This is a genomic window from Burkholderia sp. 22PA0106, from assembly GCF_047497155.1.
Lineage (GTDB): Bacteria > Pseudomonadota > Gammaproteobacteria > Burkholderiales > Burkholderiaceae > Burkholderia.
Map to the genome: position 1 here is coordinate 2,058,420 of NZ_CP163163.1, position 56,860 is coordinate 2,115,279.

A 56,860-nucleotide genomic window follows, 5' to 3' on the forward strand; every position below is an offset into this window, starting at 1 on the left:
GGACAGCCGCGACAGCCACGCGCGCGTCAAGGTTTCGAGCTCGCGGTGCTGCACTTCGGCGTCGGGAGACTGGCCCTGGTCGTCGGGCAACAGATCCAGCAGGCTGCTGGCCGGATCCATGTCGAGCGGCGCGTCGAGCGACGCGGTGTGCTCGTTCAGCGCGAGGATGTCGGTCACTTCCTCGGCCGTCTTGCCCGTCAGGTAGGCGATGTCGTCGATGCTGGCCTCGCGGCGTTCGGCCGCCTCGCCCGTCGACATCGAATTCTTTTCGAGGTGGCGCTTGGCACGCAGCACCTGGTTCAGCTCGCGAATCACGTGCACCGGCAGCCGAACGGTGCGCGCCTGGTTCATGATGGCACGCTCGACGCTTTGCCGGATCCACCAAGTGGCATAGGTCGAAAACCGAAAACCGCGCGTGGGATCGAACTTCTCGATCGCATGCATCAGGCCGAGATTGCCCTCCTCGATCAGATCGAGCAGCGGCACGCCGCGATTCAGATAGCCTTTTGCGATGCTGACCACGAGCCGCAGATTCCGCTCGATCATCACCTGCCGCGCCTCGAACTCGCCGGCCTTGGCCCGCCGCGAGAAATGCTGCTCTTCCTCGACGGTCAGCAGCGGCTTGACGCTGATGCGGTTCAGGTAATGCTGGATGGTGTCGGCGGTGAGTTCCGCCTGCATGATCGCGCGGAAATCGTCGGGCTCGGGCGCGCTCTCGCCACCGCTGCCGCGCGTTCCGCGTTCGCCGTCGTTATCGTCCGAATCGGCTTCGCGCGCTTCGTAATCGCGCTCCGGCTCGGAGGCATCGTCATCATCCTGCTTCGAAGCGCCAGCCCGTCCCACCGATGCTTGCGTGGCACGACTGATCTTCTCAGACTCGGCTTGCGGCTCGTGGCGCTTCGATTTCGGCATGATCGTCTCGGCTATTGAGGCGGCAGATACTTCAGCGGATCAACAGGCTTGCCCTGGCGGCGAACCTCGAAATGCAACATCACGCGGTCGGAATCGCTGTTGCCCATCTCGGCGATTTTCTGGCCTTTCGTGACGGAATCCCCCTCTTTTACCATCAAAGCGCGGTTGTGTGCATACGCCGTGAGATAGGTCGGATCGTGCTTGATGATAATGAGGTTGCCGTAACCGCGCAGACCGTTACCGGCATAGACCACGCGGCCGTCCGCCGCTGCCTTGACCGGCGTGCCCGCCGTGCCGCCGATATTGAGGCCCTTGTTCTTCGAGTCGTCGAACTGATTGAGGATCGGGCCGCGCACCGGCCACGCGAACGACACCGAACCCGAGCTGGCGCTCGGCGCTGCGCCCGGCGCCGGTGCAGCGGCGACCGGCGGCACCGCGTTGCCGGCCGGCGCGCCGTTCGCACCGTTCGCGCCGTAGATCGGCGGCATCGCCGGGCCGCTCGACAGCGGCGGCACCGGGGCGTTCGAAGCACCCGGCGGCGGCATCGCGCCCGCGACGGCGCCGTTCGGCGGCGCAACGCGCAGCAGTTGATCGACTTCGATCTGATTCGGGTTCGACAGGTTGTTCCACGAGGCGATGTCGCGGTAATTCTGGCCGTTTTCCAGGGCGATCCGATACAGCGTATCGCCCGGTTTCACGCGGTAATAGCCGGGCGGCGGCGGGCCGAGCGGCACGGCCGGCTGCGTGGCGGCCAACGGCGCCGACGGCGACGTGCCGAGTGCGCCGGAGCGATCCACCACCGGCGCCGGATCCATGCGCGATGCGCAGGCGGCAACGAGCAGGAGTGCGGCTGCACAGATGGCGCGCTGGCCGATTCGCTGGCCGGATGTCAGCGGAATAGTCGATTGTTTGTTTTGCATCGCGCGCAACGTAATCATCAGTGTCAAATCACTCCGGATTTTAAAGGGACAAAGAAAACGCGATCAAGTCGCGACTCTCTCCATTGTGTCGGCCCGACGCGTTCGACGAGCGTCAGCACTTGCGAATCGCCGCTCTGCGCGCCGACCGGCGCGACCAGCCGGCCGCCCACGGTCAGTTGCTCGAGCAGCGCTTGCGGTATATCCAAGCCGGCCGCCGCGATCACGATCGCATCGAACGGCGCGGCCGCGGGCAAGCCGAGGCGGCCGTCGCCGTAATGCAGCCGGATGTTCGGCACGCGCAATGGCCGGAGATTGCGTTTCGCGCGTTCGAACAAGGGTTTCACGCGCTCGATCGAATAGACGTCGCGCGCGAGATGACTCAATACCGCAGCCTGATAACCGCAGCCGGTGCCGATCTCGAGCACGCGCTCGGGCGAACGGCCCGCGAGCGCCAGTTCGATCATGCGCGAGACCACGGACGGCTTCGAAATCGTTTGCTGATGGCCGATCGGCAAGGCCGCATCTTCATATGCCTGCGCGGCCAGGCCGGGATCGACGAACAGATGACGCGGCACGGCGGCCATCGCGGCCAGCACGCGCGTATCGGTGATGCCGTTCGCGCGCAGTCGTTCGACCATGCGCTCGCGAACCCGTTCCGAGGTCAGCGCCAGCGCACCGGTCACAGCGGGTTTTCCCGCATGGGCGGCGCCCTTCGCAGCCACCGCCGAGGCGGTGTTGCCCTGCAGCGCCGCACGCGTCAGGCCGGCCGGCCGCGCCGGCGACCCGGCCACCGACGCGCCGAGCGTCGGCCGTGCGGGCGATGCGGGATGGGATCGCTCGTTCGTGCGGGCGGCCGCCTTGCGCGGCGCCCGCTTCAGATCCTCGAGCGCAAGCGGAAACCGCTTGGCGCGCTCGCCGCTCATGCGACGTCGCTCCGCGAGCGCACCCAATCGCGCGTCGCCGCCAGTTTCTGCGTATCGGTGAGATCGAGCTGCAACGGCGTGATCGACACATGGCCGTTCGCCGTCGCGTGGAAATCGGTGCCCTCGCTCGCGTCGAGCGCGGCACCCGTGGCGCCGATCCAGTAGATCGCCTCGCCGCGCGGGTTGTTCTGGCGGATCACCGGTTGCGACGGGTGACGCTTGCCGAGCCGCGTGACCTGCCAGCCCTTGAGCTGCTCGTACGGTAAATTCGGGATATTGACGTTCAGAAAAGGCTGGCCCGGCATCGGCGTTTCGATGAAATGCCGGACGATGTCGGCGGCCACGCGCGCGGCCGATTCCAGTTCAACCCAATCCTTGTCGACCAGCGAGAACGCGATGGCCGGGATGCCGAACATGATGCCTTCGGTGGCGGCGGCGACGGTGCCCGAATAGAGCGTGTCGTCGCCCATGTTCTGACCGTTGTTGATGCCCGACACGACGAGGTCGGGCCGGCCCTCGAACATCCCCGTCAGCGCGAGGTGGACCGAGTCGGTCGGCGTGCCGTTCACGTAATGAAATCCGGTGGTGGCCGAGCGATGCAGCGACAGCGGCCGCGACAGCGTCAGGGAGTTCGACGCCCCGCTGCAATTCTGCTCGGGCGCCATCACGGTCACATCGGCGAACGGACGCAGCGCTTCGTAGAGCGCGGCCAGGCCGGGCGCCAGATAACCGTCGTCGTTGCTGAGTAGGATTCGCATCCGGCGATTGTAACCGAGGAAACATGGCGTGCGAACGACAGTCCGGCCACCTGCCGGCGCATCGCCGAGCGGCGCTAGATCACGCGTTTTTCGCGCAGCGCAGCGATCGCCGGAGCGTCGTAGCCGAGTTCGGCGAGCACCGCGTCGGTGTGCTCGCCGAGCGCCGGCCCGAGCCAGCGCGTATCGCCCGGCGTGTCCGACAGCTTCGGCGTGATCGACGGCAGCGCAATCTCCTGTCCGTCCGGCAGGCGGAAACGCTGGATCATCTGGCGTGCGACGAACTGCGGATCGACGAACATGTCGGCTGCGCTGTAAATGCGCCCGGCCGGCACGTCGGCCGCATTGAGCACCTCGAGCGCGGCGTCGATGGTGCGCGGCGCGAGCCAGGCGGCGATCGCATCGTCGATCTCCTGCGTGCGCGGAACCCGGCCATCGTTGTGCGCGAGCGCCGGATCGTCGGCCAGATCGGCGCGCTCGATCGCCTTCATCAGGCGCTTGAAGATCGGATCGCTGTTGCCGCCGATCACGATGCTGCCGTCGGCGCAGGCATAGGTATTGGACGGCACGATGCCCGGCAGCGACGCACCGGTGCGCTCGCGCACCATGCCGTAGACGCCGTACTCGGGCACCACGCTTTCCATCATGTTGAACACGGCTTCGTAGAGCGCGACGTCTACCACCTGCCCCTTGCCGCCGTTCATGTTGCGGTGGTGCAGCGCCATCATCGCGCCGATCACGCCGTGCAGCGCGGCGATCGAATCGCCGATCGAAATGCCGATGCGCGGCGGCGGCAGCTCGGGATAGCCGGTGATATGGCGCAGGCCGCCCATCGATTCGGCGATCGCACCGAAGCCGGGACGGTCGCGATACGGGCCGGTCTGCCCATAACCGGACAGCCGCACCATCACGAGGCCCGGGTTGTTCGCCGACAGCACGTCGTAGCCGAGGCCGAGCTTTTCGAGCAGCCCCGGGCGGAAATTCTCGACGACGATATCGGCCTCGGCCGCGAGCTGCTGCGCGATCCGCCGGCCTTCGTCCGTCTTGAGGTTGAGCGTGACCGATTTCTTGTTGCGCGCCTGCACCGCCCACCAGAGCGACGTGCCGCCCGCTTCCGGGTAGAGCTTGCGCCATTTGCGCAGCGGATCGCCGCCGTTCGGATCCTCGATCTTGATCACTTCCGCGCCGAACTCGGCGAACAGGCGGGCCGCGAACGGCCCCGCGATCAGCGTGCCGAATTCAAGCACCTTGACGCCCACGAGCGGGCCTGGCGTTGCGCTCATCTGTGTGGATTCTCCGGAACGGCGTACGGCCGAATGGCCGGTGCCGCGTTACAGGGTGCGGCGGTCGAGCATCGCGCGGGCGATGGTGCCCGCATCGACATATTCGAGTTCGCCGCCCACCGGCACGCCGCGCGCGAGCCGCGTGACGGACAGGCCGCGCGCTTTCAAGGTTTGCCCCAGGTAATGGGCGGTGGCCTCGCCCTCGTTCGTGAAGTTGGTCGCGAGCACGACTTCCTTGACGATGCCGTCCGACGCGCGCTTCACGAGCCGGTCGAAGTGGATTTCCTTGGGGCCGATGCCGTCGAGCGGGCTCAGCCGCCCCATCAGCACGAAATAGAGGCCGCGGTAGGTCAGTGTCTGCTCGAGCATGATCTGGTCGGCCGGCGTCTCGACGACGCACAGCAGGCTCGGATCGCGCTCGGTATCGCTGCAGACTTCGCAGATGCGCGCCTCGGTGAAGGTGTTGCACTTCTCGCAGTGCTGCAGGTGCTCGGTCGCGAACAGCAGCGATCGCCCGAGCCGCTCGGCGCCATCCCGATCGTGCTGCATCAGGTGGTAGGCCATCCGTTGTGCGGATTTCGGCCCGACGCCGGGCAGCACGCGCAGTGCTTCGACGAGGGCGGACAGGGCGGACGGCTGTTTCATGCGATACCGATATGCGAAAGGAACTGCCTTAGAACGGCAGCTTGAAGCCCGGCGGCAGCGGCAGGCCCGAGGTCATGCCGCTCATCTTTTCCTGCGACGTGGCCTCGGCCTTGCGCACGGCATCGTTGAACGCCGCGGCCACCAGGTCTTCGAGCATGTCCTTGTCGTCCGCGAGCAGGCTCGGGTCGATCGTCACGCGGCGCACTTCGTTCTTGCAGGTCATCGTGACCTTGACGAGCCCGGCGCCAGACTGACCTTCGACTTCGATGAGGGCGAGCTGCTCCTGCATCTTCTTCATGTTGTCCTGCATTTGCTGGGCTTGCTTCATCAGCCCGGCGAGTTGGCCTTTCATCATGGACGTGCTCCTTGGTATTCGTGTGAGACCGGCGCGATCTTAGCGCCGGTTCCGGGATTAGGGAATGGGACGGTTGGGGGCCGCGCTCAATGCAGCGTCGGCGCGCCGCCGGCCGAACCGGCGTGGTCGGCCGCCACCGGGCGGACCGAACCCTCGACGATCCGCGCGCCGAAATCGCGGATCAGTTGCTGGACGAACGGATCGGCGCCGATGTCCTGCTCGGCGTCGCGCTGACGCGCCGCGCGCTCGCGGGCGTCGAGCGCTGCGGCCGTGCGGCGCGCCGGACCGACGTCGACCGCGACGTCGACCGCCTTGCCGAGCGCTTCGGCCAATGCGGTCTTGAGCTTCGCGACCTGCGCAGCATCGGTGTATTGCGGGACTGGCACCGACAACTTCAGCACGCCGCCGTCGACCGCCGTCAATTCGCTATTGAAGGCAAGTTGGTAGGCAACGCCCTTGAGCGGCAGGCTGGCGGCCAGTTGCGGCCATTCACCGTCGTAGCCGACCGCGTCGAGCGAGATCGCGGGCGGCAGCGGACGGGCATCGACCGGCGCAGGGGCCGGCTGCGGCGGTGCCACGCGCACGTCATCGGGACCGCTGTCGAATACGGGGAAATAGCCGTCGTCGGGCGGCGGGCCGTAGTGCTCGTCGGCCGACATCGACATCGGCATGTAATCGTCGGGCGGCATGTCGTCCCACGACGGCGGCGCGGACGGATCGGCCGAGCTGGCGTGAACCGGTTGTTCGGCACGCGGGCGCGGCGTCGGTACGTTGACGCGCGGCGCGGCGGGCTTCGGCGCGGCGGCCGCGGCTTTCGGTGCCGCCGTGGCCGCGCGGTCGCGATCGGACGACACTCGCATGCCGCGGCTGCGCAGCACGTCGAGCGCAGCGGCGGCGCCACCGGCGCGAGCGGGCGCGGGACGCGCGGCCGGTTCGCTGGCGATGGCGGCGATCGGCTCGGGAGTGACGGTTGGTACGCGTGCCGGTTGCGGCTCGGCGGCCGGGTCCGGCGACGGTGCGCTCGGCACGACCGCCCGTTCTGCGGCGACCGGCTCGGGATCGGCTTGAGGCGGTGCAATCTCGGCGGGCAGCCCATCGGCTATCGCGGCGGGAACCTCGATTTCGGGAGCGGCAGCCGGCACTGCGGCCGGAGCGGCTGCGACAACCGGCTCGGCAGCAACATCGGCTTCATCCAACCACGGTGCGAGTTCAGGCTTCGACGTCGCAGCGGCTTCGGTGGCGACCGGATCGACAACCACCGCCGCAGACTTGGCCGACTCGGCCACTGCAGGATCAATCACCGCAGCAGGCTTGGTCGGCTCGGCCACTGCAGGATCAACCACCGCCAAAGGCTTGGCCAACTCGATCGCAGCGGGCTCAACCACCGCAACGGGCTTGGCCGACTCGGCCACTGCAGGATCAACCACCGCGGCACTATGCGCAGCAGCAACCGGCAACGCGGCCGGCGGCTCCACCGGCTTCGGCACCGCAACCGGAACCACCGCGGGCTTCGGCGCGAGGGCCGGCATCGCGCGGGCGGCCGGCGCGGCGCCAGCCGCAGCGGTCACCGCCGGCGCTGCCGCGCGGCTCGCGCCCACCTTTGAGGCGGGTGCCGCGCCCGGCACGCCCCCGCCACCGCCCGGACCGGACGGCGCAAAAGCCAGCATGCGCAATAGCGTCATCGTGAAGCCCGCGTATTCGTCGGGCGCCAGCCCCATTTCGCCACGACCCACCGTCGCGATCTGGTAATAGAGCTGAACCTGCTCGGGGCCGAGCAACTCGGCGAAGCGGCGCAGATCCGACGCTTCGGGCCATTCATCGAGCACCGAAGCCGGCGCGAACTGCGCCCAGGCGATCCGATGCAACAGGCCGGCCAGATCCTGCAGCGCCGTCGAGAACGACAGGCTGCGCAGCGCCATTTCATCGGCGATCGTGAGGATTTCCGGGCCGTCGCCCGCGGCAATGGCGTCGAGCAAACGCACCATGTAGGTCTGGTCGAGCGCGCCGAGCATGCCGGACACGGCGGCTTCGGTTACCTCGTTGGCCGAATAGGCGATCGCCTGATCGGTCAGCGACAGCGCGTCACGCATGCTGCCCTGCGCCGCGCGCGCGAGCAGCCGCAGCGCCTGCTGCTCGAACGCCACGTGCTCCTCGCCGAGAATCCGCTCCAGGTGCGTGACGATATGCCCCGCCGGCATCTGCTTCAGATTGAACTGCAGGCAGCGCGACAACACGGTCACGGGAATCTTCTGGGGATCGGTGGTGGCGAGGATGAACTTGACGTGCGACGGCGGTTCCTCGAGCGTCTTGAGCATCGCGTTGAACGCGTGGTTCGTCAGCATGTGCACTTCGTCGATCATGTAGACCTTGAAGCGCGCATCGACGGGCGCGTACACGGCGCGCTCCAGCAGCGCGGCCATTTCATCGACACCGCGGTTGCTGGCCGCGTCCATTTCGACGTAATCGACGAAACGCCCTTCGTCGATTTCGCGGCAGGCACGGCAGACGCCGCACGGCTGCGAGGTCACGCCGGTCTCGCAATTAAGCGCCTTGGCGAAGATCCGGGACAACGTCGTCTTGCCGACGCCACGAGTGCCCGTAAACAGGTAGGCGTGATGCAAACGCCCGCCATCGAGCGCGTGCGTAAGCGCCCTGACGACGTGCTCCTGGCCGACGAGCGAAGCGAAATCCTTCGGACGCCACTTGCGGGCGAGAACTTGATAGGTCATCACGAAATTGTATCAGCAACATATCGCGCCGCCGACAGCCAAGCCACCGATGCCGGCGAGATTTGCGCGCACAAGGATCGGCGGCGGCACACGACGCAATCGTGCCGAACCGCATGACGCTGCGCAGCGATCAACAAGGGGGAAACAGGAAATATCGAGGCGCCGCGAATGCGACAGAGAGGTACATCAGAACAACTAGAAGAGAGGGGTGACGAGCCTGACCCTCGGCACTGGCGGAAAACGGTTGTGGCTGCTTCGTTCCCGACCTGACCAGGTTCACCGGCCCACCATGCGAGGAGGCCCGTCACGGCGTATTCTAGCACCGGTTCGATTCGAGCGCGACCGATTTATCGGCAACATCGCACTTCGGGCGAGGCGGGACATCGAATTGGCGCTCCTGTGCGCAATATATAAGCACCCTTCTCCGAAATATCGCAATCGATGAACGCCCCCGACCCAAAGACGGCATCGTTTAAATGCGCTGCCCGCTCTTGTTTCATCCGGAAAGATTCCCACCGCCCCACTGCCCTTGCATTCCGCCGCGCCATACCCACATCGGTTACGTCGCCCGTAGTGCCCTACAGCCCTACTCGCGAAGCGGATACTATCGCCGCCAACGGCAGATAGCAATTTAGGCTAATATGACGCCCGAGTGACCCGCGAGCCCACGGTTTGCAGCGCTTCACGCCACCATTTTCGCGGGGCGGAGCTGCCTGAACCGGCGGCCGGCGCACCCGACCGGCGCCCGCAGGCAGCCCCCCGAAACAAATGAGGTATCGACCCAATGAGCGAATTGATCAAACACATCAGCGACGCGTCGTTCGAACAAGACGTCATCAAATCCGACAAGCCCGTCCTGCTCGATTTCTGGGCCGAATGGTGCGGCCCGTGCAAGATGATTGCCCCGATTCTCGACGATGTCTCGAAGGAATATGGCGACAAGCTGAATGTCGCGAAGATCAACGTCGACGACAACACCGCAACGCCCGCCAAGTTCGGCGTGCGAGGCATCCCGACGCTGATCCTGTTCAAGAATGGCGTGCTCGCCGCTCAAAAGGTTGGCGCGCTGTCCAAGTCGCAACTGACGGCATTCCTCGACAGCCACCTGTAAAAAGCCGTATTCTCCAAAGCGCCTGTTGCCAACCGGCAACAGGCGCTTTGTGTGAGCGCCGAACGGCAAGGCAAGCCCGAATCGGCGTGTGGTAGAATTCGAATCGACGTCGCCATCCGACGCAAAAGTCTCAGAGCGTTTCCGCTCGCCCCCCTCCCTATATTCTTTCTCTGCATCTCTCCTCCCTGGCGGGTTCTCCGTATGCATTTATCCGAGCTCAAGTCTCTGCACGTCTCCGAATTGATCGAAATGGCCAATGGCCTGGAGATCGAAAACGCGAACCGCCTGCGCAAGCAGGAGTTGATGTTCGCCATTCTCAAAAAGCGCGCCAAGACGGGCGAGACGATCTTCGGTGACGGCACGCTCGAAGTCCTGCCGGACGGCTTCGGCTTCCTGCGCTCGCCCGAAATGTCGTACCTCGCGAGCACGGACGACATCTACATCAGCCCGTCGCAGATCCGCCGCTTCAATCTGCACACCGGCGACACGATCGAAGGGGAAGTGCGTACGCCGAAAGATGGCGAGCGCTATTTCGCACTGGTCAAGGTCGACAAGGTCAACGGGCAGCCGCCCGAGGCCTCGAAACATAAGATCATGTTCGAGAACCTCACGCCGCTGCACCCGAACAAGCCGCTGTCGCTCGAGCGCGAAATGCGCGGCGAGGAAAACGTCACGGGCCGCATCATCGACATGATCGCGCCGATCGGCAAGGGCCAGCGCGGCCTGCTGGTCGCCTCGCCGAAGTCGGGCAAGACGGTCATGCTCCAGCACATCGCGCACGCGATCAAGCAGAACCACCCGGATGTGATTCTGTTTGTACTGCTGATCGACGAGCGCCCGGAAGAAGTGACGGAAATGCAGCGTTCGGTGGCGGGCGAAGTGATCGCCTCGACGTTCGACGAACCGGCCACGCGTCACGTGCAGGTCGCCGAAATGGTGATCGAGAAGGCCAAGCGCCTTGTCGAAATGAAGCACGACGTGGTGATTCTGCTCGACTCGATCACGCGTCTCGCCCGCGCCTACAACACCGTGATCCCGGCTTCGGGCAAGGTGCTGACGGGCGGTGTCGACGCCAACGCGCTGCAACGCCCGAAGCGCTTCTTCGGCGCGGCCCGCAACATCGAGGAAGGCGGTTCACTGACCATCATCGGCACGGCGCTGATCGAAACCGGCAGCCGCATGGACGACGTCATCTACGAAGAGTTCAAGGGCACCGGCAACATGGAAGTGCACCTCGAGCGCCGTCTCGCGGAAAAGCGCGTCTACCCGTCGATCAACCTGAACAAGTCGGGCACGCGCCGCGAGGAAATGCTGATCAAGGCCGACATCCTTCAGAAGATCTGGGTGCTGCGCAAGTTCATCCACGACATGGACGAGGTCGAAGCGATGGAATTCCTGCTCGACAAGATCCGTCAGACCAAGAGCAATTCCGAGTTCTTCGATCTGATGCGCCGCGGCGGCTGACCCGCACGCGCCAGCAAGAAAAACCGCCTTTCGAGGCGGTTTTTTTACGCCCGGTTCAAACGATTCCTCCGATTCGGGCAGCAATCCATTGCCTGCCTCAACCTGTACGTGAACGTACAGGTTGATCTACAATCCGTGCGATTCCATCACGTCGACTCGCACGTATGCCCCGCCCCGCCGATTCCACGCTGTTGACCGTGCGCGACGCCGCCGAGCGTCTCGGCGTCACGCCGCGCACGCTGAAGTACTACGAAGAACGCGGGCTGGTGACGCCAAGCCGCAGCGAAGGCCGTTACCGGCTTTACGACGAAGCCGATCTCGACCGCTTCGCACGCATCCTGCGATTGCGCGCGATCGGCTTCTCGCTGCACGGCATCACGGAAATGCTCAAGCGCCCGCTGGAGCCGGCCGGCGACAACGAGCGCCGCCGCTACTCGGACCATTCGCTGCGCGACATCCACGCCGACCTCGCCGGGCAGATCGCGCAGCTCGACGAGCGCATCACGGCGGCCCGCCGCGAGCTGCGCGAAGTCGAGGCGGTTCGCGCCGAACTGCGGCACGACCTCGACTACGTCGAACGCCGCCTCGCCGGCGACAATCCCGACGACCTGATCGTCAAGCGCCAGGCCGCCGCGAAACTCGGCCGCCCCCGCAAGGCCCGCCCATGAACGGCAACGGCGCGCGCCCCGCGTTCTGGAGCCTCGCCACCTTGCGCGGCGACCTGTTCCCATGGGTCATCGCACTCGTCACCGGCCTCGATTACTTCGACAACGCAATCTTTTCGTTTTTCGCGAGCTATATCGCGGGCGGCATCAACGCGTCGCCCGACGAGCTGGTGTGGTCGTCGAGCAGCTATGCGATGGCGGCGGTGCTCGGCATCCTGCAGCAGCAATGGTGGATCGACCGCGTCGGCCATCGCCGCTACGTCAGCGGCTGCATGCTGTTCTACGCGGCCGGCGCGGTGGCCGCGACGCTGGCCGATACCTCGCTGCAACTCGCCTTCGCGCGCGGCCTGCAAGGCTATTCCATCGGCCCGATCATGGGTGCCTGCCGCATCCTGATCCAGATCAGCTACACGCCGCAGCAGCGGCCGCGGGCCACGCGCGCGTTCCTGATCCTGCTGCTGCTCGGCACCTCGCTCGCGCCGATCGTCGGCGGCGAACTGGTTGCGCATTTCACGTGGCGCGCGCTGTTCGCCTGCACGGTGCCGCTGGCGCTGGGGTTCGGCGCCCTCGCGTTCGGCGCGCTGCCCGATTCCGGTTACGCGCCGCCCGAGGAGCGCACCAACACGCATATCTGGCCTTACGTGATCTTCGCGTTCGCGCAGGCCGCATTGCAGATCGTCATGCAGCAAGTGCGCTATCAACTGTTTTTGTCGTCGCCGTTCCTGATCCTGCTGACGGCGGCCGGCTTCGTCTCGCTGGCCTGGTTCGCGCGCCAGCAATGGAACCATCCGTCGCCGCTGGTGCGGATGTCGGCATTTCGCCAGCGCACGTTCCAGATCGGCCTGCTGCTCTACGTGTTCTATTACTACATCACCACGTCGTTCAGCTATCTGACCTCACGTTTTCTCGAGGCCGGGCTCGGCTACCCGGTCGAGAACGCCGGGCGCCTGACCGGCATCACCTCGCTGATCGCGGCCAGCGCGCTGTTCGTCTACCTGCGTTACGCGAAATACGTGTCGCACAAGAAATGGGTGATCGTGCCGGGCTTCGCGCTGGCGGCCGGCACCGCGTTCGCGATGTCGCGCATGACGCCGGCCGTCGGCGAGGCGCAACTGATCGTGCCGCTGCTGATCCGCGGCCTGTTACTGCTGTTCATCGTGCTGCCGGTGGCGAACCTGACGTTCCGCGTGTTCTCGATCGACGACTACACGCACAGCTACCGCCTGAAGAACATCTTCAAGCAACTGACGCTGTCGTTCGCCACGGCCTCGGTGATCATCGTCGAACAGCATCGCGATGCGCTGCACCGCGAGCGCCTGTTCGAGCAGGCCAACCCGTTCAATCCGATGTTCGTGCAGACGCTCGATACGCTGACGCACGGCTTCGCCGGCGCGGGCTACGCGGCCAACGAGGCGCATGCGCTCGCGCTCGCCACCATCGGCCAGACCATCGCGCGCCAGGCCGCATTCCTGACCTCGCTCGACGGCTTCCTGTTCGTGGCCGGCGTGGCGTTGTGCGGCGGCGTGATCGCCGCCTGGCAAAAAGCCATCGATTGAGCTAACGTGCGCGTGTTTCGTCACGCCCTTGGCACCCGATGCTCTCCCGACTTTCCCGGTGGCTCGACACGCGCCGCCGCGACCGCGCGCTGCGCAGCTTTCCGATTCCCGACACGCTGTGGGCGGACACGCTCGCCCGCCTGCCGTTCCTGTCGACGCTGTCGGACGCGGATCGCGCGCGGCTGCGCGACATGACGAGCGGCTTTCTCGCCGAGAAATCGTTCTCCACGGCGCACGGGCTCGAACTGACCGACGCGATGACGGTCGGCATCGCCGTGCAGGCCTGCCTGCCGGTGCTCAACCTGGGCCTCGACCTGTATCGCGGCTGGGTCGGCGTGGTGGTGTATCCGGGCGAGTTCGTGATCCGCAAGACGGTGGAGGACGAGGACGGCGTGGTGCACGAAGTCGAACACGACGCGAGCGGCGAAGCCTGGCAAGGCGGCCCGGTGATCCTGTCGTGGGAAGACGTGCAGATGTCTGACGGCAGCGACGCCTATAACGTCGTGATCCACGAGTTTGCTCACAAGATCGACATGCTCGGCGGCGAAACCGATGGCCATCCGCCCCTCTTTCGCCGCCTGCATGCACCGCATCTGGACGCGGCGCGCTGGGAGAACGTGTTCGATCACGCGTACGACCGCTTCTGCGATCGCGTCGACGCCGTGCCCGAGCGCGCCTGGGCACGCTTCGAGCGCAATTCGCTGATCGATCCCTACGCGGCCGATCATCCGTCGGAGTTCTTCGCCGTCTGCAGCGAGGCGCTGTTCGTGCGCCCGACCGCCTTCGAGGCCGAATTTCCCGAGCTGTACCGGCTGCTCGCGCACTATTACCGACAGGACCCGGCCGGCACCGGCGCACTCGATGGCCTGCCGGCCGTTTGAAGGCCGGAAATGGCCGCCGCAGGCCCGCCCGGCACGGCTTCGCGCCGCCGCGACAGGCGCTGCAAATAATCGCCAACCGCCTGATTTTCTGGCATAATCGCCGTTTTTCGACCCTAGGCAAGTGGCTCGTCAGGCATCGGTTCCGGTTCACAGGACGACGCGGCGGGTTGGCTACCGCTCCATTACAGGAAACATCATGAAACCTGGCATTCACCCGAATTACCGCGATGTGGTCTTCCAAGACATGTCGAACGGCTTCAAGTTCGTGACGCGCTCGACCATCCAGACGCGCGAAACCATCGAACTCGACGGCAAGACCTACCCGCTTGCCAAGATCGAAGTGTCGTCGGAATCGCACTCGTTCTACACCGGCCAGCAAAAGATCATGGACACGGCAGGCCGTGTCGAGAAGTTCCGCAACAAGTTCGGCGTCCGCGCCAGCGGCAAGGCTGCGTAAGCCAGTCGCGCGCGACACGGGCCGGCAGTTTGCCGGCTCGGCACGCAACAAAAAGGGCAGCCCCAGGCTGCCCTTTTTTCGTCTGCGCAGGCCGCGCGCGTTGCGGCACCGGCTGCCCGCAACGTCTACAATGCCGGATGCCGGAAAACGGCGACACCTCGCGACGCTGCCCGGCGCCCACTCATAACAAGTCATTCACTGCATGAAGCCCGTCGTTCGTCTCACCGCCTCCGCCACGCGCGCGCTGCCGCGCTGGCTGCTGCTCACGCTCTGCATCGTCTACGCGGGATTCGGCCTGTTCGCGCGCGACCCGTGGAAAAACGAGGACGCAGCCGGCTTCGGCGTGATGTGGACGATGGCGGGCGGCTCGGCGCACGACTGGCTGCTGCCGAACCTGGTCGGCAAGTTCGTCACGTCGGACGGCCCGCTCGGCTACTGGCTCGGCGCGCTCGGCATCCAGACGTTCGGCCCGTGGATCTCGGCGAGCAACGCCTCGCGGATCGCCACCGGCATCCTGTTCTGCGTCGCCAGCGCGTTCGTCTGGTACACCGCCTACCTGCTCGGCCGCCGCGCCGAGGTCCAGCCGTTCAAATATGCGTTCGGCGGCGAGCCCGAGCCGCGCGACTACGGCCGCACGCTGGCCGACGGCGCGCTGCTGGTGCTGCTCGCCTGCTTCGGGCTGGCCGAGCGCGGCCACGAAACCACCCCGCAGCTCGCCCAGTTCGCCTGGATCGCGATGTTCGTGTACGGGCTCGTGCGCCTGACCGACAAGCCGCTGCATGGCGCCGCGTGGTGGGGCGTGGCGGTGGGCCTGCTGCTGCTGTCCGGCAACCCGGTGCTGACCGTCGCGCTGCTGGTCGGCACCGTGGTGCTGATCGCCATCACGCCCGAGGTGCGCCATCGCCATCTCGCGCTGGTCGGGCTGCCGATTGCCGCCGTGCTGTTCGCGCTGTGGCCGCTCGCCGCGCTGTCGTTCTATCCGGACGACGCGTCATGGTTCTTCGACCAATGGCTGCACGGCAGCCTGATGCGCTTCTCGGGGCCGCCCACCACGGTGCTCAAGTACGCCGCCAAGAACCTGCCGCTCTTCACTTGGCCGGCCTGGCCGCTCGCGATCTGGGCCTGGGTCAGCTGGAAGGGCTGGCGCCGCCGCCCGCACATCGCGATTCCGGTCGCCGTGGCGGTGCCGCTGGTGGCGCTCGTGATCCTGCAAAGCCAGGAAACCAACCGCGTCTACATGCTGCTGCTGCCGCCGCTCGCGGTGCTGGCCACGTTCGCGCTGCCCACGCTCAAGCGCGGCGCGATCAACGCGTTCGACTGGTTCGCGGTGCTCAGTTTCACGATCCTCGGCAGCTTCGTGTGGCTGGTCTGGCTCGCGTCGTTGACGGGCTTCCCCCATCCGCTCGCGCGCAACCTCGGCCGCCTCGTGCCGGGCTACGAATCGCGCTTCAACGTGCTGGCGTTCGCCTGTGCGCTGATCGCCACGCTGTGCTGGTGCGCGCTGGTGCGCTGGCGCATCTCGCGTCAGCCGAAGGTGCTGTGGCGCAGCGTGGTGCTGTCGGGCGCGGGCACCACGCTGATGTGGGTGCTGCTGATGACGCTATGGCTGCCGTTCGTCAACTACAGCCGGACCTACCGCGACGTGGCCGTGCAGATCGCCGCGCACCTGCCGGCCGACTACGAGTGCATTTCGCCGGTGCGGCTCGGTGATGCGCAGATCGCCACCTTCGCCTACTTCGGCGACATGCATTTCTCGTTCACGGACGACTGCGACGTGATCCTGCGCCAGGACCCGGCCGATTACGGCGAGCCGAGTTCGATATCGCAATACGTCTGGCGCCTGGTCTGGGAAGGCCGCCGCGCGGCCGACCGCGACGAGCGCTTCCGCCTCTACGAACGCATCGAGCGGCCCCAGACGCCGGTCCGCCGCCGCTACACGCGTGGCACCCGCGTGCCGCGCGATTGACCATGCTGGCCGACATCCGCCGGATCGCCGGCCTCGCCTGGCCGGTGCTGATCGGCCAGCTTGCGATCATCGCGTTCGGCGTGATCGACACCGCGATGGTCGGCCGCTATTCGGCCGTCGACCTGGCCGCGCTGGGCCTCGGCTCGTCGATCTACGTGTCGATCTACATCGGCCTGACCGGAATCCTGTCGGCGCTGCAGCCGATCGCCGGGCAGTTGTTCGGCGCGCGGCGCTTCCACGAAATCGGCGAGGAAGTGCGGCAGGCGATGTGGCTGGCCGTGATGCTCGCCGTGCCCGGCTTCCTGCTGCTGCATTCCCCCGAACTGTTGCTGCGCCTCGCACACACGCCGAGCGCACTGCACGACCGCACTGTCGATTACCTGCGCATCCTCGCGTTCGGGCTGCCGGCCAGCCTGATGTTCCGGATCTACAACGCACTCACCAATGCGGCCGGCAAGCCGCGGCTCGCGATGATCCTGCAGATCGGCGCGCTCGCGCTGAAGATCCCGCTCAATATCTGGTTCATCTTCGGCGGCCTCGGCGTGCCGGCGCTCGGCGGCCCCGGCTGCGGGCTGGCCAGCACGCTGATCAACTGGGGGCTGGCGCTGATCGCGTTCACGCTGGTGGCACGCCTGGACGTGTTCGCGCCGCTCGGCATCTTCGCGCGTTTCTGCACGCCGACCTGGGCTCGCCAGAAGGCGCTGCTCAAGCTGGGGCTGCCGATGGGGCTGTCGTACCTGATCGAAGTGACCTCGTACACGTTCATGGCGCTGTTCATCTCGCATTTCGGCACCACGGTGCTGGCGGGCCATCAGATCGCCGGCAACCTCGGCGCGGTGCTCTACATGACGCCGCTGTCGATCGGCATCGCCGCCTCCACGCTAGTGGCGCGCGCGCTCGGCGCGGGCCGGCCGGACGAGGCACGGCGGCTCGCGCGGCGCGGCGTGATGTTCGCCGGCATGACGGCGATCGGCTATGCGTGCGTGGTGCTGCTGCTGCGCCACGCGATCATCGACGGCTATACGCCGAACCCGGACGTGATGGCCGCCGCGCTGCCGCTGGTCACGATCGTGGCGTTCTACCACTGCGTCGACGCGATCCAGGTCACCACCGCCTTCGTGCTGCGCGCCTACAAGGTGGCCGTGGTGCCGACCGTGATCTACGCCGTGGCGCTGTGGGGCGTGGGCGTGGGCGGTGGCTACCTGCTCGGCTTCGATATCGGCGGCTGGGTGCCCGCACCGCTGACGGGCGCGCGCGGCTTCTGGAGCGCGAACTTCGCGAGCCTGCTGATCGCGGGCGCGGCGCTTCTGACCTATCTGAATCACATCAGCCGGCAGCGGCTGCGCGGCGAAAGCTGACGGGGCCGCCCCGCGCCACGAGCCTTCGCGCCGGGCGCTCCGCGACACCGCGCCAGCGGCCTGCCGCCTCCCCGAACCTGCCGTCCCATCGTATTCCCGCCCATCTCCGGCCCACGTCAAACTTCGTCAAAACCGAGACAACCGGCGCCCGCCCCCTTTACAGCCGCCGCTGCAATGCGCAACACTGCGCGCGCCGGCTCCGAAAAGCGCGCGCGTGTCCTATGCTTGATCGCATCACCCGGCCGTTTTGCATCGCACCATCGTCTGTCCGTTCCAACAGCGGTTGCACCGCTCAACTGGGGAGTCCTTGTCATGCTGAAGAAGCTGCTGATGCTGTTCGTCGCGTTGTCGCTGTCACTGAGCACCGCGATCGCGGCCGCCGTCGAGGTCAACACGGCCGATCAGGCCACGCTCGAATCGGTCAAGGGCCTCGGCCCGGTGAAGTCGAAGGCGATCATCGACGAACGGGCCAAGAACGGGCCGTTCAAGAGCGCCGACGATCTGGCAAGCCGCGTCAAGGGCTTGGGGCAGAAATCGGTCGCGAACCTGGAAACAGCCGGGTTGACGATCGGCGGCTCGTCCGCGCCGCCGACCGGCGCGAAGGCCACGCCCGCACCGGAGCGCGCCACCAAGACGCAGGCCGGCACCAGCACCGGCGCACCGGCGCCGGCCCCGACGGCCGCCACTCCCACCCCGTCGCCCGCACCGGCCGCCACCACGCCGGCCGACAACGGCAAGCCGGCCAAGGCCACGCGCGCCTCGAAGAAGAAAGACAAGGCGGCAGCCGCCGCCAGCGCCGCCGCGGCAACCGGCGCATCGGCCCCGGCCGGTGCGTCGGAGCCGAAGGCCAAGAAATCGCGCAAGGCGAAAAAGAGTCAGAGCGCATCGGCCGCGTCAGGCGCCTGATCGACGGCCGGCCGCGCACGACGCGGCGGGCCGCAAGTTCAATCCGGCGTCGCCCGACCACCGCGACGCCGGTTCGTGAAACCGGAAACACGCAACATCTGAGAGGACATCATGGGTCTGTTCGATATCGTAGGCGGCATGCTCGGCGGCCAGAACGGCGGCAACCAGAACGCGCTGCTCGCAACCGCGCTCGAATTCATCAACAACCAGCCCGGCGGCCTGAACGGCCTGATCGAAAAGTTTCGCCAGGGCGGCGCCGGCGAAGTGATCGGCTCGTGGGTCGGCAACGGCGAAAACCAGCCGATCTCGCCCGACACGCTGCAGAACGTGCTCGGTTCGGACACGGTCACGGCGCTGGCCAACAAGGTCGGCATCGATCCGTCAGCCGCCTCGGGGCTGCTCGCGCAGGTGCTGCCGCACGTGGTCAACCACGCCACGCCGAACGGCGAAGTGCCGGCGGACGGCCAGGTCGACAGCTCGAATGTGCTCGGCGCGCTCTCGCAACTGGCAGGCCTGTTCGGCGGCGGCAAGACGGCCTGAGCCCGGCGGCCGCCGGCCCACGCTCAGGGGCGGCAACGGCCGCGCCCATCAAAAAACCCCGCCGAGGCGGGGTTTTTTCACGCCGTTGCAGCCGGCTCAGTGCACGACGCGATCGAACACGAACGCGCCATCCTGCACGTCGACCGGAATCACGTCCTTCGGCCCGAAGCGGCCCCCGAGAATCAGCTTGGCGACCGGATTTTCGATCTCCTGCTGAATCGCGCGCTTGAGCGGACGCGCGCCGAACAGCGGGTCGTAGCCGACCTTGCCGATCTGGTCGAGCGCCGCATCCGACACGTCGAGCTGCATGTCGAGCTTGGCGAGCCGCTCGCGCAGACGTTCGAGCTGGATCTTCGCGATCGACTGGATGTTGCTGCGGTCGAGCGCATGGAACACCACCACGTCGTCGATCCGGTTCAGGAACTCGGGGCGGAAGTGCAGCTTCACCTCTTCCCACACCGCGTCCTTGACCGCCTCCTGCGGCGAGCCGGCCATCGACTGGATCACCTGCGAACCGAGGTTCGAGGTCATCACGATCACCGTGTTCTTGAAATCCACGGTGCGGCCCTGCCCGTCGGTCATGCGGCCGTCGTCGAGCACCTGCAGCAGCACGTTGAACACGTCCGGGTGCGCCTTCTCGATCTCGTCGAGCAGGATCACGCTGTACGGCTTGCGGCGCACGGCTTCGGTCAGATAGCCACCTTCCTCGTAGCCGACATAACCCGGCGGCGCGCCGATCAGCCGCGCGACGCTGTGCTTCTCCATGAACTCGCTCATGTCGATGCGGATCAGGTGATCTTCCGAATCGAACAGGAAGCCGGCCAGCGCCTTGCACAGCTCGGTCTTGCCGACGCCCGTCGGCCCGAGGAACAGGAACGACCCATACGGGCGGTTCGGATCGGACAGCCCGGCGCGCGAGCGGCGGATCGCATCGGACACGGCGTTGATCGCCTCGTCCTGGCCGATCACGCGCTCATGCAGCTTTTCCTCGATATGAAGCAGCTTCTCGCGCTCGCCCTGCATCATGCGCGACACCGGAATGCCGGTGGAACGCGACACCACTTCCGCGATTTCCTCCGAGCCGACCTGCGTGCGCAGCAGGCGCGGCTTGGTCGGGTTCTGCTGCTCGCGCTCCTCGGCCTGCGTGACCTGCTTCAGTTGGGCTTCGAGTTGCGGCAGCTTGCCGTATTGCAGCTCGGCCACTTTCTCGAGCTTGCCTTCGCGCTGCAGCTTGGCGATATCGGCGCGCACGCGGTCGATCTCTTCCTTCAGATGCGCGCTGCCCTGCACCGCGGCCTTCTCGGCCATCCAGATTTCCTCGAGATCGGCATATTCACGGCCGAGCCGCTCGATTTCTTCCTCGATCAGCTGGAAGCGCTTCTGCGACGCCTCGTCCTGCTCCTTCTTGACGGCCTCGCGCTCGATCTTCAGCTGGATCAGGCGACGGTCGAGCTTGTCCATCGATTCGGGCTTCGAATCGATTTCCATCTTGATCTTCGAGGCGGCCTCGTCGATCAGATCGATGGCCTTGTCCGGCAGGAAACGGTCGGTGATGTAGCGGTGCGACAGTTCGGCCGCCGCAACGATCGCCGGATCGGTGATGTCCACGCCGTGGTGCAGCTCGTACTTTTCCTGCAGGCCGCGCAGGATCGCGATGGTCGCCTCGACGCTCGGTTCGTCGACGATCACCTTCTGGAAGCGGCGTTCGAGCGCGGCGTCCTTCTCGATGTACTTGCGGTATTCGTCGAGCGTGGTCGCGCCGATGCAATGCAGCTCGCCGCGCGAGAGCGCCGGCTTCAGCATGTTGCCGGCATCCATCGCGCCCTCGGCCTTGCCCGCGCCCACCATGGTGTGGATCTCGTCGATGAAGACGATGGTGCGGCCTTCATCCTTGGCCACGTCGCTGAGCACCGATTTCAAACGCTCCTCGAATTCGCCGCGATATTTCGCGCCGGCCAGCAGCGCGGCCATGTCGAGCGACAGCACGCGCTTGTTCTTCAGCGTCTCGGGCACTTCGCCGTTGACGATGCGCTGCGCCAGCCCTTCGACGATGGCCGTCTTGCCCACGCCCGGCTCGCCGATCAGCACCGGGTTGTTCTTGGTGCGGCGTTGCAGGATCTGGATCGAGCGGCGGATTTCGTCGTCGCGGCCGATCACCGGATCGAGCTTGCCCGAGCGGGCGCGCTCGGTCAGGTCGACCGTGTATTTCTTGAGCGCCTCGCGCTGGCTTTCGGCGTCGGCGCTATGCACCTGCGAGCCGCCGCGCACAGCCGCGATCGCTGCCTCGATGGCCTTGCGCGTCAAGCCGTGCTGGCGCGCGAGCTTGCCCGCGTCGCCCTTGTCGTCGGCCACCGCGAGCAGGAACATTTCGCTGGCGATGAAGCTGTCGTTGAGTTTTTGGGCTTCCTTGTCGGCCTGGTTCAGCAGGCCGGCCAGCTCGCGGCCGATCTGGATCTCGCCGCCGGTGCCCGTGACTTGCGGCAGGCGCGAGATCGATTCGTTCAGCGCGCCTTGCAGCGCCTGCACGTGCACGCCGGCACGCGACATCAGCGAACGCGCCGAGCCGTCCTGCTGCGCGATCAGCGCGGCCAGCACGTGGGCCGGCTCGATGTATTGATTGTCACGGCCCGCGGCGAGACTCTGCGCGTCGGCCAGGGCTTCCTGGAACTTGGTGGTGAGCTTGTCGATTCTCATGAAGAGACCTCCAATTTTCGAATAGCACCAACATGAGGATGGATATCGGCCTTTCAAGCGTCTCGACAGCAAGAGACGTGCCTTGACGCGAGTCGATTGATATGTCGCAGATAATTAATTGGCGGAGCGCCCGGCTCGATGCCTGCAGTGGGGGCAGCGCGTCGGCAGGCGGCAAGCTGGCGCCAGGCCGGTTCGGGCAAAAAACGCGCCGATGCGTCGCGCCGACGCAAGCCTCAGGCCGACTCGACGACGACCGGTATGCCGATCCCGAGTGCTGCGGCGAGCGGCGAGGCCGGTTGCGCCAGTTCGCCGATCGTGTGGCGGTCGAGTTCGGCGAAAAACGCGTCGCGGGCGGCAACCAGCACGCCCTTGAGCCGGCAGTGCGGCTCGATCACGCAGGAGCGGTGCTCGACGCCGTCGTTCGCGCCGCCGAAGCAGCCCACCAGCGCGAAATCGTTCTCGCTCGCGCGCACCACCTCGCCCACCGTCAGCGCCGACGAGCGTGCGCTCGCGCGCAGCCCGCCGTTGCGGCCGCGCACCGTCTCCACCCAGCCCAGTTCGCCAAGCCGCTGCACCACTTTCATCAGGTGATTTTTCGAAATCCCATACGCATCCGAGATTTCCTGGATCGTCGACAGCCCTTCGCCGCGAACCGCCAGAAACAGCATCACGCGCAGCGAATAATCCGTGTAGTCGGTCAGTCTCATGAGCGAAATCGATCGTGTCGTTGGAGTGCCCGGCTATCCGGCACGCTGCGATGGGCAAACGTACCGTCTCAGGAATCGCGGGATAATATGCGCCCTTGAAGCACTTTTTTGGATGGCCGAGGGCTATTGTGCGACAAAATCACGCCCCCGTACCGGCCTCATTCCCAGCCCGACGATGACGCTCTCCCACGATTCGGCCTCGAACGCCGCCTCCGCGCCGGCCCCGCGCGCCACCGAACCGACCGCCGACAACATCCGCGAGCTGGTCGATGCGTTCTACGACCAGGTGCGTGCCGACCCGCTGCTCGGCCCCGTGTTCGGCGCGAAACTCGACGGCCACTGGGACGAGCATCTGCCGAAAATGCAGGCGTTCTGGTCGAACCTGGTGCTCGGCACCAAGGGCTATCGCGGCAACGTGCAGGCCAAGCACCAGCCGCTCGACGGCCTCGAACCGGCGCATTTCAGCCGCTGGCTCAAGCTGTTCCTCAAGACGGTCGATGCGCGCTATGTGCCGGCCGCGGCCGTGCGCTTCATGGAACCGGCGCTGCGCATCGCACAAAGCCTGCAATTGAGCCGCTTCGGCTGGGATTACGTGATTCCGGCCGAGCAGCAGGCGCTGCTCGATGCGATCTCGCCGAAACGCGTGCGCGACGGCGACGATGCGCACCCCGCCCCGCCCGAACGGCCGCGGGGCGAGCCGTTTCCGGCCCGGATCATCGGCCGTTCGGCGGACGAGGATGTCTGAGGCGCAAAGCTCGAGGTTTGAAATGGTGGCACGGCCCTAGCCGACGAAGCCGTCCAGCCAGCCCTTGAGCGCACCGATGTCGCGGAACGCCAGCAGATCACCGGCCAGTTCGGCCTGCGCCCGTTGGAGCGCGGCGATATCGTCGCCGAGCGTGCGCAGTGCGTTGTCGGGCGACAGCACCGTGGATGCCCCGATCCCGTAGCCATGCCGAAAGTCGTTCTCGACGCGATGCAGTTCGCGATCGAGCGAGCCCAGTTGCGCCTTCAGCATGCCGTTGTAATGTTGCAACAGATCGTCACTGGCACCGGCCAGCCGTTCGGCGTCGGCCGGCCCCAGATCGCGTTCGAGTTCGAGCAGTTGCAGCAGATCCTGCTTGTCGTAAGCGCGGTTCAGGCGCTGCATCAGCGCGGTCTTGCGCTCGCGCTCGACCGGATCGGGCTCGCGGTCGGGATGCAGCGCGCTGGCGAGACGGCGATAAAGGTCGCGCAGCGAGCGGCTGACCTGGGCGGGCGGCAAGTCCGGCACGCCGCTGGCGGCAGCGGCCGCTTCGTCCTCATCGGCCTGCGGCCGTTCGCCGCCCTGACCCGAGGCAGCCTCTTCATCAGCGGATTCGACTTTGCGCCTGGCCGCGCGCTGACGCTCCGAGCGCTCGCTCTGACGCGCCTGCCGGGCCTCGGCGTGGGCGTTCGCACGTGCTTCCTGCTCGTCGAGTTCGGCCTGAATCCGCGCCATCATCGCTTCTTCCGATTCGGCTTCCGATTCGGCTTCCGATTCGGCTTCCGGCTCGGCGGCCTGCGCATCCGCATCCGGCGCCGACGCGGCCCGATCGCGCGAACGCGAGCGCGCGCGCCGCGACGAGCCGCCGGAACGAGCCTCGCCCTCGGCCTGCCCCGGAAAGCGATGGCGCGCCACGATCGCGCGCAATTCGCGATCCGTCTCGCCGCCGAGCAGCGGCCTCACGAAATGGACGATCAATTCGGCCACCAGCGCACGCTCGGCACGCGTCAGCCCCTTCATGTCGAACGCCACGTCGAGCTGGCGCACCAGCTCCGTCTCGCGCGCCGTCACGTCGCGGGCCAGCGGCACCCATTCGTCGACGTAGCGCTGCTGGAACGCAGGCCAGACCGTTTCCCACGCGCGCAGCCGCTCGCGTCGCGCCGCGACCTGGCGGGTCAGTGCGTTGAACTGGCGTTGCGAGGCAGACAGGCCGGCGGAGCCGGTGGCGGGCACCAACAGGATGGCGCTGGACGATGCGTCGGTCATGAGCGGAAACGGCGTGAGAATTCGGGAAAGCCGCGATGGTAGCGGGCGCGTGGCGCGCCGTCGAGGCGCGATCCGCCAGCGGGCGATGCCGCGCGCATCAACCCGCGTCGCGCGGTTCGCCGTCGCGACGGCCCCAGCGCGCGAGCGCCGCATCGTCGCTGCTGCGCGCATCGACCCAGCGTTCGCCGGCCGGCGTGCTTTCCTTCTTCCAGAACGGCGCCTGGGTCTTCAGGTAATCCATCACGAACTCGCATGACGCGAACGCCTCGCCGCGATGCGCGGAGACGGTCGCCACGAACACGATCTGGTCGAGCGGCACGAGCCGGCCCACGCGATGGATGATCGCCACCTCGATGCCGGGCCAGCGCGCGATCGCCTCGGCGGCGATCCCCTCCAGCGACTTCTCGGTCATGCCCGGATAGTGCTCGAGCTCCATCGCGGCGACCGTTTCGCCTTCGTTGAGATCGCGCACGGTGCCGACGAAGCAGGCCACCGCGCCGATCTTCGGGTTGCGCGCGCGCAGCGCGGCCAGCTCGGTGCTGACGTCGAAATCCTCGGTCTGAACGCGTACCGTCGCCATCGCGCCTCCTCAGCCGCCCGTCACGGGCGGGAAAAACGCGACTTCGCAGCCGTCGGTGATACGCGTGCCGGCATCGGTCATCACATGATTGCAGGCCATGCGCAGCGCACGGCCGTCGGCCAGCGTGTCGGCCCAGACGCCGCCGCGCGCGCGCAGCCAGCCGCGCACGTCGCCGACGGTCGCGATGCCGTCCGGCACCGTCACGGATTCGCTGGCGACACCGAGCGCCTCGCGCACGCTGGCAAAGAATTTCAGTTCGATGTTCATTGGTGAGGCAGCCCGGCCGTCAGCCGAGCAATTCGGAAAAGGGAATGAAACGGACCGTCTCGCCCGCGCTGATCGCGTGGTTCGGCGGATTGTCGATCAGGCCATCGGCCCAGACGGTCGAGGTCAGCACGGCCGAACTCTGGTTCGGGTACAGATCGAGGCCACCCGCGTCGTTGACGCGCGCGCGCAGGAATTCGTTGCGACGATCGCCGCTGCGCTGCGTGAAATCGGCGCGCAGCGACAGCGCGCGCGGCGCCACTTGCGTCGCGCCGGCCAGCCGCAGCAGGAACGGCCGCACGAACAGCAGGAACGTGACGAAGCTCGACACCGGGTTGCCGGGCAGGCCGATGAAATGCGCCTCGCCCGCCGGCGCCCCATCGCTCGCGCTCCCGCCCTCGCGGCGCACCGCGCCGTAGGCGAGCGGCTTGCCCGGCTTCATCGCGATCTGCCACAGCGACAGGCGGCCTTCGGCCTCGACGGCCGGCTTGACGTGATCCTCGTCGCCCACGGACACGCCGCCGCTCGTCACGATCAGGTCGTGGTCACGGGCCGCCTCGCGCAGCGTGGCGCGCGTCGCGTCGAGCGAATCGGGCACGATGCCGAAATCGCTGACCTCGCAGCCGAAGCGCGCCAGCAAGCCGCGCAGCGTGAAACGGTTCGAGTTGTAGATCGCGCCGGGCTTGAGCGGCTCGCCCGGCATCGTCAGTTCGTCACCCGTGAAGAACACCGCCACCTTCACGCGCCGCCGCACCGCGAGGCTCGCGCAGCCCACCGAGGCGGCCAACCCGAGCGCCTGCGGCCCGAGCCGCGTGCCGGCCGGCAGGATCACGGCGCCGCGCCGGATGTCGGCACCCTGCGCGGTGATCCATTCGCCGGCCTTCGGCGTGTGGAGGATATCGACCTCGTCGCCGGCTGGGGCGGCTTGCTCCTGCATGACAACGGCATCGGCGCCGGGTGGCACCGACGCGCCCGTGAAGATCCGCGCCGCGGTGCCGGCCGCCAGCGGCGCGGCCGGATGGCCGGCCGGAATCCGCTGCGAGACAGGCAGGCGGCGATCGCCCTGCGTCAGGTCGGCCACGCGCACGGCGTAGCCGTCCATCGCGCTGATCGCCATCGGCGGCACGTCGAGCGGCGACACCACGTCGGCCGCGAGCACGCGGCCCAGTGCATCGAGCGTCGGCACGGTTTCGGCATCCGTGAGCGGCACGGCCGCGCCGAGCAAGGCGGCAAGCGCGTCGGCGGTCGACAGCATCGGGGCGCGGGGAGCCTGGGGAGCGGGATTCGACATCTCGGTGATCGTGGGGGAAAGCGGAAGCCACATTGTAGCGAGCGCGCCGGCCGGCTGTGCGCTCAACGCGCAACGTCCGGCGAACGACGTCGGCCCCAAAGAAAACGGCCGCGACGGCGTGGAACCGTCGCGGCCGTGGCGCACGGCGGCGAGCCGAACCGGGCAGCCGAAGCCGTCCGTTTCCGCCCGCGCGCCGTGGCGGCGGATCAGTCGCCCGTATGCGCGGCGATGAAATCCTTGACGTGCTGCGCGTCGGCCTTGACCACCTCGAAACGCTGCGGCAGCGCCTCGATGCCGTCGAACGCCGACGGACGCTCGGCCTCGCGGCCCAGCGCCTCGCGGATCGTCTCGCCGAACTTGATCGGCTGCGCCGTTTCGAGCACCACCATCGGCACGCCCGGCTGCAGATGCTCGCGCGCGACCTTCACGCCGTCGGCCGTATGCGTGTCGATCATCGTCGAATAGCGCGCGTAGACATCGCGGATCGTCGCCAGGCGGTCGTCATGCGTGCTGCGGCCCGACACGAAGCCGAACTGCGCGACGCGGGCGAAATCGCCGCTCTTCGCCAGATCGAAGCCGCCGTGCTGCTCGACATCGCGGAACAGTTGCACGACGCGCGCCGGGTCGCGGCCGAGCAGATCGAACACGAAGCGCTCGAAGTTCGAGGCCTTCGAGATATCCATGCTCGGGCTGCTCGTGTGATACGTGTTCTCGGCGCCGCGCACGCGATACGCGCCGGTGCGGAAGAACTCGTCGAGCACGTCGTTCTCGTTGGTGGCCACCACCAGCTTCTCGATCGGCAGGCCCATCATGCGCGCGATATGGCCCGCGCAGACATTGCCGAAATTGCCCGACGGCACCGTAAACGACACGCGCTGGTCGTTGCTCGTGGTGGCCGCGAAATAGCCCTTGAAGTAGTAGACGACCTGCGCCACCACACGTGCCCAGTTGATCGAATTGACCGTGCCGATCTTGTGCTTCGCCTTGTAGGCGTGATCGTTCGAGACGGCCTTGACGATGTCCTGCGCGTCGTCGAACACACCTTCCACGGCCAGGTTGAAGATGTTCGGATCCTGCAGGCTGTACATCTGCGCCGACTGGAACGCGCTCATCTTCTTGTGCGGCGACAGCATGAACACGCGCACACCGGCCTTGCCGCGCATCGCGTATTCGGCGGCGCTGCCGGTGTCGCCCGAGGTCGCGCCGAGGATGTTCAGCGTCTCGCCGTGCTTGGCCAGCGTGTACTCGAACAGGTTGCCGAGCAACTGCATCGCCATGTCCTTGAATGCCAGCGTCGGGCCGTTCGACAGTTCGAGCAGCGCGAGCGTGGTGCCGCCCTCGGTGCCGAGCGGCTTGATCGGCGTGATGTCGGCCGCGTTCTCGCCATGGCGCGTGTTGCTGTAGACATCGGCGCGGTAGGTCCGGCGTGTCAGCTCGCGCAGGTCGTCGGCCGGGATGTCGTCGCTGAACTTCGAGAGGATCTCGAACGCCAGTTCCGCGTAAGGCAGCGTGCGCCAGCGCGCCAGTTCGTCCGCCGACACGCGCGGGTACGCGGCCGGCAAATACAGGCCGCCGTCTTTGGCCAGGCCGCCCAGCAGGATGTCCGAGAACGTGTGGCGCTCGCCGATGCCGGCGCCGCGCGTGGAAATGTAATTCATGTCGTGTCTCAGTTGAGCGCTTCCATGCGCAGCTTCGTGACCTGCGAGCGAACCGTCGAGAGTGCCTCGATGCGGGCGATCGCCGCGTTCACGTTGCGTTCGATCGTCACGTGCGTGATCAGGATGATGTCGGTCTCGCCGTTGTTGCTGTCGACCTGCTCCGATTCCTTCTGCAGCAGCGCGTCGATCGAGATGCCCGAATCGGCCAGGATGCGGGTGATGTCGGCCAGCACGCCGGTTTCGTCGGCCACGCGCAGGCGCAGGTAGTAACCGCTCGTCACGTCCTCGATCGACAGGATCGGCGTGTTCGACAGGCTTTCCGGCTGGAACGCCAGATGCGGCACGCGGTGCTCCGGGTCGGCCGTGTGCAGGCGCGTGACGTCCACCAGGTCGGCCACCACGGCCGAGGCGGTCGGCTCGGCGCCGGCGCCCTTGCCGTAGTACAGCGTGGTGCCCACCGCGTCGCCGTGCACCACGACCGCGTTCATCGCGCCTTCCACGTTGGCCAGCAGGCGCTTTTCCGGGATCAGCGTGGGATGCACGCGCAGCTCGATGCCCTTCTCCGCGCGACGCGCGATGCCGAGCAGCTTGATGCGGTAGCCGAGTTCCTCCGCGTAGCGCAGATCGGTGGCCGCGAGTTTGCTGATGCCCTCGACGTAGGCGCGGTCGAATTGCACCGGCACGCCGAACGCGATCGCGCTCATGATGGTGGCCTTGTGCGCGGCGTCCACGCCTTCGATGTCGAAGGTCGGATCGGCTTCCGCGTAGCCCAGTTCCTGCGCGGCCTTCAGCGCCGTCGCGAAATCGAGGCCGCGGTCGCGCATTTCCGACAGGATGTAGTTCGTGGTGCCGTTGATGATGCCGGCGATGTACTGGATGCGATTGGCCGTCAGGCCTTCGCGCAGCGCCTTGATGATCGGGATGCCGCCGGCGACGGCGGCCTCGAAGGCCACCATCACGCCCTTCGCGCGCGCGGCCGCGAAGATCTCGCTGCCGTGCACCGCGAGCAGCGCCTTGTTGGCGGTCACGACATGCTTGCCGTTGGCGATCGCGCGCAACACCAGCTCGCGGGCGATGCCGGTGCCGCCGATCATTTCGGCGACGATCGAGATCGACGGGTCATCGACGGCGGCGTGGAAATCGCTGGTCACGTCGAGGCTCGCGCCGCCGAGCGCGGTTTGCGCCTTCGCCGGGTTGCGGACCGCGATGCGCGTGATCTCGATGCCCCGGCCGGCGCGCCGTTTGATTTCTTCCTGATTGCGGCGCAGCACCTCGAAGGTGCCGCCGCCGACGGTGCCGAAGCCCAACAGGGCGACTTTGATCGGTTCCATGCTGCGTGTGGTCTTGTATGAAGTTGAATGAAGGCGGAACGGGCAGCCGGTCAGGCGGCGTGGCGTTTGCGGTAGCCGTCGAGGAAACGCGCGATTCGGTTGATCGAATCGGTCAGATCGTCGATGTTCGGCAGGAACACGACCCGGAAATGATCGGGCGTGGGCCAGTTGAAGCCCGTGCCCTGCACGAGCAGCACGCGTTCCTTGAGCAGCAGGTCGAGAATGAACTGCTGGTCGTTCTGGATCGGGTAGAGCTTCGGATCGAGGCGCGGGAACATGTAGAGCGCCGCGTCGGGCTTCACGCAGGTGACGCCCGGGATCGAGGTCAGCATGTCGTAGGCCACCTCGCGCTGGCGGTACAGGCGGCCGCTGGGCACGATCAGCTCGTTGATGCTCTGGTAGCCGCCGAGCGCGGTCTGGATCGCGAACTGGCCGGGCACGTTCGCGCACAGCCGCATCGACGACAGAATGCCGAGCCCTTCGAGGTAATCCTTCGCGCGGCGGCGATTTTCGCCCGTCAGGCCGGACACGAACATCCAGCCGGCGCGGTAGCCGCACGAACGGTAGCTCTTCGAGAGGCTGTTGAACGTGACCGTGATCACGTCCTCGGACAGCGAGCCGAGCGCGGTGTGGGTCTTGCCGTCGTAGATGATCTTGTCGTACACCTCGTCGGCGAAGATCACCAGGCCGTGCTCGCGCGCGATCGCGATCAACTCGCGCAGCAGGTCGTCCGAATACAGCGCGCCGGTGGGGTTGTTCGGGTTGATCACCACCAGCGCCTTGGTGTTCGGCGTGATCTTGCGGCGGATGTCGTCCGGGTCGGGCATCCAGCCGTTCTGCTCGTCGCAGATGTAATGCACGGGCGTGCCGCCCGACAGGCTGACCGCGGCCGTCCAGAGCGGGTAGTCGGGCGCCGGCAGCAGCACTTCGTCGCCGTCGTTGAGCAGGCCCTGGGTGGCCATCACGATCAGTTCCGACGCGCCGTTGCCGATGTAGATGTCGTCGAGTTCGACGCCTTTCACGCCCTTTTCCTGCGTGTAGTGCATGACGGCCTTGCGCGCCCAGAACACGCCCTTCGAATCCGAGTAGCCCGATGCGTTCGGCAGCGCGCGGATCATGTCCTGAATGATTTCATCCGGGGCTTCGAAACCGAACGCCGCCAGGTTGCCGATATTCAGCTTGATGATCTTGTGGCCTTCGTCTTCGAGGCGCTTGGCGTGCTCGAGCACCGGGCCGCGAATGTCGTAGCACACGTTGAGCAGCTTGTTGGATTTCTGAATCGGTTTCACGGCAGGCACGTTCCTGGGCAAGGCTTGGCGAAGCTGGGGGAAGGAGGTCCACAACTGGAGAGCGGCCGGTCGGTGCGCGCTGTTCAGGAGACGGTCGGAAGCGAGGCCGGACGCGGCTTGTGGCAACGCGCGACGCAAATGCCGCCCGGTGGCAGCTAAAAAGCTATAATTTAGCGGATTTTCACCCGCTTTCGCAATGCACCAATCCGGCTCGACCGCCCGCGCACGGCACACCGGCGCCGCGCGCGGCCACCGGCTGCGGCGCCCGGCAGCCGCCTCCGGCGGCCCTGCCCGGCCAGTCGGAGCCGTCGGAGCGGCCCACCCGACACCGCGGACAACGATTTGAAACTACACCAGGAACCGAGCGACGCGCTCAATACCGTCACCGGCTACGGCCCCGATTACGTCGAGATCAACCTGCAGCGCCATGACGGCAGCGTGCTCGTCCTGCCGGACGCGCCCGTCGCGCCGTGGCCCGTCGAGGCGTTCGACGCGCTCGCCGCCGAGCATTTCGCGATGCTGCTCGATTCCGCCCCGGAAGTCGTGATCTTCGGCAGCGGCGCGCGATTGCGGTTCCCCCACCCGCGGCTGACTGCCGCACTCACGGCGCGCCGGATCGGCGTGGAAACGATGGATTTCCAGGCCGCCTGCCGCACCTACAACATCCTGATGTCCGAGGGCCGCAAGGTCGCCGCCGCGCTGCTGATCGAACGCGCGGCGCAATAAGCGGCAACAGGCTGACGAACCGGCGCCCGCTCCCATCGAACCCGGCCCGCGTGACACCCGTTTGAAAGCCACGTTAATTGAACGTTAAGGCGCGATGCGTTACAAAGCCGGGCGGTATCGGTTCCCCTACCGGGAAGCGATGCCGTACGTCGATGCCGCACCGCCCCCCGGGCCGTACCGGTTTCCGATCTCCGCCATTCCAACAACGACCGTCTGACAGGCTGACCGACTCATGAACGATACGCCATCGAGGCTACCGCTCAACCGCGCCGCACTCCTCCTGATCGTGCTGGCACTCGCCCTGATCTGGTTCGGCCCGCTCGGGCTGCGCCACCTGATCCCCAGCGACGAGGGCCGCTACGCCGAAATGGCGCGCGAAATGTTCGCCACCGGCGACTGGATCACACCGCGCTACAACGGCTACAAGTATTTCGAGAAGCCGCCGATGCAGACCTGGATGAACGCGCTGACGTTCGCCTGGTTCGGCCTCGGCGAATGGCAGGCGCGCCTGTACACGGCGCTGGCCAGCTTCGCCGGCATCCTGTTCGTCGGCTATACCGGCGCGCGCGTGTTCAACCCGCTGGCCGGCCTGTGCGCCGCCGTGGTGCTCGCGTCCTCGCCGTACTGGAACCTGATGGGCCACTTCAACACGCTCGACATGGGCCTGTCGTTCTGGATGGCCGTCACGCTCGGCGCGCTGCTGCTGGCGCAACGCCCCGGCCTGCCGACCCGCGCCACGCGCGGCTGGATGTGGCTGTGCTGGGCGTCGATGGCCGTGGCCGCGCTGTCCAAGGGGCTGATCGGCGTGGTGCTGCCCGGCGCGGTGCTGGTGCTCTACACGCTGATCGCCCGCGACTGGGCGCTCTGGAAGCGCCTGCACCTGGTGAGCGGCCTGCTGATCTTCTTCGCGATCGCCGCGCCGTGGTTCGTGCTGATGCAGCAGCGCAACCCCGAATTCTTCAACTTCTTCTTCGTGGTCCAGCAGTTCCGCCGCTACCTGACGCCCGAGCAGAACCGTCCCGGCCCTGTGTATTACTTCGTCGGCGTGCTGCTGGTGGGCTTCCTGCCGTGGCTGTCGATCGCGGGCCAGAGCCTGCGCCACGCCTGGCGCATGCCGCGTCAGCCGAACGGCTTCGCGCCGATGCTGGTGCTGCTGATCTGGACCGGTTTCATCTTCGTGTTCTTCAGCGCCTCGCACTCGAAGCTGGTGTCGTACGTGCTGCCGATCGCCCCGTCGCTGGCGCTGATGCTCGGCGCCTACCTGCCGCTGGTGACGCGCGAGCGCTACCGCTGGCACCTGATCGGCTATCTGCTGCTCCTGATCGCGGCCGCCTGCGGCTGCATCGTGCTGGGCCGCCTCGGCGACGCCCGCACGCCGAACGCGCAGTACGTCGATTTCCAGCACTGGGTGTATGCGGCGCTGGCCGTCGCGTTCGTGCTGACGCTGCTCGCGCTGTCGATCAACCGCCGCGGCAAGGCCGGCATCGCCGCCACCGCCTTCGTGTTCGGTGCCGGCTGGCTGCTGTTCGGCACCATCGGCGGCACCGGCCACGATGCATTCGGCCGCTACAGCTCGGGCGCGCTGCTCGCGCCGACCGTGCGCGCCGAGTTCGCCAGGCTGCCGCCCGACACGCCGTTCTATTCGATCGAGATGCTCGACCACACCGTGCCGTTCTACGTGCGCCACACCACCACGCTGGTGGCCTATCAGGACGAACTGAGCTTCGGCATCGGGCAGGAACCGCAGAAATGGGTGCCGACCATCGCCGAGTGGGAACGCCGCTGGCGCAGCGGCAGCCCGGCGCTGGCGATGATGCGCCCCGAGCGCTACGACGCATTCGTCAAGCAAGGCCTGCCGATGACGGTGATCGCGCGCGACAATCGCCGCGTGATCGTCGCCACGCCGGCCGCGGCGTCGGCTGCAACACCGGCCGCCACGCCGCCCCAATCCTGAGCCTCCCAAGGACCGCCGTTCCGTGAATCCCGTTTCCCTCGTCTGCATCCTCACCGGCGTACTGCTCAACGCCGTCGCGCAATTGCTGCTCAAGGCCGGCGTCAACGCCGTCGGCCATTTCGACATTTCGCGCGCCAACATCATCCCGATCGGCTTCAAGATCGCCACGCAACTGCCGATCATCGGCGGCCTGAGCTGCTATGTGCTGAGCGTGGTGGTGTGGATCGTCGGGCTGTCGCGCGTGGACGTCTCGATCGCCTATCCGATGCTCTCGCTCGGCTACGTGCTCAACGCGTTCGCCGCCTGGTATCTGTTCGGCGAGGTGATGAGCCTGCAACGCCTGATCGGCATCGGCATCATCCTGATCGGCGTGGTGGTGCTGGCGCGCGGCTGAAGCGCCGCAGGGGGCCGCCGGCGCCATCGCGGCAATCCCCCCTTCCCCCCACAAAAAGAGACGTTGTACTCTCGCGAACCAGTGTTTAATGCGCATGCCGGATCGCATGAGATCCAGCCCCATTTAAAGTCTACTCACCAGCCGACATGAGCCAGCCATCCGTTCCGTTTCTGCCGATGACCCGCCCGGAAATCGACGAGGACACCATTCAGGGCGTCACCGAAGTGCTCCGCTCCGGCTGGATCACGACCGGCCCGCAGAACCAGCGCTTCGAAGCGGCGCTGTCCGACTATTGCGGCGGCCGCCCGGTGCGCACGTTCAACTCCGGCACCGCCACGCTCGAGATCGGCCTGCGCATCGCCGGCGTCGGCCCGGGCGATGAAGTCATCACCACGCCCGCGAGCTGGGTTGCGACCAGCAACGTGATCCTCGAAGTGGGCGCCACGCCGGTGTTCGTCGATATCGACCCGGTCACGCGCAACCTCGATCTCGACGCGCTCGAACGCGCGATCACGCCGCGCACCAAGGCCGTGATTCCGGTCTACCTCGGCGGGCTGCCGGTCGACATGGACCGCCTGTACGCCATCGCCCGTTCGGCCGGCCTGCGCGTGATCGAGGATGCCGCGCAGGCGCTCGGCTCGTCGTGGAAGGGCAAGCGGATCGGCGCGTTCGGCGATCTGGTTTCGTTCAGCTTCCACCCGAACAAGAACGTCACCTCGATCGAGGGCGGCGCGCTGGTGCTCAACGACGAAGACGAAGCACGGCTCGCGCAGAAATACCGCCTGCAGGGCGTGACGCGCACCGGCCTCGACGGCATGGACTGCGACGTGCTCGGCGGCAAGTACAATCTGACCGACGTCGCGGCCCGCGTGGGCCTCGGCCAGCTCGGCCAGATCGACCGTTTCACGGAAGTGCGCCGCCAGCTCGCCCGCGCCTACTTCGACGGCTTCGCGGGCGGCCCGGCCGCGGCGCTCGGCATCGGCCTGCCGGTGGCCGAGTTCGAGCACGGCAACTGGCACATGTTCCAGATCACGCTGCCGCTCGAGCGGCTCGCGATCACGCGCGGCGACTTCATGGCGCAGCTCAAGGAGCACGGCATCGGCTCGGGCGTGCACTACCCGGCGATCCACCTGTTCACGCTGTACCGCGCGCTCGGCTTTCGCGAAGGCATGTTCCCGCACGCCGAGCGCTTCGGCGCGTCGACCGTCACGCTGCCGCTCTTCACGCAGATGAGCGAGGCCGACGTGACGCGCGTCGTCAGCGCCGTCAACCAGATTTGCGAACGATACGGAAAATAAGCGGAAATGACTCACCCCGAAACACGCGCCATGAACCCGGAAGTCTCGATCGTCATCCCCGTGTACAACGAGGAAGACGGGCTGGCCGCGCTCTTCTCCCGCCTGTATCCGGCGCTCGACGCACTCGATGCGTCGTACGAAGTGATCCTGATCAACGACGGCAGCCGCGACCGCTCCGCCGCCCTGCTCGCCGAGCAGTTCCGCAAGCGCCCGGACACGACGCGCGTGGTGCTGCTCAACGGCAACTACGGCCAGCACATGGCCATCCTGGCCGGCTTCGAGCAGTCGCGCGGCCAGATCGTCATCACGCTCGACGCCGACCTGCAGAATCCGCCCGAGGAAATCGGCAAGCTCGTGCACAAGATGCGCGAAGGCTACGACTACGTCGGCACGATCCGCATGCAGCGCCAGGACAGCCTGTGGCGCCGCAAGGCCTCGGCCGTGATGAACCGGTTCCGCGAGCGCATCACGCGCATCAAGATGACCGATCAGGGCTGCATGCTGCGCGCGTACAACCGCCAGATCATCGACACCATCAACCGCTGCGGCGAGGTCAACACGTTCATCCCGGCGCTGGCCTACACGTTCGCGCAGAACCCGACCGAAATCGACGTCGCGCACGAGGAACGCTTCGCCGGCGAATCGAAGTATTCGCTCTACAGCCTGATCCGCCTGAACTTCGACCTCGTCACCGGCTTCTCGGTGGTGCCGCTGCAATGGCTGTCGTTCGTCGGCGTGATCCTGTCGATCGGCTCGGCCGGGCTGTTCCTGCTGCTGCTGATCCGCCGCTTCGTGATCGGCGCCGAAGTCCAGGGCGTGTTCACGCTGTTCGCCATCACGTTCTTCATGCTCGGCGTGATCATCTTCGCGCTCGGCCTGCTCGGCGAATACATCGGACGAATCTATCAACAGGTGCGCGCACGCCCGCGCTACCTGATCCAGACCGTGCTCGAGGAGCGCCACGACCGTGCGTCGCTGCCGCTGCCCGGCACCCAGGAGGCATCGCGATGAAATCGCGCGCGGTGGTATTCGCGTATCACAACGTCGGCGTGCGCTGCCTGCAGGTGCTGCTCGCGCGCGGCGTCGAGGTGGCGCTGGTCGTCACCCACGAGGACAGCCCGACCGAGAACATCTGGTTCGGCAGCGTCGCGTCGGTGGCGCGCGAGCACGGCATCCCGGTGCTGACGCCGGCCGATCCGGCCGCCGCCGAACTGCGCGAGGCCGTCTCGGCGGCCCGGCCCGATTTCATCTTCTCGTTCTATTACCGGCACATGCTGCCGGTCGCGCTGCTGGCGCTCGCGCCACGCGGCGCCTACAACATGCACGGCTCGCTGCTGCCGAAGTACCGCGGCCGCGTGCCGACCAACTGGGCGGTGCTCAACGGCGAAACCGACACCGGCGCGACGCTGCACGAAATGGCCGCCAAGCCCGATGCCGGCGCGATCGTCGGCCAGACGGCCGTGCCGATCCTGCCCGACGACACCGCCGCGCAAGTGTTCGACAAAGTGACGGTGGCCGCCGAGCAGACGCTCTGGCGCGTGCTGCCGGCGCTGCTGGCCGGCGAGGCGCCGCATCTGCCGAACGATCTGTCGCAGGGCAGCTACTTCGGCGGGCGCAAGCCCGAAGACGGCCGCCTCGACTGGTCGAAGCCGGCCGCCGAGGTCTACAACCTGATCCGCGCGGTGGCGCCCCCTTATCCGGGCGCGTTTGTCGACCTGCACGGCAGGCGTTTCGTGGTCGCGCGCGCGCGGCTCGCGGCGCCCGGCTCGCCGGCCGCACAGGCCTCGCGGGAATTGCCGCCGGGCCTGCACGTAAGCGATAATGCGCTATTCGGCGTCTGCGGCGACAGCCGCGCCGTCACCATCCTCGAGCTGCGCGAGCAGCCCGACGGCCGTCCGGAACACGAAACGGTCGTCTCTCCCGCTCAATTCGCGCAGTTCATTGATTCTTCCCGTCAGTCATGAAAGCAAAAAAAGTCCTGATCCTGGGTGTGAACGGCTTCATCGGCCATCACCTGTCCAAGCGCATTCTTGAAACCACCGATTGGGAAGTGTTCGGGATGGACATGCAGACCGATCGGCTTGGCGATCTCGTCAATCACGAGCGGATGCACTTCTTCGAAGGCGACATCACGATCAACAAGGAATGGGTCGAGTACCACGTCAAGAAGTGCGACGTGATCCTGCCGCTGGTCGCGATCGCCACGCCCGCCACTTACGTGCAGCAGCCGCTGCGCGTGTTCGAACTCGATTTCGAGGCGAACCTGCCGATCGTGCGTTCGGCCGTCAAGTACGGCAAGCACCTGGTGTTTCCGTCGACCTCCGAGGTCTACGGCATGTGCTCGGACGAGCAGTTCGACCCGGACGCCTCGGCGCTGACCTACGGCCCGATCAACAAGCCGCGCTGGATCTACGCGTGCTCGAAGCAGCTGATGGATCGCGTGATCTGGGGTTACGGCATGGAAGGCCTGAACTTCACGCTGTTCCGCCCGTTCAACTGGATCGGCCCGGGCCTCGATTCGATCTACACGCCGAAGGAAGGCAGCTCGCGCGTGGTCACGCAGTTCCTCGGCCACATCGTGCGCGGCGAGAACATCAGCCTCGTCGACGGCGGCTCGCAAAAGCGCGCGTTCACGTACGTGGACGACGGCATCAGCGCGCTGATGAAGATCATCGACAACCCGAACAGCATCGCCTCGGGCAAGATCTACAACATCGGCAACCCGAGCAACAACTACTCGGTGCGCGAACTGGCCCACAAGATGCTCGAACTGGCCGCCGAATTCCCCGAGTACGCCGACATGGCCAAGCAGGTCCAACTGGTGGAAACCACCTCGGGCGCCTACTACGGCAACGGCTACCAGGACGTGCAGAACCGCGTGCCGAAAATCGACAACACGATGCAGGAGCTCGGCTGGGCGCCGGTCTCGACGTTCGACGACGCGCTGCGCAACATCTTCGAAGCGTATCGCGGCCACGTGGCCGACGCGCGCGCGCTGGTCGAGCAGCAAGGCTGACGCGTTGGCCCGCATCGTCCTCAAGATCGACGTCGATACCCTTCGCGGCACCCGCGAAGGCGTGCCGAATCTCGCCCGCATCTTCGATCGTCACGCCGCACGCGCCACCTTCCTGTTCAGCCTCGGCCCCGACCACACCGGTTGGGCCATGCGCCGCGTGCTGCGGCCGGGCTTCCTCAAGAAGGTGTCGCGCACCTCGGTGGTCGAACACTACGGCATCCGCCAGTTGATGTACGGCGTGCTGCTGCCCGGGCCGGACATCGGGCGGCGCGCGGTGGGCGAAATGCGCGCGATCCACGAGGCCGGCTTCGAGTGCGGGATTCACACCTGGGATCACGTCTACTGGCAGGACAACGTGCGGGCCCGCCCGCGCGACTGGACCGCCGGCGAGATGGGCAAGAGCCACGCGCGCTTCATCGAGATTTTCGGCGCGCCGCCGGCCACGCACGGCGCGGCCGGCTGGCAGATGAACGACAGCGCGTTCGAGCAGATCGACGCCTGGGGCATGCTCTACGCCTCGGACGGGCGCGGCCACGGCCCGTACCGGCCGGTCGTCGCGGGCCGTACGCTCGCGCATGTGCAGATGCCCACCACGCTGCCCACGCTCGACGAGGTGCTCGGCCTCGACGGCATCGACGAATCGAACGTCGCCGCGCACCTGCTCAAGCTGACCGAACACAATTCGCACGATCAGGTGTTCACGCTTCACGCCGAGCTCGAAGGCCAGAAACTCGCGCCGATCTTCGAGCAACTGCTCGCCGGCTGGCGCGCGCAAGGCCACACGTTCGCCACGATGGGCGACTATCATGCCGCGCTGGATTTCGATTCGCTGCCATCGTACCCTGTCATGTGGGGCGAAATTTCCGGCCGCTCCGGCGAGCTGATCGTCCAGCCCGACTGACTGCTCCCGCCTCCGTTTTCCCTCCCTCACGGCACGCCGCACGCGGCGTGTCGCCGATAACAACAGGAGAATCCCGTGTCCGTCGAAATCGACCGCGCCGTTCCCGATTTCACCGCGCCGGCAACAGGCGGCGACTTCACGCTGTCCGCGCTGAACGGCAAAAAGCTCGTGCTGTATTTCTATCCGAAGGACAACACGCCGGGCTGCACGACCGAAGGTCTGCAATTCCGCGATCTGTATCCGAAATTCCAGAAGGCGGGCGCCGAGATCGTCGGCGTGTCGCGCGACAGCCTGCGTTCGCACGACAATTTCAAGGCCAAGCTCGAACTGCCGTTCCCGCTGGTTTCGGATCCCGAAGAAACGCTCTGCGCGCTGTTCGGCGTCATGAAAATGAAGAAAATGTATGGCAAGGAAGTGCGCGGAATCGAGCGCTCGACCTTCCTGATCGACGCCGCCGGCGTGCTTCGCCAGGAGTGGCGCGGCATCAAGGTGCCGGGCCATGTCGACGAGGTGCTCGGCGCTGTACAAGCGCTTTGAGGCGGGTTATATTGGCCCGCAATGAATGCCCGTCAGCCCACTCTTTTTCGTAGCTGTGCAGGCGGTCAGCGCGAGGGTCGCTGGCCCGTAAGGTGCGCCGCTACGCTGCAAGAATCCGAGCCGCTTGTCCCTGTTCGGGGGAAGCGGCTTTTTTCATGGCCGTTTGCGGCGCGCACTGTCCGTCGCGACACTTCCGCCCAGGAGCTGATCGAAAAATAGGCGAACCGGCGTTTTGACACTCCTTTGCGCCACGCCGCGCAAACTGCACGCTTTGCGTGACAGGATGCGAACCGCGGCGCATTCCAAGCGACACGATTCCTTCCGAGGGACACCATGCCTTTGCCTACTCCTCCCAGCAAGCTCGGCAGCCTGCTGCCGCCCGATGAATACAAGGTGAAAGCGCGCACGACCCGCACCACGGCGAAACGCGCCGCCGATGAGGGCACGGCCGATTACGCCGACGCGAATGTCGCCGACCCGATGGCGCCCGCCGCGAACACCCCGGCCGCACTGCACGCCGTTGCGCCCGCCGCCGAGGCCGCGCCCGGCGCGGCGCGCCCGCGCAAATCCAGGCAAACCGCCGCCCTGCTGACGCCCGTGCAGACGCCGGCTGCGCCGGCCGCGCCCGTTGCACGCGCCGAGGCGCCCGTCGCCAAGGCTGCCGCCGCACCGGCCGCGCCCGCTCGCGAGACGGCTCGCACTTCGCGTGGCCGCAAGACGGCTGCCGTCGAGCAGCAGAAGCTGTTCGTGCTCGACACCAACGTGCTGATGCACGATCCGAGCAGCCTGTTCCGTTTCGAGGAACACGACGTCTATCTGCCGATGATGACGTTGGAAGAACTCGACAACCACAAGAAGGGCATGTCGGAAGTGGCGCGCAACGCGCGCCAGGTCAGCCGTACGCTCGACGCACTGGTGGCCGACGCCGGCTCGATCACGGCCGGCATTGCGCTGTCGCGCCTCGGCAACCGCGATGCGCTCGGCCGCCTCTACTTTCAGACCACGCTGACCACGATCGAGCCGGTCGAAGGCCTGCCGGAAGGCAAGGCCGACAACCAGATCCTCGGCGTGGTACGCGCGCTGCAACGCGAGCGCAGCGACCGCCTGGTGGTGCTGGTGTCGAAAGACATCAACATGCGGATCAAGGCCCACGCGCTCGGCCTGCCCGCCGAAGATTACTTCAACGATCAGGTGCTCGAGGACAAGGACCTGCTGTACTCGGGCGTGCGCGAGTTGCCGCAGGACTTCTGGACCCGCCATGCCAAGGGCATGGAAAGCTGGCAGGACACCAAGACGGGCACCACGTATTACCGCGTGACCGGCCCGCTGGTGAACTCGATGCTGGTCAACGAGTTCGTGTTCCTCGAACCGCAGAACGGCGAGCCGACCTTCCACGCGATCGTGCGCGAGCTGAACGGCAAGACGGCGCTGTTGCAAACGCTGCGCGACTACAGCCACCACAAGAACAACGTGTGGGGCATCACGGCGCGCAACCGCGAGCAGAACTTCGCGCTGAACCTGCTGATGAATCCGGAGATCGACTTCGTCACGCTGCTCGGCCAGGCCGGCACCGGCAAGACGCTCGTCGCGCTCGCGGCCGGCCTCGCGCAGGTGCTCGACGACAAGCGCTACAACGAGATCATCGTGACGCGCGCGACCGTGCCGGTCGGCGAGGACATCGGCTTCCTGCCCGGCACCGAGGAAGAGAAGATGCAGCCGTGGATGGGCGCATTCGACGACAACCTCGAAGTGCTGCAGAAAACCGACGATGCCGCCGGCGAATGGGGCCGTGCCGCCACACAGGAACTGATCCGCTCGCGCCTGAAGGTCAAGAGCATGAACTTCATGCGCGGCCGGACCTTCGTCGACAAATACGTGATCATTGACGAAGCGCAGAACCTGACGCCGAAGCAGATGAAAACGCTGGTCACGCGTGCCGGCCCGGGCACCAAGATCGTCTGCCTCGGCAATATAGCGCAGATCGACACGCCGTACCTGACCGAAGGCAGCTCCGGCCTGACCTACGTGGTCGATCGCTTCAAGGGCTGGGGCCACAGCGGCCACGTCACGCTGGCGCGTGGCGAGCGCTCGCGGCTGGCCGACTACGCGTCCGACATCCTCTGATCGCTCACCCGATCGATGCAAGAAAGCGCTCCCGACGGAGCGCTTTTTTTCGCCTGCGCTTCGGTCGATTCTTATTAGGGTCCGACTTTTTGCGCAAAAACTCTGACGACCTGCCTACAAATCAGGCAATACTTCAAGTCCTGCCTGAAGATTGCTTGCCGCTGCCCCGTCGGACCGACTACTATCCGCAATACCCGTGGTCATACGATAGGTGCTTATCGGCACTCGTCCTTTTCCGATGCTGCGAATCTGGCTGTCCGTCGTCGTGCTTTCCCTGCTTGCCGCGTGCTCCACCGCACCGCAGCAATCGGCGCGCACCGGTTCGTCGATGCGTATCACCACGCCGCGCGCCTTCGCGCCACCACGCGGCTTCCCGAATTTCGTCGATCACAGCATCGGCCGCGAGGAAATTCCGATCCAGGCGATGAGCCTCGTCGGTATCCCCTATCGCTGGGGCGGCAATACGCCCGATGCCGGCTTCGATTGCAGCGGGCTGGTGCGCTACATCGTGTCGCGGGCCGCCAACGTGTCGCTGCCACGCACCACCGCCGAGATGAGCACACGCGGCGTGTCCGTCGAACCCGACGAAATTGCGCCCGGTGATCTCGTGTTCTTCAACACCACGGGCCGCCCGCATTCGCACGTCGGCATCTATGTCGGCAAACTGCGCTTCGTCAATGCGCCGTCCACGGGCGGCACGGTGCGTCTCGACTATCTGACCAACCCTTACTGGGCCAAGCATTTCGACGGCATCCGCCGAGTTGCGCCGCCGCGTCACGCGCCCGCGCCGTTCGATACGCCGACCTATGAAGCCGACAACCGGCCGCCCGAGCCGACGGCCGATAGCACACGAAGCGTAACGCCGGCCGCAGCAGGCGCAGCGCCGGCCGTGACAGCCGCATCGATCGAACCGGCGCGAACACCGCAGCCTGTCTACAGCGCGCCGCCGCCTCGCATTGCCGCCATCACGGCACCCGCCGCCAACAGCGACGATCAGTTCGAGCCACCGCCCACCGCGCTGTCGGCGGCGCAGCAGCAAGCGCGCGCCGCTGGCGCGACGCCGGCGGCCCCGCCACTCAACGACGCTCCGATTGCCGCGGCTGCTCCGCGCTACGCCACCTCGCCCGATCCCGGCCCCGCCGCCACCAACGCCTCGCGCGACCCGATCGACGCAGCCGCCGATGCGTTCGAACCGCCGCCGCCCACGGCCCGTGCAGCGGCGCGCCAGGCGCAGACGGTATCGCCAGACGGCGCTGGCGGCATCATCCGCGCCTCGACCGCAGCGGGCGCCACCACGGGCAGCAATGCCAGCGGCGACGATCCGATCGCCCGCTTCGCCACCGGCAGCTACTGAGCGACGCTCGGCGCGTCGTGCCAACCGGCCCGAGCACACAAAACAAAGCGCCGCGGCCTTTCGGCTCGCGGCGCTTTTGTCATGGATCACAGCATCGGTGATCGATCAGAACACGCGGTGCCCCACCCACCAGCCCGCCGCCGCGATCAACGCCGAAGCCGGGATCGTCAGCACCCAGGCCCAGACGATATTGCCCGCCACGCCCCAGCGCACGGCCGACAGCTTGCGCGTCGCGCCCACGCCGACGATCGCGCCGGTAATGGTGTGCGTGGTCGATACCGGAATACCCATCCACGACGCCGAGAACAGCGTCAGCGCGCCGCCCAGCTCGGCGCAGAACCCGCCGACCGGCTTGAGCTTGGTGATCTTCTGTCCCATCGTGCGGACGATCCGCCAGCCGCCGAACAGCGTACCGAGGCCCATCGACAGATAACACGCGCCGATCACCCATACCGGCGGCGCATCGGCCGTGGCCGAGGCATAACCCGTGGCAATCAGCAGCATCCAGATCATGCCGATGGTTTTCTGCGCATCGTTGCCGCCATGCCCAAGGCTGTAAAGCCCGGCCGACAGCAGTTGATAGCGCCGGAACCGGCGATCGACCTTGCTCGGCGGCGTTCGAAAGTAGATCCACGACACCGCGAGCATGAACAGCGAGCCGAGCACGAAGCCCAGCAGCGGCGAGATGAAGATGAACGCGACCGTCTTCATCAGCCCGTCCAGGTTCAGCGAACCCCAGCCCGACTTGGCGACGGCCGCGCCGACCAACCCACCGATCAGCGCATGCGAGGAGCTCGACGGAATCCCGTAATACCAGGTGATGATGTTCCAGCCGATCGCGCCGACCAGCGCGCCGAACACCACGTAGTGATCGACGATGGCCGGATCGATGGTGCCCTTGCCCACCGTTTGCGCAACCTTCAGGTGGAACACGAAATAGGCGATGACGTTGAACACGGCGGCGAACGCGACCGCCTGCTGCGGCTTCAGGACGCCGGTGGACACGACGGTCGCGATCGAATTCGCGGCGTCGTGGAAACCGTTCATGAAGTCGAACACGAGTGCGACGATGACGAGCGTCGCAACGGCCCAGATGGCGAGTTGTATCGAATGCATCGTGGCTCGCTCAGGCGTTTTCCAACACGATGCCTTCGATGATGTTCGCGACGTCCTCGCACTTGTCGGTGATCTCCTCGAGCAGCTCGTAGATCGCCTTCAGCTTGATCAGGTTCTTGACGTCGTTTTCCTCGCGGAACAGCTTCGACATCGCCGAGCGCAGCACGCGATCGGCATCCGATTCGAGACGGTCGATCTCCTCGCAAGCCTTGAGGATCTTCGAGGACTGCTTCATGTCCGACAGCAACGCCACCGCCTGCTGAACGTGCTGGGCCGACGCCGTGACGATGTGGGCCAACTGGCTCGCCTCCGACGTGACGGCTTGCACGTCGTACAGCGACACGGCCGTGGCGACGTCCTCCATCAGGTCGAGGATGTCGTCCATCGTGGTGATCAGCTTGTGGATTTCGTCGCGATCGAGCGGCGTGATGAAGGTCTTGTGCAGCAGGTCGATCGCTTCATGCGTCAACTTGTCCGCCGACTTCTCCGCGGATTGCACCTTCTGCTTGTGGATCTCGGCATCGTCGAGATTGTCGATCAGCAATTCGAGCTCGCGGCCGCCGGCCACGATGAAGTTCGCGTGCGAATTGAAGATTTCGAAGAACTTGCCCTCGGTGGGCATGAATCGACCGAACATGAAATTTCCGAGTATTGTCAAATGACTGTCACAAAAATGCGGCGCCATTGTACCGTTTCCCGGCAAACCCGTGAGGCCCATCTCCCGGGCCGCGCAAGATACAACGCTTCGCGGCGCCGGGCTTTACAAGCGGCGTCAATCTCCCTGGAAGTGCTGTGACCCGGCGAAGTTGTCGAACTTCGTATATTGACCGATGAACGTGAGCCGAACGGGGCCGATCGGGCCGTTACGCTGCTTGCCGATGATAATTTCGGCGGTGCCCTTGTCGGGGCTGTCCGGGTTGTACACTTCGTCGCGGTAGATGAACAGGATCACGTCGGCATCCTGTTCGATTGCGCCCGATTCGCGCAGGTCCGACATGATCGGGCGCTTGTTGGGGCGCTGTTCCAGGCCGCGATTCAACTGCGACAGCGCGATCACCGGCACGTCGAGTTCCTTGGCCAGGCTCTTCAACGAGCGAGAAATTTCGGAGATTTCCGTCGCGCGATTCTCGCCCTGCGACGACGAACCGCTCATCAACTGCAGGTAGTCGACGATGATCAGGCCGAGCTTGCCGCACTGCCGCGCCAGACGCCGCGCGCGCGAGCGCAGTTCCATCGGGTTCAGGCCGCCGGTTTCGTCGATGAACAGTTGCGCCTCGCTCATCTTCTGCACCGCGTGCGTCAGCTTCGGCCAATCCTCGTCGGACAGCCGCCCGGTACGCATGCGGTGCTGGTCGAGCCGGCCGACCGAGCCGAGCATCCGCATCACGAGCTGGCTGCCCGGCATTTCCATCGAGAACACCGCCACCGGCAGGCCGTATTCCACCGCCACGTATTCGCCGATGTTCATCGAGAACGCGGTCTTGCCCATCGAGGGGCGCCCCGCCACGATGATCAGTTCGCCGCCATGCATGCCCGAGGTCATCCGGTCCAGATCGACGAAACCGGTCGGCGTGCCCGTCACGTCGCTCGGGTTGGCCGTGTGATAGAGCGTGTCGATGCGCTCTACCACCTGCGTCAGCAGCGGCCCGATTTCGAGGAAGCCCTGGGTGCCGCGCGCGCCTTCCTCAGCGATCGAGAACACCTTCGACTCGGCCTCGTCGAGCAGTTGGCGCACTTCCTTGCCCTGTGGATTGAACGCGTCGGCCGAGATTTCATCGGCCACCGACACGAGCCGGCGCAGCACCGCGCGATCGCGCACGATCTCGGCATAGCGGCGGATGTTCGCGGCGCTCGGCGTGTTCTGCGCCAGCGCATTCAGGTAGGCCAGGCCGCCCACGTCGTCGGCCTTGCCGGCCGTGACCAGCGCCTCGTACACCGTCACGACGTCGGCCGGGCGCGTCGAGGCGATCAGGCGCCCGATGTGCTCGTAGATCAGCCGGTGGTCGTAGCGGTAGAAATCCTGTTGCGAAAGAAAGTCGGCGATGCGGTCCCAGGCTGCGTTGTCGAGCAGGAGGCCGCCCAGCACCGATTGCTCGGCCTCGACCGAGTGCGGCGGGACTTTCAGCGATTCGATTTGGGGGTCGTGCGGCACGTTCATGGCTTGGGATTATCGCGAAATGGGCGAGATGACGCCAGACACGGCGGCGGAAAAGAAAAAAGGCAGGGCCGGTTTCCCGGGCCCTGCCTTCGCGGCATGGGCGGTAAGCACCGCCCGGTTGCCGTGATGTCGCTTAGGCGTGGTCGCCGATCACGTTCACGGTGATGTCGACGACGACATCCGTGTGCAGCGCGACTTGAACAGCGTGCTCGCCGATGATCTTGACCGGGCCTTCCGGCAGACGCACTTGTGCCTTTTCGACTTCGTAGCCGGCCTTCTTCAGCACTTCAGCGATGTCCGCGTTCGTGACCGAGCCGAACAGACGGCCGTCGACGCCCGACTTCTGCGTGATTTCGAACGACTGGCCTGCCAGCTTCTCGCCGACTGCCGTAGCGGCTGCCAGCTTTTCGGCGGCGACCTTTTCGAGTTCCGCGCGGCGGACTTCGAATTCGGCGATCGCGTCCTTCGTCGCGCGGCGAGCCTTGCGATTCGGGATCAGGAAGTTACGTGCGTAGCCGTCCTTGACCTTGACGATGTCACCCAGGTTGCCCAGGTTCGCGACTTTTTCCAACAGAATGATTTGCATTCGAATTCTCCTTATTGCGTCGCTGGCCTTAGGCCTTGTGCTGATCCGTGTACGGCAGCAGCGCGAGGAAACGCGCACGCTTGATTGCCGTGTCGAGCTGGCGCTGGTAATGCGCCTTCGTACCCGTCAGACGCGCCGGCGTGATCTTGCCGTTTTCGCCGATGAAGTCCTTCAGCGTATCCGTGTCTTTGTAGTCGATTTGCTCAACGCCGGCTGCCGTGAAGCGGCAGAACTTCTTGCGCTTGAACAGCGGGTTTTGTTGCTGACGACGCTTGTCGAATTTCTTGCCAGTGGGACGGGGCATGATTCAGTCCTTTCCTATGTCCTGCAATGCTGTGATGTGAAACACCAGGGTTCGCGCGTTGCGGCTTTTTTTCGCCAGGAAGCCGGTGAAGAGCGTTTCGACGCCCATCTCGCAGCGTTCCAGCTTGCCGCTCGCCTCGCCGGCAGCCATCGCCTCGATCGTCAATTCGACCTGGCGCCGGATACCGGCTTCGACGACTTCCGTGTGGTGCTGCAAGGTGCAGCTTGCGATCGGAACGCCGGCGGGCGTATATCGCACCGCTTGTCGCTCGACGACGCTTGCCGTCAGTTGCAGCCTGTTCACGGAGAGACGCGATCCTTGGTGGCTTGACCGTTCGGTCTTAAGCCTGCGCTTCGGCCGGCTGCGCTGCAGCTGCCTTCTTGGCTTCTTCGCGCTGAACTTCCTTCATCATCGGCGACGGGCCCGTTTCGGCCTTCTTCAGCTTGACGATGAGGTGGCGCAGCACTGCGTCGTTGAACTTGAACGCGTGTTCGAGTTCGTCGAGCGTTGCCTGGTCGCACTCGATGTTCACGCAGACGTAGTGAGCCTTGGCGAGTTTCTCGATCATGTAGGCCAGTTGACGACGGCCCCAGTCTTCAACGCGGTGGATCTGGCCGCCGCGCGTGGTGATCGTGGTCTTGTAACGCTCGATCATCGCGGGCACTTGCTCGCTCTGATCGGGATGCACGATAAATACGATTTCGTAATGACGCATACACACTCCTTGGGGATTAAAGCCACCCGGGCGTCGGAACCGGTGTGGCAAGTGAGAAGCCGAAGATCATAACCCGTTCGGCAGGCTCACGCAACGGTTTCAGCGGGTTTCCGGCGTGAATCGGTCGTGTTTTCAACGACTTGAACGGCAACTGGCCGGCCGAGCCGTCGAAATCGGCCTGACCACGGCCCGCGATCTGTCCCGATTGGTGCGCCGCGCCCCCTCAGCTTGCTCCGCGCCAGTACCCCGGCTGCGCATACGCCTCGCGCAGATAGTCGATGAAATAGCGCACGCGCGCCGGCACGTAGCGTTGCTGCGGGTAGACCGCCAGGATGTCGTAATCGGGCAGCGCGAATTCGTCGAGCACGGTTTCGAGCTCGCCCGTTTCGAGCTGGCGCGCGATCTCCCAGGTGGAACGCCAGCCGAGCCCGAGCCCTTCCGACACCCAGCGGTGCAGCAGCTCGCCGTCGTTGCAGTCGAGATTGCCGGCCACGCGGATCGTCGCCACCTTGCCGTTGCGGCGAAAATACCAGCCGCGGTTCTGGCCCCCTTGCAGGTTGAACGCGAGGCAGTTGTGCTTCGGCAGATCCTCCAGCGCCTTCGGGCGGCCGTGGCGGCGGAAATAGTCGGGCGTGCCGCACACCACCCGGCGGTTGGTCGCCAGCTTGACGGCGACGAAGTTCGGATCGACCGCGCCGCCGATCCGGATCGACAGGTCGTAGCCCTCCCGCACCAGGTCCACCACGCGATCGGTCAGGTTGAACGACATCTGCAATTCGGGCTTGTCGGCGGCGAACGCAGGCGCGAACGGCGCGACGTGCTTGCGGCCGAACGCGGCCGGCGCCGACACGATCAGGTGCCCGTTGATGGCACGGCGCCCAGCCGCCACCTCGTTTTCGGCCTGCGCCCAATCGCTGAGCAGGCCGCGGCAGCGTTCGAGAAAGGCCGCGCCCTCCTCGCTGACCACCAGCCGCCGCGTCGAGCGATACATCAGCTTCACGCCGAGGCGCTTTTCCAGCGCGTCGATGCGCCGCCCCAGCACCACCGGCGACACCCCCTCCTCCAGCGCCGCCGCGGCGAGGCTGCCGGCGTCGGCCACGCGCATGAACGTCTCGATCTGCTTGAACCGGTCCATCGTCCGTCTCCGTCCATTCGATCGATCGGCAGGCCCCCGAGCCTGACGACTCGGCCTGCACCCCCGATTCGATACTTTTAGTTCTGAAATAAGCGACAAGCGGCGATCTTATCAAAGCTTTGACGCAGCCATACAGTGTCTCCACACCGTGATTCGCCATTCCAAGGAGACATGCATGGCCAAGATGAGAGCCGTCGACGCAGCCGTTCTGGTGCTCGAGAAAGAAGGCATCCAGACCGCCTTCGGCGTTCCGGGCGCCGCGATCAATCCGTTCTATTCGGCGCTGCGCCGCTCCGGCGCGATCGGTCACGTGCTGGCCCGCCACGTCGAGGGCGCCTCGCACATGGCCGAGGGCTACACGCGCGCCGCCCCCGGCAACATCGGCGTGTGCGTCGGCACCTCCGGCCCGGCCGGCACCGACATGATCACGGGCCTCTATTCGGCCCAGGCCGATTCGATCCCGATCCTCGCGATCACCGGCCAGGCGCCGCGCGCCCGGCTCTACAAGGAGGATTTCCAGGCCGTCGACATCGAATCGATCGCCAAGCCGGTCACCAAGTGGGCCGTGACCGTGCGCGAGCCGGCTCTGGTGCCGCGCGTGTTCCAGCAGGCCTTCCACCTGATGCGCTCGGGCCGCCCCGGCCCGGTGCTGGTGGATCTGCCGATCGACGTGCAACTGGCCGAGATCGAATTCGACATCGACACCTACGAGCCGCTGCCGGTCTACAAGCCGAAGGCGACGCGCACGCAGATCGAGGCCGCGCTGCGCCTGCTCAACGACGCGGAACGCCCACTGATCGTGTCGGGCGGCGGCGTGCTGAACGCGGCGGCCGAGGACCTGCTGGTGAGCTTCGCGGAAACGCTCGGCGTGCCGGTGATCCCGACGCTGATGTCGTGGGGCGCGATTCCCGACGATCACCCGCTGATGGCCGGCATGGTCGGCCTGCAGACCTCGCACCGCTACGGCAACGCCACGCTGCTCGCCTCCGATTTCGTGCTCGGCATCGGCAACCGCTGGGCCAACCGTCATACGGGCAGCGTCGAGGTCTATACGAAGGGCCGCAAATTCGTGCACGTCGATATCGAACCGACCCAGATCGGCCGCGTGTTCGGCCCCGATCTCGGCATCGTGTCGGACGCGAAGGCGGCGCTCGAACTGTTCGTCGAGGTAGCCGCCGAATGGAAGGCCGCCGGCCGCCTGAAGGATCGCGGCGCGTGGCTGGCCGAATGCCAGGCCCGCAAGCGCACGCAACAGCGCAAAACCCATTTCGACGAGGTGCCGATCAAGCCGCAGCGCGTGTACGAAGAGATGAACCAGGCGTTCGGCCGCAACACCTGCTACGTCAGCACGATCGGCCTGTCGCAGATTGCCGGCGCACAATTCCTGCATGTCTACAAGGCCCGCAACTGGATCAACTGCGGCCAGGCCGGCCCGCTCGGCTGGACCATTCCGGCCGCGCTCGGCGTGCGCGTGGCCGACCCGTCGCGGCCGATCGTGGCGCTGTCGGGCGACTACGACTTCCAGTTCATGATCGAGGAGCTGGCGGTGGGCGCGCAGTTCAAGCTGCCCTACGTGCACGTGGTGGTGAACAACTCGTATCTCGGCCTGATCCGCCAGGCGCAGCGCCAGTTCGACATGGATTACTGCGTGCAGCTCGCGTTCGAGAACATCAATGCGCCCGAACTCGGCAGCTACGGCGTCGATCACGTCGCGGTGGCCGAAGGGCTCGGCTGCAAGGCGCTGCGCGTCACCAAGCCGGAGGAGATCGCACCGGCCTTCGAGCAGGCCAAGCGCCTGATCGCCGAGTTCAGCGTGCCGGTGGTGGTCGAAGTGATTCTCGAGCGCGTGACCAATATCGCGATGGGCGCCGAGATCGACGCCATCAACGAATTCGAGCCGCTGGCCGAGCGCCCCGAACATGCGCCGACCGCCATCTCGCTGCTCGATTGAGCGAGGCTTCGCTGCGCCGAATCGAATCGACTCACCCACGCGTCGATTCGATTCGTTTTCCTGATTGATTGACTGACCGACCGGAGACACCCTCATGCCGAAATTCGCCGCGAACCTGACGATGCTGTTCAACGAGCTGCCGTTCCTCGACCGCTTCCAGGCGGCCGCGCAAGCGGGCTTCGACGCCGTCGAGTTCCTGTTCCCCTACCCGTACGACAAGCAGGAACTGGCGGAACGGCTCGACACGCACGGCCTGAAGCTGGTGCTGCACAACCTGCCGGCCGGCAACTGGGAACAGGGCGAGCGCGGCATCGCCTGCCTGCCCGACCGCACCGCCGAATTCCAGGACGGCGTGGGCCGCGCGATCGACTACGCGAAGGCGCTCAAGGTGCCGCAACTGAACTGCCTGGTGGGCATCGCATCGGCCAGCGCGGCGCGCGACACCACGCTGGTGACGATCGTCGAGAACCTGCGCTTCGCGGCGAAGGCGCTCGAGCAGGAAGGCATCCGCCTGCTGGTCGAGCCGTGCAACGCCTACGACATCCCGGGCTTCGCGCTGAACCGTTCGGCCGAGGCGCTCGACGTGATCCGCGCGGTCGGTTCGGACAACCTGTTCCTGCAGTACGACATCTATCACATGCAGCGCATGGAAGGCGAACTCGCGGCGACGCTGCGCGCGAAGCTGCCGTCGATCGCGCACATCCAGCTTGCCGACAACCCGGGCCGCCACGAGCCGGGCACCGGCGAGATCCATTACCCGTACCTGTTCGCACTGCTCGACGAACTCGGCTACGACGGCTACGTCGGCTGCGAGTACAAGCCGCGCGGCACCACGCGCGACGGCCTCGGCTGGCTGCGCGAGGCGAAGCAACGCAGCGCCGAATACGCCTGAGCCACCGCGCCCCCCGCCCGCCCCCACTCATTCAGGAGACTTGAACATATGGCAACGATCGGATTCATCGGACTCGGCATCATGGGCTCGCACATGGCCCGCAACCTGCTCAAGGCCGGCCACACGCTGGTGGTGAACGGCGCCTACCCGGTGCCCGACGACCTGCGCGAGCGCACCCGCGTGGTCGGCAACTCGACGGCGGTGGCCGACAGCGCCGAGATCATCATCGCGATGGTTCCCGACACGCCCGACGTGCGCAACGTGCTGTTCGCCGACGACGGCGTGGCCCGCGGCCTGACGGCCGGCAAGCTGGTGATCGACATGAGCTCGATCTCGCCGCTCGACACGCAGGAATTCGCAAGGCAGATCAACGCGCTTGGCTGCGATTACCTCGATGCGCCCGTCTCGGGCGGCGAGGTCGGCGCGCGCGACGCCACGCTGACGATCATGGTGGGCGGCCCGGAGAAAGCGTTCGAGCGCGCGAAACCGCTGTTCGAGGCGATGGGCAAGAACATCTCGCTGGTCGGCGACAACGGTGCCGGCCAGACCACCAAGGTCGCGAACCAGATCATCGTCGCGCTGAACCTGGAGGCCGTGGCCGAGGCGCTGTTGTTCGCGGCGCGCTCGGGCGCCGACCCGGAACGCGTGCGCCGCGCGCTGATGGGCGGCTTCGCGGCATCGCGAATCCTCGAACTGCACGGCGAGCGGATGACCAAGCGCACCTTCGATCCGGGCTTCCGCATCGAGCTGCACCAGAAGGACCTGAACCTGGCGCTCGACGGCGCACGCCGGCTCGGCCTCGCGCTGCCGCACACGTCGAGCGCGCAGCAACTGTTCAGCGTCTGCGCGGCGCACGGCGGCAAGGCCTGGGATCACTCGGCCATCGTGCGCGCGCTGGAAATCATGTCGAACCTCGAAATCGCCGAAGCCAAATAACGCGGGTGCACGACAGGCAGGACACACGGGCGGCATCGCCGCCCACCCGTGGGGCGCCCGATGGATCGCGAGATCCGGCGGGCGGTTTGAAGGCCGCTCTGGGCTGAGAGCGGTGTTGGGGTCCGCAGCGGCGCCCGGCGATGCCGGGGAAGCCTTGGTCGGTCAGACGTCGTCACCGGGCGTCCGCTCGTCGGATCGATTCGCGGCACCGTATCGTTCGCTTGCGCGCACGGTGCAACAACGAAAAAGCGGACTCGCGAGTCCGCTTTTTTCATGGCGACGCATCGGTTGTGTCGCTTAGCTCGTCAGGCCCGGCGCTCCGTATTCAATACGTATCGAACGCCGCCTGCAAGGCCTGCGCACCGCTCACGCCGGATGCGAGCGCCAGCATCAGCAGCACGCGCGCCTTGAACGGATTCAACGAGCCGGCGCTGACAAAGCCCAGCGCATCGTCGCTGGCCGCGCCGTTGCGCATCACGTGGCCCGAGCCGACGCGCGAGGCGCGCACCACGGCCACGCCCTTCGCCACCGCATCGACCAGCGCGGCCTGCAACGTGGCGTGGATCGAGCCGTTGCCGGTGCCCGCCACGACGATGCCCTTCACCCCGGCCGCCACCAGCGCATCGACGGCCGTGCGCGACACGCCCGCATAGCTCGTCACGATCTCGACGGCCGGCCACTCGGCGCCCACCGCGAACGGCGTCGCGGCGGTATGCGCACGCACCACGCCGCGCGCGAATTCGACACGGCCGTCCTGCACCCAGCCGAGCACGCCCAGCTCCGGCGACTGGAACGCATCGACAGCGTAGGTGCTGGTCTTCACCACGTCGCGCGCGCTGTGGATCTTGTTGTTGAACGCAACCAGCACGCCCTGGCCGTGCGCGGCCGGGCTGGCCGCGACGGTCACGGCATTGAGCAGGTTCAGCGGGCCGTCGGACGACAGCGAGGTGGCCGGGCGCATCGCCGCGGTCAGCACCACCGGCTTGGCGGTCTTGACGGCCAGATGCAGCAGCGTGGCGGTTTCCTCCAGCGTGTCGGTGCCGTGGGTGATCACGATGCCGTCGATGCGCGGATCGGCAGCCAGCGCGTCGACACGCTGCGCCAGCACGATCCACAGCGCCGGATCGAGATCCTTGCTGTCGATGCTGGCGATCTGCTCGCCCTCGATCTGCGCGACGCGCGCCAGCGCCGGCACGGCGTCGAGCAGCGAGGCGATGCCGAGCGCGCCGGCCTGGTAGCCGGCCGTGTTGGTGGCGTCGGGCGCGGCGCCCGCGATCGTGCCGCCGGTGGCGAGAACCGCGATGCGCGGCAGCGAGGCCGGCGCGGCGGAGGAAGTCGGTTGGGAGGTCGGAAGTGTCATGGCCGGGATTGTAATCGCTGCGATTGCCGACGTGCGAGGTGGCCTGCCGGTTCGGGAGGCCTGGCCGCGAAACGCCCGCCCCGTTGGTGGAAACACCGTCAACGCGGCGGCCCCGCCACGCGTTAGTCCCTTTGTTGTTCCCGAAATGGTTTGCCATAATGGCCCGGCGATTCGCGCCACGCGCATCGTCCCAGGTGTCACGACTACGCCAATTATTGAACCGGAGTGTCCAATGAAAATCCGATCGCTCATGGCCGCGCTGCTCGTCGGCGGCATGCTGGCTTCCCCCGCGTTCGCCGCGAACAGCCAGCAAGACAAGATGAAGGCCTGCAACACGCAAGCCGCCGGCAAGAAGGGCGACGACCGCAAGGCGTTCATGAAGGATTGCCTGTCGGCCACCCCGCCGAAGATGTCGCAACAGGACAAGATGAAGGCCTGCAATACGCAAGCCACCGGCAAGAAGGGTGACGACCGCAAGGCATTCATGAAGAGCTGCCTGTCGAACCAGCCGCCGGCCTGACGCGCGCGGTTCCCGCTGCGTCACGCTCCGATGCCGCGCCCTGCTCACGCGGGCGCGGCATTTTTCATGGTGCGTGGCGTCCGCCTTCCGATTGGCTTTCAACTATTGAGAAATTCAAAATTTCACCAGCCGAATCAATACGTTAACGATCTGAAACGATTTGACACTGTTTTTACCGAGATGCGGCGATAAGCCGCGGATGGCTGTGATATAAACGTGGCGCTTGACCCCGTTTCGGCGGGACGACCCGCGAAACCACACCTGATGGAGAAAACAACATGCAAAAACGCAATCTCGTGTTGAAAGCCGCCGCCGCGCTCATCGTCGGAAGTCTCGCACTGACCGGCTGCACCACCACCCCGGACAAGCCCGATAACGCCTCGACCAGCGCCTCGAAGCGCAACGCGATCGACGCCAGCGTGAACGCGACGCTGTCGCGCCTCTACACCACCGTGCCCGGCTCGCGCGAACTGGCCGCCAAGTCGCGCGGCATCCTGGTGTTCCCGAGCGTGTTGCAGGCGGGCTTCATCGTCGGCGCGCAAACCGGCAACGGCGCGCTGCGCGTCGGCGGCAGCACGGCCGGCTACTACAACACGTCTTCGCTGTCGGTCGGCCTGCAGGCCGGTGCGCAATCGAAGGCCGTGGTGTTCCTGTTCATGACGCAGGATGCGCTCGACAAATTCCGCGGCACCGACGGCTGGTCGGCCGGCGCCGACGCCTCGGTCGCGCTTGTCAAGATGGGCGCGAACGGCGCGGTCGACACCAACACGGCCACCGCGCCGGTGGAAGTGATCGTGCTGACCAACGCGGGCCTGATGGGCGACGTGTCGATCAACGGCACCAAGGTATCGCGCATCAACCCGTAAGCCGGTGAGCATAACGCGCTCGTGCGGCCGGCAAGGGCCGCGCGGGTGCCGATACGCAATCCAGCGAGCATGAAAAAACGCCCCGAGAAACTCGGGGCGTTCTTGTTTGCGGGTGCCAGTGCCTTCGGCCAGCCGCATCGTCACGATGCCGAATCGATCACCTTGAAGCGCGAGCGCTTCTGCGCGCGGATCAGCGCCTGATAGACATCCACGTACTGCTGCGCCATCCGGCGCGACGTGAAACGCTCCTCGAAGCGCTGCCGCACACGCGTGCGCGACAGCCGCGACAGCCGGTTCACGGCCGCCACCGCACCGATTTCGTCCTCGACGATATAGCCGGTCAACCCTTCGTCGATCACCTCCGGCACCGCGCCGCGATTGAACGCGATGACCGGCGTGCCGCACGCCATCGCCTCGATCATCACCAGGCCGAATGGCTCCGGCCAGTCGATCGGGAACAGCAGCGCATGCGCGCCGGACAGGAATTCGGCCTTCTGGTTGTCGGCGATCTCGCCGATGTATTCGACGTGCGGCAGCGCGAACAGCGGCTTGATCTTGCGTTCGAAATATTCTTCGTCAGCTGCGTCCACCTTGGCCGCGATGCGGATCGGCAGGCCGCAGCGCTCGGCGATGCGAATCGCGCGATCGACGCGCTTCTCGGGCGAAATGCGGCCGAGGAACGCCAGATAGCGCGGCTCGACCGGCTGCGGCGTGTAGAGCGTGTCGGGCAGCCCGTGCAGCACCGTGCCGAGCCAGTTCGCGCGCGGCA

The 56,860-nt window shown here is 66.3% G+C and carries 54 protein-coding genes and 1 other RNA gene (2 of these 55 only partly in view); 27 read left to right on the top strand and 28 right to left on the bottom strand.

Translation table 11 applies throughout. From position 1 onward, the window contains the following. The 9 genes from rpoS to ffs form a co-directional block, all read right to left on the bottom strand. Window positions 1-912: the 5' portion of an RNA polymerase sigma factor RpoS gene (rpoS, locus tag AB4850_RS23835; protein ID WP_414445436.1), read on the bottom strand. Its footprint begins 186 nt before the window's first position; only the first 912 of its 1,098 coding nucleotides appear in the window; it begins with the start codon at window positions 910-912; its stop codon lies beyond the left edge, outside the window. An 11-nt stretch (window positions 913-923) separates the two neighbouring features. Next, window positions 924-1,850 (bottom strand): peptidoglycan DD-metalloendopeptidase family protein, encoded by a 927-nt coding sequence (locus AB4850_RS23840; RefSeq protein ID WP_414445597.1) that lies wholly within the window; start codon window positions 1,848-1,850, stop codon window positions 924-926. 5 nt (window positions 1,851-1,855) lie between these two features. Next, window positions 1,856-2,755 carry a protein-L-isoaspartate(D-aspartate) O-methyltransferase gene (locus AB4850_RS23845; protein WP_414445437.1) on the bottom strand — a complete coding sequence of 300 codons (900 nt, stop codon included), beginning with the start codon at window positions 2,753-2,755 and terminating at the stop codon, window positions 1,856-1,858. Continuing rightward, window positions 2,752-3,513, bottom strand: coding sequence for a 5'/3'-nucleotidase SurE (surE, locus tag AB4850_RS23850; protein ID WP_414445438.1), 762 nt, complete (start codon window positions 3,511-3,513; stop codon window positions 2,752-2,754). The genes AB4850_RS23845 and surE overlap by 4 nt, the downstream gene beginning before the upstream one ends. Before the next feature lie 74 nt (window positions 3,514-3,587). After that, window positions 3,588-4,793 carry a CaiB/BaiF CoA transferase family protein gene (locus tag AB4850_RS23855; protein ID WP_414445439.1) on the bottom strand — a complete coding sequence of 402 codons (1,206 nt, stop codon included), beginning with the start codon at window positions 4,791-4,793 and terminating at the stop codon, window positions 3,588-3,590. Between the two features lie 48 nt (window positions 4,794-4,841). Further along, a complete protein-coding gene (gene recR, locus AB4850_RS23860) occupies window positions 4,842-5,438 on the bottom strand; it encodes a recombination mediator RecR (protein WP_414445440.1) in 597 nt (198 codons plus the stop codon). A gap of 28 nt (window positions 5,439-5,466) precedes the next feature. Then, window positions 5,467-5,793, bottom strand: a complete 327-nt coding sequence (locus tag AB4850_RS23865; RefSeq protein ID WP_414445441.1) for a YbaB/EbfC family nucleoid-associated protein — start codon at window positions 5,791-5,793, stop codon at window positions 5,467-5,469. Window positions 5,794-5,879: 86 nt separating this feature from the next. Then, window positions 5,880-8,522 (bottom strand): DNA polymerase III subunit gamma/tau, encoded by a 2,643-nt coding sequence (locus AB4850_RS23870; protein ID WP_414445442.1) that lies wholly within the window; start codon window positions 8,520-8,522, stop codon window positions 5,880-5,882. Window positions 8,523-8,729: 207 nt separating this feature from the next. Next, an RNA gene (gene ffs, locus AB4850_RS23875) (signal recognition particle sRNA small type) lies at window positions 8,730-8,828 on the bottom strand. A gap of 478 nt (window positions 8,829-9,306) precedes the next feature. On the opposite strand from ffs, the gene trxA reads away from it, so the two are divergent. From trxA to AB4850_RS23925, 10 genes are all read left to right on the top strand, one after another. Then, window positions 9,307-9,633, top strand: coding sequence for a thioredoxin TrxA (trxA, locus tag AB4850_RS23880; protein WP_414445443.1), 327 nt, complete (start codon window positions 9,307-9,309; stop codon window positions 9,631-9,633). A gap of 201 nt (window positions 9,634-9,834) precedes the next feature. Next, window positions 9,835-11,097: a transcription termination factor Rho gene (gene rho / locus AB4850_RS23885; protein WP_015875474.1), complete on the top strand. Its 1,263-nt coding sequence runs from the start codon at window positions 9,835-9,837 to the stop codon at window positions 11,095-11,097. A gap of 164 nt (window positions 11,098-11,261) precedes the next feature. Then, on the top strand, window positions 11,262-11,765 hold the full coding sequence (locus AB4850_RS23890) for a MerR family transcriptional regulator (protein ID WP_414445444.1): 504 nt from the start codon (window positions 11,262-11,264) through the stop codon (window positions 11,763-11,765). Next, window positions 11,762-13,318, top strand: a complete 1,557-nt coding sequence (locus tag AB4850_RS23895; RefSeq protein WP_414445445.1) for an MFS transporter — start codon at window positions 11,762-11,764, stop codon at window positions 13,316-13,318. The genes AB4850_RS23890 and AB4850_RS23895 overlap by 4 nt, the downstream gene beginning before the upstream one ends. A 38-nt stretch (window positions 13,319-13,356) precedes the next feature. Continuing rightward, a complete protein-coding gene (locus AB4850_RS23900; protein WP_414445446.1) occupies window positions 13,357-14,199 on the top strand; it encodes a zinc-dependent peptidase in 843 nt (280 codons plus the stop codon). Window positions 14,200-14,395: 196 nt separating this feature from the next. After that, a complete protein-coding gene (locus AB4850_RS23905) occupies window positions 14,396-14,656 on the top strand; it encodes a type B 50S ribosomal protein L31 (protein WP_414445447.1) in 261 nt (86 codons plus the stop codon). Window positions 14,657-14,858: 202 nt separating this feature from the next. Next, the gene (locus AB4850_RS23910) at window positions 14,859-16,622 is read left to right on the top strand and encodes an ArnT family glycosyltransferase (RefSeq protein WP_414445448.1); all 1,764 of its coding nucleotides are present in this window, start codon (window positions 14,859-14,861) and stop codon (window positions 16,620-16,622) included. 2 nt (window positions 16,623-16,624) lie between these two features. Next, window positions 16,625-17,980, top strand: coding sequence for an MATE family efflux transporter (locus AB4850_RS23915; RefSeq protein ID WP_414445449.1), 1,356 nt, complete (start codon window positions 16,625-16,627; stop codon window positions 17,978-17,980). Window positions 17,981-18,292: 312 nt separating this feature from the next. Further along, window positions 18,293-18,886 (top strand): ComEA family DNA-binding protein, encoded by a 594-nt coding sequence (locus AB4850_RS23920; RefSeq protein ID WP_414445450.1) that lies wholly within the window; start codon window positions 18,293-18,295, stop codon window positions 18,884-18,886. Window positions 18,887-18,997: 111 nt separating this feature from the next. Then, window positions 18,998-19,426, top strand: a complete 429-nt coding sequence (locus AB4850_RS23925; protein ID WP_414445451.1) for a YidB family protein — start codon at window positions 18,998-19,000, stop codon at window positions 19,424-19,426. A 96-nt stretch (window positions 19,427-19,522) separates the two neighbouring features. On the opposite strand, the gene clpB is transcribed toward AB4850_RS23925, so the two are convergent. Then, the gene (clpB, locus tag AB4850_RS23930; protein ID WP_414445452.1) at window positions 19,523-22,120 is read right to left on the bottom strand and encodes an ATP-dependent chaperone ClpB; all 2,598 of its coding nucleotides are present in this window, start codon (window positions 22,118-22,120) and stop codon (window positions 19,523-19,525) included. A gap of 233 nt (window positions 22,121-22,353) precedes the next feature. Further along, window positions 22,354-22,827, bottom strand: coding sequence for an Rrf2 family transcriptional regulator (locus AB4850_RS23935; protein ID WP_414445453.1), 474 nt, complete (start codon window positions 22,825-22,827; stop codon window positions 22,354-22,356). Window positions 22,828-23,002: 175 nt separating this feature from the next. Between AB4850_RS23935 and AB4850_RS23940 the strand changes: the two genes are divergently transcribed. Continuing rightward, window positions 23,003-23,572 (top strand): group III truncated hemoglobin, encoded by a 570-nt coding sequence (locus AB4850_RS23940; RefSeq protein ID WP_414445454.1) that lies wholly within the window; start codon window positions 23,003-23,005, stop codon window positions 23,570-23,572. Window positions 23,573-23,608: 36 nt separating this feature from the next. Here the strand turns inward: AB4850_RS23940 and AB4850_RS23945 are convergent, their stop codons facing one another. The 7 genes from AB4850_RS23945 to AB4850_RS23975 form a co-directional block, all read right to left on the bottom strand. Beyond that, window positions 23,609-24,835, bottom strand: a complete 1,227-nt coding sequence (locus tag AB4850_RS23945; protein ID WP_414445455.1) for a J domain-containing protein — start codon at window positions 24,833-24,835, stop codon at window positions 23,609-23,611. Window positions 24,836-24,932: 97 nt separating this feature from the next. Continuing rightward, on the bottom strand, window positions 24,933-25,415 hold the full coding sequence (gene moaE / locus AB4850_RS23950) for a molybdopterin synthase catalytic subunit MoaE (RefSeq protein WP_414445456.1): 483 nt from the start codon (window positions 25,413-25,415) through the stop codon (window positions 24,933-24,935). A gap of 9 nt (window positions 25,416-25,424) precedes the next feature. Continuing rightward, on the bottom strand, window positions 25,425-25,682 hold the full coding sequence (moaD, locus tag AB4850_RS23955; RefSeq protein WP_414445457.1) for a molybdopterin converting factor subunit 1: 258 nt from the start codon (window positions 25,680-25,682) through the stop codon (window positions 25,425-25,427). 19 nt (window positions 25,683-25,701) lie between these two features. Further along, window positions 25,702-26,970, bottom strand: a complete 1,269-nt coding sequence (gene glp, locus AB4850_RS23960; RefSeq protein WP_414445458.1) for a gephyrin-like molybdotransferase Glp — start codon at window positions 26,968-26,970, stop codon at window positions 25,702-25,704. Window positions 26,971-27,176: 206 nt separating this feature from the next. Beyond that, the gene (thrC, locus tag AB4850_RS23965; RefSeq protein ID WP_414445459.1) at window positions 27,177-28,628 is read right to left on the bottom strand and encodes a threonine synthase; all 1,452 of its coding nucleotides are present in this window, start codon (window positions 28,626-28,628) and stop codon (window positions 27,177-27,179) included. Window positions 28,629-28,636: 8 nt separating this feature from the next. Further along, window positions 28,637-29,959: a homoserine dehydrogenase gene (locus tag AB4850_RS23970; protein ID WP_414445460.1), complete on the bottom strand. Its 1,323-nt coding sequence runs from the start codon at window positions 29,957-29,959 to the stop codon at window positions 28,637-28,639. Window positions 29,960-30,009: 50 nt separating this feature from the next. Further along, on the bottom strand, window positions 30,010-31,248 hold the full coding sequence (locus AB4850_RS23975; RefSeq protein ID WP_414445461.1) for a pyridoxal phosphate-dependent aminotransferase: 1,239 nt from the start codon (window positions 31,246-31,248) through the stop codon (window positions 30,010-30,012). A 342-nt stretch (window positions 31,249-31,590) separates the two neighbouring features. Here AB4850_RS23975 and AB4850_RS23980 point away from each other — a divergent pair, with 342 nt between their 5' ends. From AB4850_RS23980 to AB4850_RS24030, 11 genes are all read left to right on the top strand, one after another. Further along, window positions 31,591-31,974, top strand: a complete 384-nt coding sequence (locus AB4850_RS23980) for an Mth938-like domain-containing protein (RefSeq protein ID WP_414445462.1) — start codon at window positions 31,591-31,593, stop codon at window positions 31,972-31,974. Window positions 31,975-32,206: 232 nt separating this feature from the next. After that, window positions 32,207-33,928 carry a glycosyltransferase family 39 protein gene (locus AB4850_RS23985; protein WP_414445463.1) on the top strand — a complete coding sequence of 574 codons (1,722 nt, stop codon included), beginning with the start codon at window positions 32,207-32,209 and terminating at the stop codon, window positions 33,926-33,928. Window positions 33,929-33,950: 22 nt separating this feature from the next. Further along, window positions 33,951-34,322 carry an SMR family transporter gene (locus AB4850_RS23990; protein WP_414445464.1) on the top strand — a complete coding sequence of 124 codons (372 nt, stop codon included), beginning with the start codon at window positions 33,951-33,953 and terminating at the stop codon, window positions 34,320-34,322. A 146-nt stretch (window positions 34,323-34,468) separates the two neighbouring features. Further along, complete coding sequence (locus AB4850_RS23995; RefSeq protein WP_414445465.1) at window positions 34,469-35,620, top strand: DegT/DnrJ/EryC1/StrS family aminotransferase; 1,152 nt, start codon at window positions 34,469-34,471, stop codon at window positions 35,618-35,620. Window positions 35,621-35,626: 6 nt separating this feature from the next. Further along, the gene (locus tag AB4850_RS24000; protein ID WP_414445466.1) at window positions 35,627-36,631 is read left to right on the top strand and encodes a glycosyltransferase; all 1,005 of its coding nucleotides are present in this window, start codon (window positions 35,627-35,629) and stop codon (window positions 36,629-36,631) included. Further along, window positions 36,628-37,584 carry a formyltransferase gene (locus AB4850_RS24005; protein WP_414445467.1) on the top strand — a complete coding sequence of 319 codons (957 nt, stop codon included), beginning with the start codon at window positions 36,628-36,630 and terminating at the stop codon, window positions 37,582-37,584. Before AB4850_RS24000 ends, AB4850_RS24005 begins: the two co-directional genes overlap by 4 nt. Continuing rightward, complete coding sequence (locus AB4850_RS24010; RefSeq protein WP_414445468.1) at window positions 37,581-38,636, top strand: bifunctional UDP-4-keto-pentose/UDP-xylose synthase; 1,056 nt, start codon at window positions 37,581-37,583, stop codon at window positions 38,634-38,636. Before AB4850_RS24005 ends, AB4850_RS24010 begins: the two co-directional genes overlap by 4 nt. Window positions 38,637-38,640: 4 nt before the next feature. Then, the gene (locus AB4850_RS24015; RefSeq protein WP_414445469.1) at window positions 38,641-39,537 is read left to right on the top strand and encodes a 4-deoxy-4-formamido-L-arabinose-phosphoundecaprenol deformylase; all 897 of its coding nucleotides are present in this window, start codon (window positions 38,641-38,643) and stop codon (window positions 39,535-39,537) included. 75 nt (window positions 39,538-39,612) lie between these two features. Then, window positions 39,613-40,074, top strand: a complete 462-nt coding sequence (locus AB4850_RS24020; protein WP_414445470.1) for a peroxiredoxin — start codon at window positions 39,613-39,615, stop codon at window positions 40,072-40,074. A 333-nt stretch (window positions 40,075-40,407) separates the two neighbouring features. Further along, a complete protein-coding gene (locus AB4850_RS24025) occupies window positions 40,408-42,198 on the top strand; it encodes a PhoH family protein (RefSeq protein WP_414445471.1) in 1,791 nt (596 codons plus the stop codon). 238 nt (window positions 42,199-42,436) lie between these two features. Next, window positions 42,437-43,552, top strand: a complete 1,116-nt coding sequence (locus AB4850_RS24030; RefSeq protein WP_414445472.1) for an NlpC/P60 family protein — start codon at window positions 42,437-42,439, stop codon at window positions 43,550-43,552. A gap of 105 nt (window positions 43,553-43,657) precedes the next feature. On the opposite strand, the gene AB4850_RS24035 is transcribed toward AB4850_RS24030, so the two are convergent. The 8 genes from AB4850_RS24035 to AB4850_RS24070 form a co-directional block, all read right to left on the bottom strand. Further along, a complete protein-coding gene (locus AB4850_RS24035; RefSeq protein WP_414445473.1) occupies window positions 43,658-44,668 on the bottom strand; it encodes an anion permease in 1,011 nt (336 codons plus the stop codon). A gap of 10 nt (window positions 44,669-44,678) precedes the next feature. Next, entirely contained in the window at window positions 44,679-45,305 is a 627-nt protein-coding gene (locus tag AB4850_RS24040; RefSeq protein ID WP_414445474.1) for a DUF47 domain-containing protein, read from the bottom strand. A gap of 135 nt (window positions 45,306-45,440) precedes the next feature. Continuing rightward, window positions 45,441-46,826 carry a replicative DNA helicase gene (locus AB4850_RS24045; protein WP_414445475.1) on the bottom strand — a complete coding sequence of 462 codons (1,386 nt, stop codon included), beginning with the start codon at window positions 46,824-46,826 and terminating at the stop codon, window positions 45,441-45,443. A 133-nt stretch (window positions 46,827-46,959) separates the two neighbouring features. Further along, window positions 46,960-47,412, bottom strand: coding sequence for a 50S ribosomal protein L9 (rplI, locus tag AB4850_RS24050; RefSeq protein WP_414445476.1), 453 nt, complete (start codon window positions 47,410-47,412; stop codon window positions 46,960-46,962). A gap of 28 nt (window positions 47,413-47,440) precedes the next feature. Continuing rightward, the gene (gene rpsR / locus AB4850_RS24055) at window positions 47,441-47,716 is read right to left on the bottom strand and encodes a 30S ribosomal protein S18 (protein ID WP_174941147.1); all 276 of its coding nucleotides are present in this window, start codon (window positions 47,714-47,716) and stop codon (window positions 47,441-47,443) included. 3 nt (window positions 47,717-47,719) lie between these two features. Further along, window positions 47,720-48,019 carry a primosomal replication protein N gene (gene priB, locus AB4850_RS24060; RefSeq protein WP_414445477.1) on the bottom strand — a complete coding sequence of 100 codons (300 nt, stop codon included), beginning with the start codon at window positions 48,017-48,019 and terminating at the stop codon, window positions 47,720-47,722. 37 nt (window positions 48,020-48,056) lie between these two features. Next, window positions 48,057-48,431 (bottom strand): 30S ribosomal protein S6, encoded by a 375-nt coding sequence (rpsF, locus tag AB4850_RS24065; RefSeq protein ID WP_414445478.1) that lies wholly within the window; start codon window positions 48,429-48,431, stop codon window positions 48,057-48,059. Between the two features lie 223 nt (window positions 48,432-48,654). Then, a complete protein-coding gene (locus AB4850_RS24070) occupies window positions 48,655-49,566 on the bottom strand; it encodes a LysR substrate-binding domain-containing protein (RefSeq protein ID WP_414445479.1) in 912 nt (303 codons plus the stop codon). Window positions 49,567-49,741: 175 nt separating this feature from the next. On the opposite strand from AB4850_RS24070, the gene gcl reads away from it, so the two are divergent. The 3 genes from gcl (at window position 49,742) to AB4850_RS24085 (ending at window position 53,345) form a co-directional block, all read left to right on the top strand. Further along, window positions 49,742-51,517: a glyoxylate carboligase gene (gcl, locus tag AB4850_RS24075; protein ID WP_414445480.1), complete on the top strand. Its 1,776-nt coding sequence runs from the start codon at window positions 49,742-49,744 to the stop codon at window positions 51,515-51,517. 94 nt (window positions 51,518-51,611) lie between these two features. Next, window positions 51,612-52,409, top strand: coding sequence for a hydroxypyruvate isomerase (gene hyi / locus AB4850_RS24080; protein ID WP_414445481.1), 798 nt, complete (start codon window positions 51,612-51,614; stop codon window positions 52,407-52,409). Window positions 52,410-52,457: 48 nt separating this feature from the next. Then, on the top strand, window positions 52,458-53,345 hold the full coding sequence (locus AB4850_RS24085; RefSeq protein ID WP_414445482.1) for a 2-hydroxy-3-oxopropionate reductase: 888 nt from the start codon (window positions 52,458-52,460) through the stop codon (window positions 53,343-53,345). Between the two features lie 325 nt (window positions 53,346-53,670). Here the strand turns inward: AB4850_RS24085 and AB4850_RS24090 are convergent, their stop codons facing one another. Beyond that, entirely contained in the window at window positions 53,671-54,705 is a 1,035-nt protein-coding gene (locus AB4850_RS24090) for an asparaginase (RefSeq protein WP_414445483.1), read from the bottom strand. A 232-nt stretch (window positions 54,706-54,937) separates the two neighbouring features. On the opposite strand from AB4850_RS24090, the gene AB4850_RS24095 reads away from it, so the two are divergent. Beyond that, the gene (locus AB4850_RS24095) at window positions 54,938-55,225 is read left to right on the top strand and encodes a PsiF family protein (RefSeq protein WP_414445484.1); all 288 of its coding nucleotides are present in this window, start codon (window positions 54,938-54,940) and stop codon (window positions 55,223-55,225) included. Window positions 55,226-55,503: 278 nt separating this feature from the next. Next, window positions 55,504-56,091 carry a YSC84-related protein gene (locus AB4850_RS24100; RefSeq protein WP_414445485.1) on the top strand — a complete coding sequence of 196 codons (588 nt, stop codon included), beginning with the start codon at window positions 55,504-55,506 and terminating at the stop codon, window positions 56,089-56,091. A gap of 140 nt (window positions 56,092-56,231) precedes the next feature. Here AB4850_RS24100 and AB4850_RS24105 read toward each other — a convergent pair whose 3' ends face one another. Next, window positions 56,232-56,860: the 3' portion of a glycosyltransferase family 4 protein gene (locus AB4850_RS24105; RefSeq protein WP_414445486.1), read on the bottom strand. Its footprint extends 436 nt past the window's final position; the window shows 629 of its 1,065 coding nt (coding positions 437-1,065); its start codon lies beyond the right edge, outside the window; it ends in the stop codon at window positions 56,232-56,234.

Bases quoted from the DNA above. Each gene is read 5' to 3' on its own strand.
- rpsR (WP_174941147.1), bottom strand. From the start codon at position 47,716: ATGCCCCGTCCCACTGGCAAGAAATTCGACAAGCGTCGTCAGCAACAA.
- AB4850_RS24100 (WP_414445485.1), top strand. From the start codon at position 55,504: ATGCAAAAACGCAATCTCGTGTTGAAAGCCGCCGCCGCGCTCATCGTC.
- AB4850_RS23940 (WP_414445454.1), top strand. From the start codon at position 23,003: ATGACGCTCTCCCACGATTCGGCCTCGAACGCCGCCTCCGCGCCGGCC.
- AB4850_RS24095 (WP_414445484.1), top strand. From the start codon at position 54,938: ATGAAAATCCGATCGCTCATGGCCGCGCTGCTCGTCGGCGGCATGCTG.
- AB4850_RS23995 (WP_414445465.1), top strand. From the start codon at position 34,469: ATGAGCCAGCCATCCGTTCCGTTTCTGCCGATGACCCGCCCGGAAATC.
- surE (WP_414445438.1), bottom strand. From the start codon at position 3,513: ATGCGAATCCTACTCAGCAACGACGACGGTTATCTGGCGCCCGGCCTG.
- AB4850_RS23910 (WP_414445448.1), top strand. From the start codon at position 14,859: ATGAAGCCCGTCGTTCGTCTCACCGCCTCCGCCACGCGCGCGCTGCCG.
- AB4850_RS23900 (WP_414445446.1), top strand. From the start codon at position 13,357: ATGCTCTCCCGACTTTCCCGGTGGCTCGACACGCGCCGCCGCGACCGC.
- recR (WP_414445440.1), bottom strand. From the start codon at position 5,438: ATGAAACAGCCGTCCGCCCTGTCCGCCCTCGTCGAAGCACTGCGCGTG.
- AB4850_RS24000 (WP_414445466.1), top strand. From the start codon at position 35,627: ATGACTCACCCCGAAACACGCGCCATGAACCCGGAAGTCTCGATCGTC.
- AB4850_RS23935 (WP_414445453.1), bottom strand. From the start codon at position 22,827: ATGAGACTGACCGACTACACGGATTATTCGCTGCGCGTGATGCTGTTT.
- rplI (WP_414445476.1), bottom strand. From the start codon at position 47,412: ATGCAAATCATTCTGTTGGAAAAAGTCGCGAACCTGGGCAACCTGGGT.
- AB4850_RS24010 (WP_414445468.1), top strand. From the start codon at position 37,581: ATGAAAGCAAAAAAAGTCCTGATCCTGGGTGTGAACGGCTTCATCGGC.
- AB4850_RS23920 (WP_414445450.1), top strand. From the start codon at position 18,293: ATGCTGAAGAAGCTGCTGATGCTGTTCGTCGCGTTGTCGCTGTCACTG.
- AB4850_RS24035 (WP_414445473.1), bottom strand. From the start codon at position 44,668: ATGCATTCGATACAACTCGCCATCTGGGCCGTTGCGACGCTCGTCATC.
- AB4850_RS23845 (WP_414445437.1), bottom strand. From the start codon at position 2,755: ATGAGCGGCGAGCGCGCCAAGCGGTTTCCGCTTGCGCTCGAGGATCTG.
- AB4850_RS24070 (WP_414445479.1), bottom strand. From the start codon at position 49,566: ATGGACCGGTTCAAGCAGATCGAGACGTTCATGCGCGTGGCCGACGCC.
- gcl (WP_414445480.1), top strand. From the start codon at position 49,742: ATGGCCAAGATGAGAGCCGTCGACGCAGCCGTTCTGGTGCTCGAGAAA.
- AB4850_RS23985 (WP_414445463.1), top strand. From the start codon at position 32,207: ATGAACGATACGCCATCGAGGCTACCGCTCAACCGCGCCGCACTCCTC.
- AB4850_RS23855 (WP_414445439.1), bottom strand. From the start codon at position 4,793: ATGAGCGCAACGCCAGGCCCGCTCGTGGGCGTCAAGGTGCTTGAATTC.
- AB4850_RS24005 (WP_414445467.1), top strand. From the start codon at position 36,628: ATGAAATCGCGCGCGGTGGTATTCGCGTATCACAACGTCGGCGTGCGC.
- AB4850_RS23895 (WP_414445445.1), top strand. From the start codon at position 11,762: ATGAACGGCAACGGCGCGCGCCCCGCGTTCTGGAGCCTCGCCACCTTG.
- rpsF (WP_414445478.1), bottom strand. From the start codon at position 48,431: ATGCGTCATTACGAAATCGTATTTATCGTGCATCCCGATCAGAGCGAG.
- AB4850_RS24045 (WP_414445475.1), bottom strand. From the start codon at position 46,826: ATGAACGTGCCGCACGACCCCCAAATCGAATCGCTGAAAGTCCCGCCG.
- hyi (WP_414445481.1), top strand. From the start codon at position 51,612: ATGCCGAAATTCGCCGCGAACCTGACGATGCTGTTCAACGAGCTGCCG.
- AB4850_RS23925 (WP_414445451.1), top strand. From the start codon at position 18,998: ATGGGTCTGTTCGATATCGTAGGCGGCATGCTCGGCGGCCAGAACGGC.
- AB4850_RS24030 (WP_414445472.1), top strand. From the start codon at position 42,437: ATGCTGCGAATCTGGCTGTCCGTCGTCGTGCTTTCCCTGCTTGCCGCG.
- AB4850_RS23915 (WP_414445449.1), top strand. From the start codon at position 16,625: ATGCTGGCCGACATCCGCCGGATCGCCGGCCTCGCCTGGCCGGTGCTG.
- moaE (WP_414445456.1), bottom strand. From the start codon at position 25,415: ATGGCGACGGTACGCGTTCAGACCGAGGATTTCGACGTCAGCACCGAG.
- AB4850_RS23945 (WP_414445455.1), bottom strand. From the start codon at position 24,835: ATGACCGACGCATCGTCCAGCGCCATCCTGTTGGTGCCCGCCACCGGC.
- AB4850_RS23865 (WP_414445441.1), bottom strand. From the start codon at position 5,793: ATGATGAAAGGCCAACTCGCCGGGCTGATGAAGCAAGCCCAGCAAATG.
- AB4850_RS24025 (WP_414445471.1), top strand. From the start codon at position 40,408: ATGCCTTTGCCTACTCCTCCCAGCAAGCTCGGCAGCCTGCTGCCGCCC.
- AB4850_RS23905 (WP_414445447.1), top strand. From the start codon at position 14,396: ATGAAACCTGGCATTCACCCGAATTACCGCGATGTGGTCTTCCAAGAC.
- AB4850_RS23870 (WP_414445442.1), bottom strand. From the start codon at position 8,522: ATGACCTATCAAGTTCTCGCCCGCAAGTGGCGTCCGAAGGATTTCGCT.
- glp (WP_414445458.1), bottom strand. From the start codon at position 26,970: ATGTCGAATCCCGCTCCCCAGGCTCCCCGCGCCCCGATGCTGTCGACC.
- rho (WP_015875474.1), top strand. From the start codon at position 9,835: ATGCATTTATCCGAGCTCAAGTCTCTGCACGTCTCCGAATTGATCGAA.
- AB4850_RS23970 (WP_414445460.1), bottom strand. From the start codon at position 29,959: ATGGAACCGATCAAAGTCGCCCTGTTGGGCTTCGGCACCGTCGGCGGC.
- moaD (WP_414445457.1), bottom strand. From the start codon at position 25,682: ATGAACATCGAACTGAAATTCTTTGCCAGCGTGCGCGAGGCGCTCGGT.
- AB4850_RS23890 (WP_414445444.1), top strand. From the start codon at position 11,262: ATGCCCCGCCCCGCCGATTCCACGCTGTTGACCGTGCGCGACGCCGCC.
- AB4850_RS24040 (WP_414445474.1), bottom strand. From the start codon at position 45,305: ATGTTCGGTCGATTCATGCCCACCGAGGGCAAGTTCTTCGAAATCTTC.
- clpB (WP_414445452.1), bottom strand. From the start codon at position 22,120: ATGAGAATCGACAAGCTCACCACCAAGTTCCAGGAAGCCCTGGCCGAC.
- thrC (WP_414445459.1), bottom strand. From the start codon at position 28,628: ATGAATTACATTTCCACGCGCGGCGCCGGCATCGGCGAGCGCCACACG.
- AB4850_RS23840 (WP_414445597.1), bottom strand. From the start codon at position 1,850: ATGATTACGTTGCGCGCGATGCAAAACAAACAATCGACTATTCCGCTG.
- AB4850_RS24085 (WP_414445482.1), top strand. From the start codon at position 52,458: ATGGCAACGATCGGATTCATCGGACTCGGCATCATGGGCTCGCACATG.
- trxA (WP_414445443.1), top strand. From the start codon at position 9,307: ATGAGCGAATTGATCAAACACATCAGCGACGCGTCGTTCGAACAAGAC.
- AB4850_RS24090 (WP_414445483.1), bottom strand. From the start codon at position 54,705: ATGACACTTCCGACCTCCCAACCGACTTCCTCCGCCGCGCCGGCCTCG.